The sequence below is a fragment of the Castellaniella hirudinis genome, from assembly GCF_047468865.1.
GTDB lineage: Bacteria > Pseudomonadota > Gammaproteobacteria > Burkholderiales > Burkholderiaceae_B > Castellaniella > Castellaniella hirudinis_A.
Genome location: NZ_JBLGTV010000002.1, coordinates 167,842 through 224,473, shown reverse-complemented (window position 1 = coordinate 224,473; position 56,632 = coordinate 167,842). Strand labels below are relative to the sequence as shown.

Sequence of the window (56,632 nt, the reverse complement as noted above, 5' to 3'; positions counted from 1 at the left end):
ATCAGGCCGGAATACGTATTGCGCACGATATACAGCAGCGAGGCCAGCCACAGCGCGAAGATGGCCGGCGCGGCCCCGATCCCCAGCAAGGTCATGGACAGGGCCAGCACCGCCAGGGTGGGAATCGTGGTGCCGATGTTCAACAACTGCATGGCCCCTTCGGCCCAGCGGCGCATGAAGCGGCGACTGAGCACGACCCCCAGCGGCAGGCCGGTGGCCATGGCCAGCCCCCCGGATACCAACGTCAGCCCGATGTGTTCCCGGGTCAGGTAAACCATGTCGGCCCAATGATCCAGAATGTCCTCCGCCAAACCATTGCGCCGCATCCACTCAAGCAACAAGGCCAGCGCCAACAGGATCAGCAGGCGCTCGCCCCAGCGGCCGGCATGGCGCGAAGAAAGCGGCCCGTTCATGGCCGGGCCTCCCGGGCCGCCGGGCCGTCATCCGTGCGGAGCGCCTCGCGGATGGCCTGATGGGTAATGATCCCGCAGCATGCGCCGTCGTCCACCACCACCGCCAGGGCGTCCAATCCGTGCGTCAGCATGCGCGAAACCGCCAGGCGCAGATCGTCGTCCGCGCCGATCGAAACCCCGGGCCGGTTCATTTCCCGTGCGGACAGTAGCGCGCGATCCGCCGGCCGCATGGCCTGCCGCACGGTTATCAGGCGCAAACGCTTGAGCGTGCGGTCGCCCCCCACGAAGTCGGCCACGAAATCATTGGCTGGATGCGCCAGAACCTGGTTGGGCGTATCGAACTGCTGCAGCCGGCCCTCGCGGAAAATAGCGATCTTGTCCCCCATCTTCACCGCCTCGTCGATGTCGTGGCTGACGAACAAAATGGTCTTGCCCAGTTTTTCCTGCATTTTCAGGAATTCATCCTGGATCACCTGGCGGTTGATGGGGTCGATGGCGCCGAAAGGCTCGTCCATCAGCAGCACCGGCGGATCGGCCGCCAACGCGCGGGCCACCCCGATGCGCTGCTGCTGGCCCCCGGACAATTCTTTCGGATAGCGATCCAGGAAAATGGCCGGATCCAGCGCGACCATCTCCAGCAAGGACGCCGTCCGCCGCCGGATGCGCTGCCGATCCCAGCCCAGCAGCCTGGGCACCACGCCGATATTTTCGCCCACCGTCATGTTGGGAAACAGGCCGATCTGCTGGATCACATAGCCGATCTGCCGGCGCAGGGCGATCGTGTCGTAGTCCGTCGTGTCCTTGCCATCCAGAAACACCCGGCCGCTGCTGGGCGGGATGATGCGGTTCACCATCTTCAGCGTCGTCGTCTTGCCGCACCCGGACGGGCCCAGAAGAATACAGATTTCCCCGGCGGCCACTTCCATATTGATGTGGTCGGCCGCCGTCGCCGTGCCTTCCCTGGTGGTAAAGCGCTTGGTCAGGTTATCCAGCCGGATCATGATGCCGGGCCTCCTTTTCTCTGGGGGTCAGGTGGGTTTCACGCCGACCGGGGTCAGGCGGCCCTGCAGCCACAGCAGGAAAAAATCCGCCACGATGGCCAGCGCGCTGACCGCCACGGCGCCGGTCACCAACTGCCGGGGATCCGTCTGCGAAATGCCCCGGCTGATGAACACGCCCAGACCGCCCGCGCCGATATAGGCCGCAATGGCCATGATGCCGATGGACAGAACCACGGCGCTGCGCACCCCGGCCATGATGACCGGGATCGCCAGCGGGATCTCCACCTGGCCCAGGCGCTGCAGCGGGGTCATGCCCATCCCGCGCGCGGCCTCGCGCAAGGCGGGATCCACATTGTTGATCGCGGTATAGGTATTGCGGATGATGGGCAGTTGCGAATACAGCAGTACGGCGATCACCGCCGGCACATAGCCGATCCCGTGGCCGAAAAGGGACAGGACGGGAATCATGATGCCGAACAGCGCAATCGAAGGAACCGTCATGATGATGGCGGCGATGTAAAGCACCAGGCTGGCGGCTCGCTCGTTTTGCGTGATGGCGATCCCGATCGGCACCCCCGTCAGGATGGCCAGCCCGATCGCTACGCCAACCAGGGAAATGTGCTCGATGGTGCGGGAAAGGATCAGGTCGGCATGGCCAGCCATGTAGATCAGAATATCCACGACATGTGTCTCCTCGGACGAGGCCCTGGAATGTCCATCGCCGCCGCCCCGTCAACGGGAATCTATCTGGCCGGACTTCCTGCTTATGTTTCTCAATGGTAGGGCGCAAACCCGTCAGGGAATATTCCAAAAGGGACGGAATCTATCCTGAAAAGGACATTTTCCCGACATTTTTCCTGTCAGCGGCAGCACGCTGCGATTATTTCCCTACCGGCGGCGGCACGCTGCAATTCAGGGCTGCCCCTGGCGCGCCCGCTGGCGCCGACGAGCGTCAACCGGGGTCTGGCCAAAGCGTTCTCGAAACCGCCGGATGAAATGCGAGGTCGTGGAAAACCCGCACGCCAGGCCGATTTCCCGCACGGGCAGCCCGGTCTGCTCCAGCAAGGCCCGGGCGCGATCCAGACGCAGCCCCATGTAAAACCCGCCGGGCGAAACCGCCAGGCATTCCTTGAACAGGCGGTTCATGTGCCGCACCGAAAGCCCGGTCTGAGCCGCCAGTTGCGCGCTGCTCAAGGTATCCTCCAAGTGCAGCGCCATGCACTCGATGACCGCCAGCAGGCGGGGATTGCTGACATCCAGCCGGCTGCGCAAGGACAGGCGCTGGCTGGCGCGGGAACGGCGTATCTCCGGGTGGATGCACTGCTCCGCCACCGCGGCGGCCAGGCGATACCCGTGCCGCTGGCCGATCAAATGCATCATCATGTCCAGCCCCGCAGTCCCACCCGAACAGGTCAGGCGCTGCCCGTCGATTTCATAGAGTTCGTCCGTGATGTCCAGCAGGGGGAACTCCTCCCGCAGGCCCGCGACGTTTTCCCAATGAATGGTGCTGCGATGGCCATCCAGCAGCCCGGCCCGGGCCAGGAACAGCGGCCCGATCGAGGTCGCCCCCAGATTGACGCCATGGCTTGCCAGCCGGCGCAGCCACCCCAGGATATCCGGCGTGCAGTATTCGCCGGCGTCGATACCCGCCACGACAATCAGGGTATCCAGGCGTCCCGGGTCGCCCAGGCGACCCGTCGGCTGGAAGACAAGGCCATTGCTGGCGGCCACCGGCTGGTCGTCCGGCATGAAAAACCGCCAGCGATACAGGGGGGTTTCCCGGAGCCGGTTCGCCATGCGCAAGGGTTCCAGCACCCCCGCGAACGACAGCATGGAAAACTGCGGGATCAGCAGGAAACCGAATTCGGTGGGCGTCATGCGCAGACGCCGGCCGGCCTGGACATCCTATCGACGACTTATCGCACCTGCGCCACCAGCGCATCCAGCCATGCCAGCAGGGTGTCGATTTCTTCGGCGGAGACATTCAGCGCGGGCATGAAGCGCAGCAGATTGCCCCGGGGGGCATTCAGCAGCAGCCCTTCCGGGGCGCGGTTGCGGGCGGCCTCGACCAGGGCCGGGCCATCGTCGCGGTCCAGGATCAAGGCGCGCAGCAGGCCCGCCCCGCGTTCTCCCCGCATGCCCCATTTGTCCGACAGGGCCGTCAGGCCGGCCGATAGCTGGCGGGCGCGTTCGTTGACGCCATCCAGGAAACCGGGGGACGCCAGCACATCGAATACCGCCACCCCCACCGCCGTCATCAGCGGATTGCCGTTGTACGTGCCGCCCTGGTCGCCGTGCTCGAAGCAGCTGACGGCTTCGCGGGCGCACAGCGCCGCCAGCGGCACCCCGCCGCCGATGCCCTTGCCCAGCGTCATGATGTCGGGTTCGATCCCCGCGTGCTGGTAGGCGAACATCCGGCCCGTGCGGCCCATGCCGGTCTGGACTTCGTCCACGATCAGCAGCAGGCCGCGCTCTCGCGTCAGTTCCCGCAGCCCCCGCAGGAACGCCGTCGTGGCCGGGATCACGCCAGCTTCACCCTGAACGGGTTCCAGCATCACGGCCACGGTCTGGTCGTCGATCAGCGCCCGCACGGCGTCCAGATCGTTCAGTTCGGCCTTGGGAAAACCGTCCACCTGCGGCGCGAACTTGCGATCCCAGCCCGCCTTGCCAGACGCCGACATCGTGGCCAGCGTGCGGCCATGGAAGCCGTGGTCGAACGTGATGATCTTGTACGCCCCGCCCCGATGCAGCTGGCCCCACTTGCGCGCCAGTTTGATGGCGCCTTCATTGGCCTCGGCCCCGCTGTTGGCAAAGAACACGCGATCGAAGCAGGAGGCCTCGACAAGGCGCCTGGCCAGGTCGATGGACGGCTGGTTGTAGAACGCGGGCGAAGGATTGATCAGCGCCCGGGATTGGCGCGCCAGGGCATCCACCATGGGCGCGGGATTGTGCCCCAGGCAATTGACCGCCCAGCCCTGGATGAAATCCAGATAGCGCTTGCCTGTATTATCCTGCAGCCAAGCCCCTTGCCCGCCGACGAATATCAGTTCGGGGCGCGACGTAATTTCCATCAGGGCGTTGATCCCTGCACGATCCATAGTCATGAGTATCCATTCCAATCAAACAATGGTGCGCAGCCTGGCACCAAAACGTCTATTTTAGGTTGCTTGCGGGCGGTTTCGAAGCCCGGCCAGCCAACGGGCGCCAAACAGATTCAGCGCCAGTCCGATCAATACCACAACGCCGCCCATCCACTGCCAAAGCCCCAGCTTTTCGTCCAGCACCCAGTCGGCGCACAACAGGCCCACCACCGGAATCAGCAAACTGAGCGGCGCCACCCGCGCCACGGGATGGCGCGACAACAAACGCCCCCACAATACATAGCCCACCAGCGTCGCCACCCCGGACAGATAAGCCACCACCGCCACGGCCCGCCAACTGAGGTGCAGCAGGCTGTCCAGCATCCGATCCGGGCCTTCGAAAGCCGCGGACAGCAGCAGGAACGGTATGGGCGGCAACAGCGCCCCCCAGACCACCATGGACAGCATGCGCACCGGGCCCGCGCATTTCAGCACAATATTGCCGCAAGCCCAGCTGAAAGCGGCCACCAGGGTCAAGACGAAACCCAGCAGCGGCACCATGGCGGAATCCGCCCCCGCATCCAGCATCACCAGGCCGACAATCGCCAGCCCGATGCCCAGCACATGATGTAGGCGGATGGCTTCATGCAGAACCAACGCGGCAATCGCAACGGTAAAAAACGCCTGGGCCTGCAGCACCAGGGAGGCCAGGCCGGCCGGCATGCCCAAATAAATGGCCAGGAACAAAAAGACAAACTGCCCCAGACAGATCGTAGCCCCGTAACCCACGACATAACGCCAGGGCACAGCCGGACGCGGGACGAAAAGCACCGCAGGGAAAGCCACGAAAATGAACCGCAAGGCCCCCAGCAGCATGGGCGGGACTTCATCCACCCCGAACTTGATCACCACGAAATTCGCCCCCCAGACCACGATGACGATCAAGGCGGCCAGGACATCTTTTAAAGGCATGGGGTCTCCGGCGGGAAAAACGGATGCGATGAATGATCGCAGAAGACGATGGACACAACGCCATACTACGGCATTTGCCAAAATCGCGGACACCCCTGGCCCGCCGTCTGCCGTCTGCCGTCTGCCGTCTGCCGTCTGCCGTCTGCCGTCTGCCGTCTGCCGTCTGCCGTCTGCAATTAGAATAATCGTTTTGCCCCTTTGCCCACCGGACGCCCGCCATGCATCTCGCCATCCACAGCCTGTACAGCTACCCCGTCAAATCCTGCGCCGGCATCCGCCACGACCGCATTCAGGTCAGCGGCGCCGGCCTAGAATACGACCGCCACTGGATGATCGTCGATGAACAGGGCGGGTTCATGACCCAGCGCCAACACCCCCGCATGGTGCTGATCCGGCCCACGCCGCAGCCCGACGGCCTGCGGCTGGAAGCGCCCGGACAGGATGCCTGCTTCGCCCCCGTCATCGGGGACAAGCTGCCCGCCGTGCCCGTCACCATCTGGGACAGCGACACCATCGGGGCCGACCAAGGCGACGCCGTGGCCCATTGGCTGTCCTCTTTTCTGGGCGTCCCCTGCCGCCTGCTGCACGTTCATCCCCAGGCCCATCGGCTGGCCAGCATGCGCCACATGACCCATTGGATACAAACCCACCCGGACTGGCCCCAGTCTTTCCTGCCGGTGGATCGCCACGCCTTCGCCTTTGCCGACGGGTTTCCTTTCCTGGTAACCAACCAGCAATCGCTGGACGAACTCAACCAGCAACTGGCCACCGGCGGCCACGACGCAATCGACATGATCCGCTTTCGGCCCAATATCGTCCTGCAGGGCCTGGAACCCTACGACGAAGACCATCTGGCCGGGTTTCGCACCGGGGACATCGGTTTTGCATTCGTCAAGGCCTGCGCCCGCTGCCCCATCCCGAACGTCGATCCGCAGACCGGCGACACCGCCCCGGAACCCGGCCGCACCCTGGCCCGGCACCGTCAGTTTGAACAAGGCGTGCTGTTTGGCATGAACGCGATCGCCGCCCTGCCCGAAGAAGGCGAACAGTGGCTGCAGGAGGGCGACGCGGTCGACATCGAATACGATTTCTGAAGCGCGCCCGGGGCCCCTCCCCGCGGCGGACGCACCGCCGCCCGCCGAAGCGTGCCCGCCCCTGCGGCGGGCGCATGGCCATGGCCCCCCCTAATACAGCGACAACTGCACCGGATGACGAGGCGTATCGGCCTGTTCCACGGGCTCCAGCTTGCTGGCACGCACCCCCAGCAGGCGCAAGCGCCGATCCAGCACCACCCGCTTCAGGCATTGCCCCGCCGCCCGGTGGATGGCATCGGCATCGCCCACCGCCTCGTCCAGCGTCAGGTCGCGCGTCACGATGCGGAAATCATCGAACCGCAGTTTGATGCCGATGGTCGCGCCCCGCACCTGCTTGCGGGCCAGATCCCGAGCCAGGTTTTCGCACAGGTCACGAAAAATTTCCGACAACACCGCCCGATCCCGTACCACGTGCAAGTCGCGCTCGAACGTGGTTTCCCGGCTGATGGAGCGCGGTTCGGACGCCAGCACCACCGGGCGCTCATCAATGCCATGCGCCACATCCAGCAACCAGCGCGCCGTCCCCAGGCCAAAGCCGGCCTGCAGCCGATCCGGCGCCGCCGCCGCCAGTTGGGCGATGGTTTCGATCCCCATTTGCCGCAGGCGTTGCGTGGCCTTGGGGCCAATGCCATTGACCTTGGAAACCGGCAAAGGCCAGATGCGCCGCTGCAAGTCCCCCGGGCCGATCAGGGTGATCCCATCGGGCTTGTCCAGATCCGAAGCAATCTTGGACAGCAGCTTGTTGGGCGAAATCCCCACCGAACAGGCCAGGCCCGTGGCTTCCCGGACAGCCTGCTTCAGGCGCCGCGCCAAGGTCAGGGCGTCTTCGGGCAGCGCCGTCAGGTCGATGTAGATTTCATCAATCCCGCGATCTTCGACCTGCGGGGCGATCGCGGCCACCGCCGCCTTGAAGCGCCGCGAATAATACCGATACGCCGCGAAATCCACAGGCAGCAGCACCGCATCCGGGGCCAGGCGCGCCGCCTTCATCATGCCCATGGCCGAATGCACCCCCAGCGCCCGCGCCTCGTAGGTGGCGGTGGTGATCACGCCGCGCCCAGCATAATCGCGCAACAACGCATAACGGCCCGCCTCGGGCTTGGGCCCGCGGCCGCCGATGACCACCGGCCGGCCCCGTAAATCGGGATAGCGCAACAGCTCGACCGAAGCGAAAAATGCGTCCATGTCCAGATGCGCAATCCGGCGGGCGGAAGACAAATGGGAATCAGGCAAACGCAAACCTCTCAGCTCAAGGCCAACGACTTGGCCATATTGACCCGCCGTCCATCGAGCGATACGGATTGCGCTTGAGGTTTTGCAGCCAGCGGCGCAAAGCCGTCATGGCAGGGGCGGGCCATGCGCCAGTTTATCAAGCGCGCCGGGCTGGGTGCATGAGAAGGCGATAGCGGCGCCGGCCGTGCGAAACAGCGGTGAACGGGATTCCATTTCGTCCCGACGCTGGTATACTAGGCGATCCTTAAGATGTATTTTAAAGTCATCTATAACCCCGCCCTAATTAGGGCTATCCCCGTTCGCGAGGACTTATGCAAGCCGAAACCCTGAAACGATCCGTCCAGAAGACCGCCACCATGCGCTTGATTGGCCTGCGCAGCCAAGAATGCGCCGACAAACTGGACAAAGTCCTGTCCGCCCTGCCCGGCGTCGCCCAGGCCAGTGTCTCGCTGGCGGACGAAAACACCACCATCACGTTCGACACCGCCAAAATCTCCGTCCAACGCATCCAAGTGGCCGTCGCCGACGCCGGCTACGAAGCCCTGAAACCCGTCCACGGCGAAGACGGCAACTGCTGCGGCGGGTGTGGGGGATAAATCAGGACGAACAATAGCCCCTGCGGGCTATTGTTCGCCTGATTTATCGGAGCGCCTTGCAAGGCGCGACGTGGAGGGACGCCTCACCCCAAGATCAGCCCCTGCGGGCTGTTACCTGCCTGATTTATCAAAGCGCCCAGCAAGGCGCTTTTCCGCATCAATTCAGCCGTTCCGCCGCCGGATAGAATTCCAGGTTTTCGCGCTGTATCCGCTGGTGCAGCGCCTTGATCACCACATTGCAATCCTGCCGGAATGCCTCGGGATTGCCGGCAATCTGATCCGTATGCCCCCAGCGGTCGACAAAAGCCAGGAAATCCGCCGCCAGGGATTGCATTTCCGCCTGATAACGATGCGCCAGCTGGCTGACGAGCGGATCCCCCTTTTTTTGCAGCCGGGGATACAGAATATCGTCCTCGATGGCCAAGTGCAGCTTGATCTTCGACTTGATCGACAACAATTCCCGGGACAAGTGGGGTGCGTTTTCCACGATCCCCGCCTTGGCATACTGGCGCAGTTGATGAATGGCCTTCAGTATCTGCACATGCTGTAGCTTGAACCGATTGATATCCATGCTTGCCTCGGAGAGAAAACCCATCCGCCCAAACGGCAGCAGCCAGGCTTAAGAATAAATAAATGACATATAGGCAAAGCGCAGCCATCGCTGGCGCCCCTATCTGCTTGATGCTTGGAAAGTTAACATATTAAAGCGTTTGTCCTTGGGGAAACCCCGCTCAAGCCCAGGGTCTTTATTGCGGCTCGATCAATTCCGTCCCCGCGCGCGGGTCATGTCGATACGAATAATGCATAAAAACCAGCGACACGCATACTGAGCCGTACAGCAGCATGAAAGCACTGGAATACACCCCGGTCAGATCCAGCAGGGCACCGAACATGATCGGCAGGATGAACCCGCCCAACCCGCCGGCCAAGCCCACCACCCCCGACACCGCGCCGATATTGTCGGCATAATCATCACTGATGAACTTGAACACCGACGCCTTGCCGATCGCCATGGCCACCCCGACGATGAACAGCAGGCCGGTGAACACGGCTGAATTCAATCCGACGTGCAGCGACACCGGGCCGTTCAGCGTCTGGATGGTCATCTGGGTCTGGGGATAGGACAGGATAAAGAAACACACCCAGCATACCCACATCACCCACCAGGTCACGGTGTACGCCCCGAAACGGTCGGAAAACCAGCCGCCCAAAGCCCGCAGCACCCCGCCGGGCAAAGAAAAGATCATCGCCAGGAACGCCGCCAAAGTCAGATCGAAGCCGTACTCGGCCACATAATATTTGGTGATCCACAACGCCAGCGCCACGTAGCCGCCAAAGACCACCGAATAATACTGACAGTAGCGCCAGACGCGCGGATCTTTCAGCACACTCAGCTGCTGCATCACCCCCACATCGGATGGCACCCGGTGCGCCGGATCGGAATGGCTGAACAGCCAGAACAAAATGGCCGTCCCCAGCATCAGCGCGGCGTAAACTTGCGGCAGCATCGCCCAGCCAAATGCGCCGATGATCAACGGCGCGACAAACATATTCAGGGCCGAACCCGAATTACCTGCGCCAAACACCCCCATGGCGAAGCCGCGGCGTTCGGGAGCGAACCAGCGCGCCACATAGGGCGTGCCCACCGAAAACGTCCCGCCGGCCAGGCCAACGAACAAGGCCAGGATCAGGAACTGGGCATAGCTGGCGGCATGCGCCATCAAATACAGCGGCGGCACACAAACCAGCAACACCAGGAAAAAGACAATCCGCCCGCCAAAGCGATCCGTCAGCATGCCCAGCGGCACCCGGATCAAAGACCCGGTCAGCACCGGCGTGGCGACCAGCAGACCGAACTGGGTTTCATTCAGGCTGAGTTCCGCCTTCAGCGGCACCCCCAGCACCGAGAACATGGTCCAGATGGCGAAACAGACGGTAAAGGCGAAGGTGCTGGAAAACAGCACGGACAAAGCCTGCCGCGAGGCAGGCTTTGCAGGGTCGGTTGATGGCATGGCGATCTCCGTGAACAGGCTATTCACAAAGATCATAACCACACTGATAATGATGGCATCTGATCCAGATCAGACGACAACGGATCAGAGTTAACACCGGCCCGGTTTATTGCACCGTCAGCGTGACCTTGATGTTGTTTTGCGTGGCGTTGGAATACGGGCACACGACATGGGCTTTCTGCACCAGGTCTTCCAGCTTGGCGCGATCCACCCCGGGCGCGGAAATTTTGAGTTCCACCGCCAGGCCAAAGCCCGTGGGGATGGGGCCAATGCCCACCGAACCCGCCACCTGGGTGCTATCGGGCAGAGAGACATTTTCCTTGCCCGCCACCAGCGTCAGCGCCCCCAGGAAGCATGCCGAGTAGCCCGCGGCAAAGAGTTGTTCCGGGTTGGTGCCGGGGCCCGCGTCGCCGCCGATTTCCTTGGGCACGGACAGCTTGACATCCAGGCGGCCGTCCGAGGATTTGGCGCTGCCATCGCGGCCGCCGGTGGCGGTGGCATGGGCGGTATAAAGCACGTTTTCAACTGTCATGATTGGACTCCTTCCGAAAAAACGACATGGACTGCAAATGCGTCCGCAATGATTCCAGCTGCGCCTTCAGGCCCAGGGCCTGATCCGGCGTACAGCCCGTGGCGCACATCACCCCCGGGGGCACATGCCGGGCCTGCCGGCGCAGCGCCTGGCCCGCGGGCGTCAGGCTGACCAGTACCTGGCGCTGATCATCCTGGGCGCGTTCGCGCCGCAGAAAACCCAGTCCCTGCAGGCGCTTCAGCAGCGGCGTCAGGGTGGCCGAATCAAGATACAGCCGCTGCCCCAGCGCCGACACCGTCAGGCCGTCGGCTTCCCACAGCACCAGCATCACCAGGTACTGCGGATAGGTCAGGCCCAGGTCGGCTAGGTAATGGCGATAGACCTTGTTCATCGCCAGATGCGCCGAATACAAAGCAAAACACAGCTGTGCATCCAGCGTCAGCGCGTCGGCCTGCGGATTGGATGTGGTCAAGTCTGTGTTATGCATGACGCCATAATACATAGCACGCGATTAAATAGCAAGCTATTAATTTTCTGGACTGAGCGGCATCGCCCAACGCAACACGGCAACGCATACCATTGAACCGGGCATTGCTGTTCTGCACAGACCGGGCAGGCTGACGTCGCGCCAACACCCGCTGGCGGATGCTTGTTGAAACCCCTCGATTCTGGATAGACTGAAACCCTTTCAGCCAACCCCATCCCATGGCAGAAACCCTCGACTGCATCGTCATCGGCGCGGGCATCATCGGCCTGGCCACGGCGCGCGCCTGCGCCCAGGCGGGCCTGGACACCCTGGTTCTGGAAGCCGAGCCCACCATCGGCAGCGGCATCAGTTCGCGCAACAGCGAAGTCATCCACGCGGGCCTTTACTACCCAAAGGACTCATTAAAAGCCCGCCTGTGCGTCCCAGGCCGCCAACAGCTGTACGTCTATTGCGCCACGCACGGCATCGCCCACCGGCGCTGCGGCAAGCTGGTGGTGGCCACCCATGCCGATCAGCTCGCCCCCCTGCGGCGCATTGCCGCCGCCGCCCACGCCAATGGCGTCCACCGCCTGCACTGGCTGGACGCCCCCCAGGCCCAGGCGCTGGAGCCCGCCCTGCAATGCGTGGCCGCCCTGCATTCGCCGGACACCGGCGTCATCGACAGCCACGGCCTGATGCTGGCCCTGCAAGGCGACCTGGAATCCGCCGGCGGCCTGGTCGTCCTGCGATCCCCGCTGCTGGGCGGCAGCCCCTTGCCGCGCCAGGGGATACTGCTGCGCGTCGGCGGCGACGACCCCACGGAAATCATCGCCCGGCACGTCATCAACTGCGCGGGCCTGCAGGCCCAGGCGGTCGCCGCCAGCATCCAGGGCATGCCGCCCGACCGCATCCCCGCCGGCCGCTACGCCAAAGGCAACTACTATGCCTTGTCCGGCCAGGCACCGTTTTCACACTTGATCTACCCCGTACCCCAGCCCGGCGGCCTGGGCGTGCACCTGACCCTGGATCTGGCCGGCCAGGCCCGCTTCGGCCCGGATGTCGAATGGGTGGATGACCTGGACTACCACGTCGACCCGGACAGGGCCGCCGGATTCTACGACGTCATCCGCCAATATTGGCCCGCCCTGCCGGATCGGGCCCTGCACCCCGGCTACGCCGGCATCCGGCCCAAGCTGGCCCTGCCCAATGGCCAGGAAGCCGACTTCATCCTTCAAGACGCCCGCAGCCACCGAATCCCCGGCCTGATCAATCTGTACGGCATCGAATCCCCCGGCCTGACCGCCTGCCTGGCCATCGCCGACGCAGTGCTGCGGCAACTGCGGGACACACGCTGAAAACCGCCCGGCCAAGGGCCAAGCGGAAGCGTGCATAATCATGGTTCAGTTTTCTTCAATCACAGGACACCAGACCATGATCCGCGAAATGGCCCACATCACCGTCAAACCCGGCACCCAGGCCGATTTCGAAGCCGGCGTGCAAAAAGCCCTGCCGCTCTTTCAACGCGCCCGGGGCTTCCACCACCTGGAACTGCACCACGTCATCGAACATCCCGAACAATACGTGTTGCAAATCCACTGGCATACCCTGGAAGACCACATGCAGCATTTCCGCGAATCAGAAGATTTCCAAGCCTGGCGCGGGATCGTGGGCGGGTTTTTTGCCCAGGCCCCGCATGTGGTGCATACACGGGTGGTGGGGGAATAGACGCCCAAACCCGACCTCGGCCTCATGAGCGAACATTTCGTCGCCGATTGCCTTGCAACCGACGTGGAAACCGCCTCCGACCGCCGCAACTGTGCGGACAGCCGTCGCTGCTGCGCATGTGGGAACGGCTGCAGAGAGGCTACCTGGCAATGGGTTATCGGATGGTTGCAACGGGGGAATTGAACCTGGAGTTGCCTATGTAGAGCGAGTTTTTTGCTTTGGCAATAAATAGTCGATCCTTACATGGACGGCTCCGGGAAAGCAGGTTTTAGCATTGTGTAGGATCATCAAAGAGGCTGCAGCCTTACATTCGGCCTGTTGATGCAGGCATTCAACCTGCTGGCCCTGATGGCATTCGCGGATAAGATTCCCATCTGATTTTCGAGCTTGCTTGTGATCTGGACGACTATCGTGCCCCGCCTCCCTGGCCGTGCTGGAGGCGATGGGAGCCGCTGCGTTTTTGGCCTGCTGGCTTGTGTTCTGTAGATATCAAGTGGAAGTCCCTTTCTGCGAGCTTTCTGCATCCTTTCTGCATATCCAGCCTGCAGAAAGAGATAACCATATGATTTATAAATAAATTTTCACAAGCCTCATCCGCGTTCATTCTGCAAGCCGCCAGACTGGATGTCCTCGGCTGCCCGTATTGCAGATACGCTCTTTGCGTCGCAGGTTGGTGAGTAGGTTGGAGATCTTTTTGTCTTTCTGCTTCTCATCCAGCGCATCGCTCAACTTGCCCATCAGCAGGCTGTTGATGTCCGCACGGCTGGCTGATCCTTTTAACGTCAGGTAGTCGATAATGAGCTTGGCGTAGTAGTCGTCGTCCTGGGCGCGCGTGCGAAGGTAGTCGGCCACACTAGCGGTGGCTTTGGCAACTTCGGCGGAAACGAAATAGTTCGGTTTCCGTCCTTCGATCAACCCAGCCTTGCGCAAACGGGCTGCTGCCTCGTCCGGGATGGACAGCTTCTTTTGCACGCGATCCAGTGCCAACACGTCAGTCAGTGGCAGATCGGTTTTCTGGATCAGCAGGCGGCTGTACGCGATGTCGATCACACTCCCGTACAAGGTCATCTTCACGGCGCCAGGTGTGCTCAGGTCGTAATCCGGTAGAGGAAAGTAGCGCCGCGCCTGACCGTTGTACATGTCACGGATGCCGTAGCCCATCGTGTCGATCATGTTCAGTTCGGCCATTGCCTGGGCTAGAAATGGATTGCGATAGCGGCGGGGAACCTTTGTGCCCTCGATGTATTCGTCTGGCAGGCCATCGAAGAAGTTTCCTTCGTTGGCGAAAACCAGCCGATCCGGTAGTTCTTGAACCACCACGCGGGCGTTGCGACTGTAGTCTTGGTGGACAATGCAGTTGTGCAGGGCTTCAAGGACGATCCTTTGATCGTACTTCGGTACCTCTACAGGCAACAGTTCGTTCTGGGGCAGGATGCGCAATTGAATGTTGCGAATACGCTGGTAAAGCTGGGTGGTGTTCAGTAAAAAGGGCAAACCAAAGTGCTCGTAGGCACGTTCCGGGCCTTCCAGACTCCACGTCAATTGCGCCAAGTGCGGTGAAAGCCGCCACGCCGATTCTGCTTTTCCCAGCAGGAGGAGCGTGGCACGGGTGATCTGCCCGTCCTGGGTCAGGTGGGCGCGTTCAAGAAAGGTTGCCAGGGGCCAACCCATGACCTCTTGAAGCGTGATGCGGTTGGCGTATTTCTGAACGAAGAATTCTCGGGCTCTGCGCAAGGCGGTCTCGTCCAGATCTTCTGACGTCGCGCCGGGGACGGCCTGTGCCGTCCAGTCCGTCGCCAGCGTCTGCTGCCTAATGTCATCCTGCTTGTCGAGGCCGAGCGATACGCGGCTTTCACCGGCCCTGGCGTAGTAATGGCCTTTCCATGCAATAGGGATGCCGCGTGGTGCCGCCGGAATCTCGAACAGCACGACACGGCCCTGCTCGTCATTCAGTACATGGATGTTCCGAAAGGTGATGCTGGGGTCTGTGTTCTGGGCAATCTGGTGTTTCAGGCCTTGTAGTTGCTCTGGATTGAGCCGGTAGTTCGTCCCGACTACGGTACGGGTTTTGTTGTTGATGCCGAATACCAGCCAGCTGCGTTCGATTCCGCGCAGATTGGCTTCGTTGCTCAAGGCCGAAAAATACTCACCGATCTTGTCGGTGTCATAATCATTGTTGGCCTGCTTGAATTCCACCACCTCGTTTTCCCAGGTGACAATCAGGCGCTCAAGCGCGGCCTTCAGCTCTGATTGGTTCATGTGCACGGTCTCAGGTGAGGTCATCGCCCAACAAGCGGTTGATGTTGTCGATGAGTTCCATCAGTCGCGTGCCCCCGATTTTTGTTGTTCAGATTGGTCATCACCCAATGATCCAGGTCGCTACGGCGAAAGCGCCATGTGCCGCCCAGCTTGAAACCTGGCAGTGTGCCCTCAGCTGCAAGGCGGTAAACGGCGCGCTTGCCTGCTTTCAGGTAGGTAGCCACCTCGTCCCGTGTCAGGACTCCACCTTCTGGGTCTGCCGTAGTCTTGTCTTTATAGGTGAGGATACAGATTACCAAGAGTTGCCAATCTTCTCATATAAGCAGGCAATCGACCAGATGCACGGGGCGGCTGCAAATCGATACGTGTCAGCGCCGATGTAATACTGACCCACCGGAGGTGCGGACGATCTCTTGGACTGATTATGCTGCAATTCCCAGGAGCCCCCCTCACTTCCCAATACAAAACCGAGAAAATATCTCCCCCAGCAAATCATCGCTGGTAAATTGCCCCGTGATCTCGCACAGCGCCTCATGCGCCAGACGCAATTCCTCGGCGAACAAATCCAGCACCTGATCGCTGTGCGCCGCATGCTCCCGGGCCAATCGCAAATGGCTGCGGGCGTCTTCCAGCGCCCGCACATGGCGTTCGCGCGCCAACCAGGGGGATTCCGACCCTGGGGTCCAACCCGCGATCCGCAGCAGGCGGGCCCGCAAGACATCCAACCCGGCCCCGGTGCGGGCGGAAATCAGGATTTCCTCGGCCTCCCCCACCTCGCGGCCTGCTGGCCGCTCCGATTCGTCCACCTCGCGGCTTGCAAGCCGCTCCGATTCGCCAGGCACGGCATCGCCCGCAGGGGCGATGCCGTGTCCGGGCGAATCCAATAAATCCACTTTGTTCAACACCCGCAGCAGCGGCGTGCCCACCGGCAAACGCCGCATGATCGCGGCATCCAAGGGATCATCCGGGTGACGCGCATCCTGCAGATGCACGATGACCTGCGCTTTGGCGATTTCCGTCCAGCTGCGCGCGATCCCGATGCGTTCCACCGTGTCCTCGGTCTCGCGCAGGCCCGCCGTATCCACGATGTGCAGCGGCACCCCCTCGATGTGGATCTGCTGGATCACCCGGTCGCGCGTGGTGCCCGCAATCGGCGTCACAATCGCCACGTCCTCGCCCGCCAGGGCATTCAGTAGACTGGATTTGCCCACGTTGGGCTGGCCGGCCAGCACCACGTGCAGGCCTTCGCGCAACACCAGGCCTTGACGCGCCACGGCCAGCACGCCGTCCAGCGCCGCCATCACCGCGTCCAGGCGCTGCGCCGCCTGATATTTTTCCAGGAAATCGATTTCCTCCTCGGGAAAATCCAGCGTGGCTTCCACCAGCATGCGCAGTTGCACGATGCGCTCGCTCAACCCATCCACCTCGGCGGAAAACGCCCCGGACAAAGAGGCCATCGCGCTGCGCGCCGCCGCCGTCGAGCTGGCTTCGATCAGGTCGGCCACGGCCTCCGCCTGGGCCAAATCCATGCGGTCGTTCAAAAACGCCCGTTGCGTGAATTCACCCGGCTGCGCCAGGCGCAGCCCGATGGCCGCCCCCCGCGCCAGGCAGTCTTCCAGCACCCGACGCAGCACCGCCGGCCCGCCGTGCCCCTGCAGTTCCAGGACATCTTCGCCCGTATACGAATGCGGCCCCGGGAAAAACAGCGCCAGTCCTTCGTCCATGATCTCGCCGTCCCGATGGCGAAACGCCAGATAATGCGCATGCCGCGCCTGCAAGGCCTGGCCGCATAGGGCTTCCGCCCAGGCGCGCAAATCCGGCCCCGACACGCGGATGACGCCAATCCCTCCCCGCCCCGGCGCGGTGGCAATGGCAATAATGGGATCTGTGGAAAACACGGTCATATCAACATCCTGTGCGGCTCGAAATTCTCTCCATGACGATTCACTCAAACTTCGATGCGCAAGCCCTCTCTGCAAGCAAATTTTCCTGTGCCATCTTCATGGCTTCGGCAACGTATGAAACCCCAGCCTTGAAAAAAAACGGCGTCCCGCAAAGAACGCCGCCTATTCAAAACCGGGGAAAACCCGATGATCAGCTGGATGCCGACGCGGCTTTTTCCCGATCCAGGCGCTTCATGATTACCCGCTGCTGAATGATCGACACGGTATTATTGACGCACCAGTACAGCACCAGCCCCGCCGGAAACAGGAACATCATCCCGCCGAACACCAACGGCATGATCATCATCACCCGCGCCTGCATGGGGTCGGGCGGCGTCGGGTTCAGCTTGATCTGCACAAACATGGTCAGCATCATGAAAGCGGGCAAAATGAACCACGGATCGCTGATCGCCAAGTCGTGAATCCATAGAATCCAGGGCGCTCCGCGCATTTCCACGCTGCCCAGCAGCACCCAGTACAGCGCGATGAACACCGGGATTTGCACCAGCATCGGTAAACATCCCCCCAGCGGGTTGATCTTTTCCGTGCGGTACATTTCCATCATGGCCGCGTTCATTTTCGCCTTGTCGTCACCGAATTTTTCCTTCAGGTGCTTCATGCGCGGCGCGACCAGCTTCATCTTCGCCATCGAGCGATAGCTGGCCGCCGACAGGGGATAGAACACCAGCTTGATCAAGAGCGTCAACAGCACGATGGTCCAGCCCCAATTGCCCACGATATCATGCAGCCAGACCATCAGATGGAACATCGGCTTGGCGATGATGGTGACCCAGCCGTAATCCACCACCAGATCCAGGCCCGGGGCCACGGCGCTCATGGCCTGCTGATCCTGCGGGCCGACCCACAGCTGCGATTCGACGGCCTTGCTGGCCCCCGGCGCGATGGCGCCGACGGATTCGATCGTGCGCACGGCGAACAGCCCGCCCGGCAGGGCCAGCGTCTGGTTGGTTCGCACGGCCCCTTGCTGCGGCACCCAGGCCGTGGCGAAGTAGTGCTGCACCATCCCCACCCAGCCATTATCGGCCTGCTGGACATAGCTGGCTTTGTTCTTGGTGATTTCGTCGAACGTCACCTTCTGGAACTTGTCCTCGGACGAATACACCGCCACGCCGGTGAAAGTGCTGTAGAAGCCCGACGTGCTGGCCGGTTCGTGGCCATCGCGCGTCAACTGCAGATACAAGGACGGATCAATCGGCTGATCGCCCAGGTTGAAGATTTCGTTGCGCACCCGGATGTCGTAGCTGTCGTTGGACAAGACGAAAGTCTTGACCACGCGCACCTGGCCGGCCGTGGCCACAAAGGCGATTTCCGTGGTGTCGCCCTTGACCACAGGGCCGTCGCCCACCAGCGCGAACGGCGTCAGGTGAGTGGGATACGACTGCCCCTGGGGCGCCCCCACCAACCCGGTCTGCGCCACATAAGTGTCGCCCGGCTGGTCGTTCAGCAGGTACATGTCCTGCCCGGCGTTCTGGGGCGCCTTGAAGCCCAGCAAACCCTTGACCCAAGGGATGATCCCCGTGGTCTCGTCCACGTTTTTGAACTTGAGCAGTTCGGAACGCACCAACTGGGCGCCCAGCGTATCGAACGTCAGGTTATAGACGCCCGTGCGCACATCGATGCGCTGGCCTTCGGCCGGCGCATCGGCGGCGGGAACACTGTCCGTGCCGGCCCCTCCCTGTTGGGCGACCGACGAGACGCCCGCGGGCCCCGCCTGATCCGCCGCAGCGGCGGTTTCAGCCGCCGGCGCGGGCGCCGTGGAAAACAAAGACGGCTGGCCCTGGTAAACCTGCCAGTTATTCCACAACAGCAGCAAGGAGAAAGAGAAAATCATCCAGAGGATGGTGCGTCGAATGTCCATTGGCGCCTGTTTTCTAATAAGGTCGAAGCAAAAAGCCTACCAGTTTAACGTAGGCTTGCTGACAACAGCTTGAGCAAGCCGAATCGAAGGATCCGCATCGGGTCATTGCCCGGGCGGATGCGTGCGCGGCGGCGGCACCGGGTCATGCCCCCCGGGGCAGCCCGGATGGCAGCGCGCAATCCGCCGCGCGCCCAGCCAGATCCCCCGGATCACCCCATGGGTTTCAATCGCCTGCATCGCATAGACCGAACAAGTCGGGGTAAAGCGGCACTGCTGGCCCACCCAGGGGCTTAAAAAAAACCGATAGAACCGGATCGGCGCAATGAACAACCGGCGGATCAGCATCGCGCGATCTTGCCCAACAGCCGATCGGCCTCGGCGCGCACCTGGCGCTTCAGCTGCGTCAGGCTGGCTGGATCGGGCCGGGCCACCAGGCGAAACACCAGGTCGCCGGCGGGCAGGCGGCTGCGCTGCAGGCGAAAGGCTTCGCGCAGAACGCGTTTGATGGCATTGCGCGTCACCGCCAGCGGGGCATGGCGCTTGGGCACCACCAGCCCCAGCCGGGCGGGCCCGCTGGCCGCATCCCTGGGGCCGGACACAATGAACAACGCCCCTCGGGCGATACGTCGGCCTTTCAAGGCCGCGGCGTATTCCGAGGGGCGATGCAGCCGCGCCGCCGAAGGAAAATCGGAAGGCATGGCAGTCCGTCAGGCGCCTGATCGGGCCAGGCGCCTTATCCGACAATTAGACGGCCAGGCGCTTGCGGCCCTTGGCGCGGCGGGCGCTAAGGACGGCACGGCCCGCACGCGTTTTCATGCGGACGCGAAAGCCGTGGGTGCGCTTGCGGCGGGTAACAGAAGGCTGGAAAGTGCGTTTCATGGCGAATCCAAAAGAGCTTGGGAAAAATGGTTTGAGGCTCGAACGCCCGGGCACCAATGACAGGCAAAATAAGCCCTAATCACCCAAAGCATCGAAAAGCCCATTATTTCAACAAATTTTTGGCTTTTCGTCAATTACTTGGGGACTTATCCCCCGCACTGGCCCCTTAACCCAGCTTGATCTGTGGATAACTAGCCTCTGGAAAGGGTAGAATCGAGGTTTAGCACGTTGACTTCCTATGAATGAATTTTGGCAGGCCTGTGTCCAGCAGCTGGAACAGGAACTCCCCCCTCAGCAAATCAGCGCCTGGATCAAACCCCTCGTCCCCCTGGGCTACGATGCGGAACTCGCGATCCTGCGCATCGGCGCGCCCAATCGCATGAAACTCGACTGGGTGCGCAAGAACTATTGCACCCGCATCGAAGCCCTGGCCAGCGACTGGTTTTCACAGGCGGTTCAGGTTCAGATCGAAATCCATGCCGCCCAGGCGCGCCCCGCGCCATCGCTGCGCATGCCCGCCGCGCCGGCGCCCGCGGCCAGTGCGGCCAGTCCAGCCGGCGCAACCGGCCCGGCGGCGGCCCACCCCGCCCCCGCCACGCCGGCGCACACGGCCGCCGATGAAGCCATCAAAGATCGCTCGCGCCTCAATCTAGAGCTGACCTTCGATAACTTCGTCATCGGCAAGGCCAACCAATTGGCCCGGGCCGCCGCCATGCAGGTGGCCGAAAACCCCGGTGTCTCCTATAACCCGCTGTTCCTGTACGGCGGGGTGGGCCTGGGCAAGACCCACCTGATCCACGCCATCGGCAACGCCCTGCTGGCCAGCGGCACCAGCCCGCGCATCCGCTATGTCCACGCCGACCAATACGTTTCCGATGTGGTCAAGGCCTATCAGCGCCGCGCCTTCGACGACTTCAAGCGCTATTACCATTCGCTGGATCTGCTGCTCATCGACGACATCCAGTTCTTCGCCGGCAAAAACCGCACCCAGGAAGAATTCTTCTACGCCTTCGAAGCCATGGTGGCGCAGCGCAAGCAAATCATCATCACCTCGGATACCTATCCCAAAGAACTCGCCAACATCGACAGCCGCCTGATTTCCCGCTTCGATTCCGGCCTGACCGTCGCCATCGAACCGCCCGAACTCGAAATGCGCGTGGCCATCTTGCTGCGCAAAGCGCAAACCGAAGGCATCACCATGCCCGAGGAAGTCGCCTTCTTCATTGCCAAGCATCTGCGCAGCAACGTGCGCGAACTAGAAGGCGCCCTGCGCAAGGTGTCCGCCTTTGCCCGATTCCACGGGCGCGAAGTCCTCAGCGTCGAGGTCTGCAAAGAAGCCCTGAAAGACCTGCTGTCAGTGTCGAATAGCCAGATCACGGTCGAGAACATCCAGAAAACCGTGGCCGACTTCTATAAAATCAAGGTCGCCGACATGTATTCCAAGCGCCGGCCGGCCAATATCGCCCTGCCACGCCAGATCGCCATGTATCTGGCCAAGGAACTCACCCAAAAAAGCCTGCCTGAAATCGGCGACCTTTTCGGGGGGCGGGATCACACCACCGTGCTTCACGCCGTGCGCAAGATCACCGACCTGCGCGGCAAACAAACGGAACTCAACCACGAACTTCACGTACTTGAGCAAACCCTCAAAGGATAAGACAACATGCTACTGATCCAAGCAAGCCGCGATGCCGTGCTGAAGCCCCTGACCACCGTGGTGGGCATCGTCGAGCGGCGCAATACCCTGCCCATCCTGGCCAATGTATTGATCCAGAAAAACGGCAACCAAGTGTCCTTTGTCGCCAACGACCTCGAAGTCCAGATCACGACCCAGGCCGACTTCGGGGTGGGCGAAGAAATCCAGTCCACCACCGTGGCGGCGCGCAAGTTCCTCGACATCCTGCGCGCCCTGCCCGACACGGGCGACGTCCGCCTGTCGCTGGACGACGCCAAGCTGTCTCTGCAGGCCGGGCGCAGCCGCTTCGCCCTGCAGACACTCAGCGCCGAAGACTACCCCACGGTCACTCAGGCCAGCGAATGGCCGGCCTCCTTTTCCATGTCCCAAAAAGCGCTGCGGCAGATCTTCAACCAGGTTCATTTCTCGATGGCCCAGCAAGACATCCGCTACTATCTGAACGGCCTGCTGCTGGTGCTCGAACCCGGCTTCGTGCGCGCTGTCTCCACCGACGGCCACCGCCTGGCCCACAGCGGCACGGCGGTCGAAGGGCTGGACGCCCAGATGGACGCCATCATCCCGCGCAAGACCATCCACGAAATGCTGCGCCTGCTGGCCGATGACGACACCCCGGTGCAGGTCGATCTGGCCCCTGGTCAGATCCGTTTCCGCTTTGGCGAAATCGAGCTCGTTTCCAAGCTGGTCGAGGGCAAGTTCCCCGACTACAAACGGGTCATCCCCACGGGCTACACGCGCCACATCCAGATCCCGCGCGAACTGCTGCTGGCCAGCCTGCAGCGCGCCGCCATCCTCACCACCGACAAGCTCAAGGGCGTGCGCCTGCAGCTGGGCGACAACCTGCTGCGCATTTCCTCGTCCAACGCCGAACAAGAAGAAGCCCGGGAAGAACTCGAAGTGGATTACGCCCAAGAACCCCTGGACGTGGCCTTCAACGTCAGCTATCTGCTGGACGTCCTGGGCAACGTCAAGACCGAATCCATCTGCTGGTCCATCCAGCCCGACGTCAATGCATCGGTTCTGATCACGGTGCCCAACGACGACGAATTCAAATACGTCGTCATGCCCATGCGCATCTGACCCTTCATTGCCCGACGGATACACACACAGGATTTTCATGTCAGAACCCACTACCCCGAATACGCCGACGCCCGGCTATGGCGCCGATTCCATCAAGATGCTCAAGGGCCTGGAGGCCGTGCGCAAGCGTCCCGGCATGTACATTGGCGACACCTCCGACGGCACCGGCCTGCATCACATGGTCTTCGAGGTCGTGGACAATGCCATCGACGAAGCCCTGGCCGGCTACTGCGACGACATCGTCGTCACCATCCATGCCGACAACAGCATCTCCGTCACGGACAATGGCCGCGGCATTCCCACCGCCATCCACAAAGACGACGAACACCACCGCAGCGCCGCCGAAATCGTCATGACCGAACTGCATGCCGGGGGCAAGTTCGACCAGAATTCCTACAAGGTATCGGGCGGCCTGCACGGCGTGGGGGTTTCCTGCGTCAATGCCCTGTCCGAATGGCTGCGCCTGACCATCTGGCGCAACGGCCAGGAACACCACATGGAATTCCGCCGGGGCGAACGCGTCGCCCCCCTGGCCGTGACGGGCGAGTCCGAACGCACGGGCACCCGCGTGCACTACCTGGCCGATTCGGAAATCTTCACCAATATCGACTACACCTACGACATCCTGGCGCGGCGTCTGCGCGAACTCTCCTTCCTGAACAACGGCGTCAAGATCCGCCTGGTGGACGAGCGCACCGGCCAGGATGAAAACCTGGCGTTCCTGGGCGGGGTCAAGGGCTTTGTGCAATACATCAACCGCGCCAAGACCACGCTGCACGACAACGTCTTCGCCGTATCCACCGAATCCGAAGCCGGCGGCGTGCGGGTGGGCGTCGAAGTCGCCATGCAATGGAACGACAGCTACGCCGAAACCGTGCTGTGCTTCACCAACAACATTCCCCAGCGCGACGGTGGTTCGCACCTGACCGGCCTGCGCGCCGCCATGACCCGGGTGCTGAACAAATACATCGCCGACAACGAACTGGCCAAGAAAGCCAAGGTCGACACCACCGGCGACGACATGCGTGAAGGCCTGGCCTGCGTGCTGTCGGTCAAGGTGCCCGAACCCAAGTTCAGCAGCCAGACCAAGGACAAGCTCGTTTCCAGCGAAGTCCGCCCCGCCGTCGAAGAAGCCGTCAGCCGCACTCTCGAAACCTGGCTGCTGGAAAACCCCAACGATGCGCGCGCGCTGTGTTCCAAGATCGTCGAAGCCGCCCGCGCCCGCGAAGCCGCCCGCAAAGCCCGCGAAATGACGCGCCGGAAAAGCGTGCTGGAAGGCGCCGGCCTGCCCGGCAAGCTGGCCGACTGCCAGGAAAAAGACCCCGCCCTGTGCGAACTCTACATTGTGGAAGGGGACTCGGCCGGCGGTTCCGCCAAACAAGGCCGAGACCGCAAGTTCCAGGCCATCCTGCCGCTGCGCGGCAAGGTGCTGAACGTCGAAAAAGCCCGCTTCGACCGCCTGTTGTCCAGCGAGCAGATCACCACCCTGATCACCGCCCTGGGCACCAGCATCGGGCCGGATTTCAACGTGGACAAGCTGCGCTACCACCGCATCATCATCATGACCGACGCGGACGTCGACGGCGCCCACATCCGCACCCTGCTGCTGACCCTGTTCTACCGCCAGATGCGCGAGCTGGTCGAACGCGGCTATGTGTACATCGCCCAGCCGCCCCTGTACAAGGTCAAGGTCGGGCGCGAAGAACGTTATCTCAAGGATGACGCCGAAGAAGCCCAGTTCATGCTGCAACTGGCCCTGAAAGACACCGAACTCGTCCCCCAGACCGACGCCACCCCCATTCGCGGCGACGCGTTGATGGACCTGGCCCGCCAATATGTTCTGGCCGACAGCGTCATCGCCCGCCTGTCGCGCATCCTGGATGTCGAATCCCTGTCGGCCATGGCCGAAGGCGTGTCCATCAGCCTGGTGGATGAAGCCGCCGCCCAGGCCAGCGCCCAGGCGCTGGAAGCCGCCTTGCACGATCCCGCCGACACCCACGGCGTGCATGTCGAGGCCCAATACGACGACATCGAAGAATCCTGGCGCCTGGCCGTCATCCGCCCCCACTTCGGCAACCAGCGCGTCAGCCTTTTCGACCGCGCCTTCGTGCGCGGCGGCGATTACGCCGTCCTGGCGCGCACGGCCAAGACCTTCATGGGCCTGCTGGGCGACGGGGCCCTGGTGCGCCGCGGCACGGGCGACAAGGCCAAAGAAAAATCCGTGTCGGATTTCCGCGAAGTCATGCAATGGCTGCGCACCGAAGCCGAACGCGGCATCAGCAAGCAACGCTACAAGGGCCTGGGCGAAATGAACCCCGACCAACTGTGGGAAACCACCATGGATCCCACCGTGCGCCGCCTGTTGCGGGTGCAAATCGAAGACGCCATCGCCGCCGACGAAATCTTCGTCACCTTGATGGGCGACAACGTCGAACCGCGCCGCGCGTTTATCGAAACCCACGCCTTGCAGGCGGGCAATATCGACGTTTGATCTTTGTTGGATTTCGCTAAAGATGGCCAAGTGTTGTGGGAAAAATTGGCCATCTTTAGCGACCGGGAAAATAGCCGACTAAATGCTACGGAGCCCTGCCCATCAATCTCTGGGCGAGCAAGCTGGCATGCGGGGTCAGGGTGGAGAAATCGCAAGCGCACAGATAGAGCCGTCGGGCAGCCCAGGCATCGGACAACGGTAAAATGACCAGATCGCGGCGCAGTGTTCGAGCCAATCCCTCCGAGAGGATTGAAATCCCGATGCCCGCTTCAACGTGCATGGCCACATGCTCGGTATTCCGCAACTGGATGCGGTAGTCGAGCTGGCGTCCCAGCCGCGACGCGCGTTCTGCAAGATGCGCCTCCAATGCCGTGTCCGCCGTGCCCACGATCGGTTCACCCAGGATATCCGCAAAAGCCACGTGCGACCGTCCAACCGCCCGGTGTGAACGACCGACGATCACGACGAGCCGATCGCTTGCGATCAGATGCGACTGCAGCGCACCAAGATCCGCAATGTCCGCAACAACGCCCAGGTCAGCGCGCCTGCTCCCCAAGGCCTGGACGATATCCGCGCTGGTTCGTTCTTCCAAGTCGATAGACAAATCTCGATGAAGCGCCAGAAACTGGCAAAGCTGCGTCGGCAGGAACGCAACCATGGCAGCGGTGTTGGATAGCAGCCGGATACGGCCTTTCAGGCCCGCCGCGTAGGTTCGCAACTCTCCACGCATCTGCTCGACCTGCCCCAGGATCGAACGAGCATGCCGAATCAAGGCTTTACCCGCAGCGGTGGTGCTTACACCGCGACGGTTCCGCTCGAACAGCGGGACGCCCAATGCCGCCTCCATGCCGGCAATGCGTTCACTGACCGATGCCAGCGCCAGATGAGTCGCTTGGGCGCCCTGCGTCAGGCTGCCACACTCCACCACGGACAGAAAAACCCGCAGATCGGTCAGATCGAAGCGCATCGCCCTTCCTCCCCTCTATTCGGAATTTCCGAAGTCTAGCACCGGAACTTCCAGATTGCCGAGGCTCGGTCGGATGACTAATATCGCTTCCATGGATATGATGATTCTGGTTTTCTGCGCTGGAATAATAGCTGGAGGGATGAATGCCCTGGCTGGCGGCGGCTCATTCGTCAGCTTGCCCGCACTGCTTGCCGCAGGCGTCCCTCCGGTTCAGGCGAACACATCCAGCACGGTTGCACTTTTCCCAGGCGGACTGGCCAGCGCCTGGGCCTACAAAGATGGACTGCAGTCGGTCGGCCCCGTGCCGGTGCGTGCCTTGCTGGCGACGACGCTGTGCGGCGGCCTGATCGGAGCGCTGCTGTTGCTGCGCACCTCATCCGCGGCATTCACGTTCGTATTGCCATGGTTGCTGCTGGTCGCCTCCATCGCACTCGCATTTGGACGGCGCATCGGTCAAGCCTTACGCGCACGCTGGCGCATCCACGCGCACGCGGTGCTGGCCGTCCAGTTCGCGCTGGGTATCTACGGCGGCTACTTCGGCGGCGCGGTCGGAATCATGATGATCGCGATGTGGGGCCTGCTCGACAAGTCCGACTTGAAGCGCTTGAATGCGCCGCGCACGCTGATGGTCAGCGCCGCCAACGTGGTGGCTGTGCTCGCCTTCATCACGGCAGACGCGGTGCGTTGGCCCGAGACTCTGGCCATGCTGGCAGGCGCGCTCATCGGTGGATACGGCGGTGCCTGCATCGGACGGCGCGCGCCACCGGACATCATCCGCGCCTTGACGCTGCTTGCCACCACCGGCATCACGTTGGCGTTCTTCGTGAAAACTTATGCTCCCGCGATACGCTGAACCATCACTTAATCCCGATTGCAGTATTTCATCTGTCCCCGATATGCCAGGGCAGCCCAGTACAAAACTGATCTTCGATCCAGGCTTTGAACGCCAACGTCGTGGCGGCGGAAAACTTGGCCGAAGGCCGAACCAGGTAGATGCCGCCCGCAGCATCCAACTGCCAATCCGGCAGTACACGCACCAGTCTACCGGCGGCGATATCCCGGCTCATCAGCCACTCGCCGGCGGCCAGAATACCTATTCCAGCACATGCGGCGGCCAGCAGCGCCTCACTGTCATTGCTGGTCATCGATCCCGATACCGGCACCGTTTGCTGTCGGCCTCCAGTAATCAGCCGCCATTCTGGAAATGTGGAAAAGCCGCTAAAACGCAAGCAGCTGTGCTGCGCCAGCGCTTGTGGTTCAGTCGGCAGACCATGGGCGGCAATATATGCCGGAGAAGCGCACAGGATGCGGCGGTGGTCGCCAAGCTTCTTGGCGATCAGCCGGCTATCGTGCAAATCTCCCATACGAATCGCCAGGTCGAAGCCTTCAGCAATGATATCCACAAAGCGTTCGCTGTAGTCGGCCACGATAGACACCTGCGGACAAGCGGCCAGGAAAGCTGGCAGCATCGGCGCCAGCCACTGTCGTCCCATGGCGCCCGGTAAGGCGAGCCGCAGGACGCCGCGCACTTCCACAGCGCCCGCCGATGCTTCCTGCTCCGCTTCGGCAATCAGATTGGTGGCTGCTCGCAGCTTCTGTGTCAGTTGCATGCCTGTATCCGTCAAGCGAACCCGCCGGGTGGAGCGCTCTATCAACCGGATACCCAGCCGCGCCTCCATGGCGGCTACCCGTTTGGATACTACGGTTGGATGGCGCTGCAGCAGGCGACCGGCAGCCACGAACGAGCCTTCGGATGCCACGGCAAGCAGCGCCGCGATTTCGTCACTGTACTGGTTGCCTAATGCGTCGTATTTCATGGCCGCAGAATAATACTGCCGGAGGTTCGCCCGGATTCGAGATCGGCATGCGCTGTGACCGCATCGGATAAAGCATAACGCCCCCAGATATGTGGCGTAATCACGCCACTGCTTACTGCGTGCAGCACATCTTGCGCTCGTTGCTGGTATTCGACAACACTGGCGGTGTGTGCGGCCAGCGATGGTCGAGTAAGAAACAACGAACCCTTGGCGTTCAGCGTTGCCAACTCCACTGCCGCCGGTACACCGGATGATGCGCCAAAAGACACCATCAATCCGCGTGGGCGCAGGCTTCCCAGTGATGCTTCAAACGAGATTCGGCCAATCGGGTCGTACACCACATCCACCATACGGCCGTGGGTGATGCGACCAACCTCGCTTGCCAGTTTGTCTGGATTAAAAACCATTACCGCATCACAACCCAGCGATTCCGCCTTTGGCACGCTGGCCGCCTTCGACACCACGCCGATTACGAATGCCCCCAGTTGCTTGGCCCACTGCGCCATGATGGCGCCCACGCCACCGGCAACACCATAAAGCAGAATGCTCGTGCCCAAACCTACCGAATAGGTGCTCTTGAGCAGATACTGTGCGGTTATGCCCTTGAATAGGATGGCAGCGGCATCTTCACAAGACAGGTCATCCGGCAGTTTGACCAAACGCTCTGCCGGATAAAGCCGGCCACTGGCGTAAGCACCCAGCGGCCCGGTGGCATAAGCAACCCGGTCGCCTGCCTGGACATGATTCACGCCCGCTCCGACAGCCGTCACACGACCCGCGCCTTCCAGCCCCAGGCGCGACAGGGTCTGCTTCCTGAACGCGCAAAGCATTGGGGCTTCCATACTGCTCAATCCGAACAATAGTAACCATCTACATCTCCTTGAAATAGGTCACGCATCTTCGCGCCCTGACCCATATTATGGAAACGCACTATTAGATAAACAATATATTACTCTTGCAGTTAATTACTGCAAATTATGCAGTAATTGAGGACGAGATACCAACCGCCTGATCAGCTGAAGACAGGCAGCCCTTTCAAATATCCAGCAGCAGCACGGCGGATTTCGACCTGGAACAGCACGGGGTGAAAATCCGGTGACGAGCGTGATCCGCATCGCTCAGGTAGACATCCCGGTGATCCGGCACGCCTTCCAGGACACGGGTCAGGCACGTGCCGCAGTTTCCTTCTTCGCAAGAAACAGGTATTTTCACCCCCTGGCGCGCCAAAGCCCGTGTGGGCGGTTCATCCGCCGGGATGTCATACACCCGGCCCGTGCTTTTGATTTTTATTTTAAACGCCGGCCCGGCACAGGATGGCTTCAGGTCGTCGGGCAGCGCAAAGGCTTCGTAGTGCAGTTGCCGGCTGCTCAGGCCCGCCTGGATGGCATTTTGGATGACATGCTGGACAAAACCCGATGGGCCGCAGGCATACACATGGGCCAAACGATCCACCGTTCTCAGCAAATCGCCGATCCGCTGTCTCGACCGGCCCGATTCATCGCTGAAATACAGCGTAGCGGCATCTTTCCAGGGGGCCGCCTGGATTTCCGGTATAAAAGCCGCCCGCGACCGCGCCTGGTTGTAGTAATGCAGCGCAAACGTCTGCCCGCCTCGAAACAACTGCGCCGCCATGGGCAGCATGGGGGCGATGCCGATGCCGCCGGCCAGCAGCAATGTTTTACCGGCGTGCTGCAAGGCAAAACGATTGACCGGGTATTCAATAGCCAGGGTATCCCCGGGCTTCAGCCGATTGCACAGCAAAACGGATCCCCCTCGGGAGTCCGGCTCGACCCGAACGGCGATCTGGTATTGCATGCGATCCTGGGGGCTGCCGCATAATGAATACTGGCGAATCATGCCATTGGGCAAATGCACGCCAATATGGGCGCCCGCCGTGAACGGCGGCAGGGGGCGTCCATCCATTCTTTTCAAGCAAAACAGGTAGACCCCCGCTACCAGCTGTTTTTTCGCGGCAATTTCGACGTTGACCAGTTCCATTGCGTCATGCGAGACAATAGTATTCGCAATCCAAAAAAATAATGGTTTCTATTTTGATCACGTATACCAAACAAGGACAAGACAAGTCCTTGACTTATGTTAAAGAACCTCTGAAGGTTCCTTAAACGCGCAGCCAAGCGGGTGGCCATTCAAAGCACGTGGCCATTCAATCAGGGACACGACGTATCCCGTCTGAATACGCACACCCGGGCGGGCGGAACGTTCAGCCAGGAAAAATGGCTGGATTCCATTTTGAAACCAGCCAGCCAGCGCGCATCCCGACCCCATAACGCGTAAGTAAACTGCACCAGGCAGCCACCCGGCGCCAGACACGCCCGCCACTGCCGCGCAATGGCGTCGACCACCTCGGCAGGCAAGGATCGCAGCGGCAGGCTGGAGATCACCGCATCCACTTTCTTGTTGGCGGGCAACAGGGATTCGAGCTTTGCCGCATCCCCGCCCACCACGGTCAAGGCGGGAAACCGATACCGCAGATGCTGCACAAATGCGGGCGACCGCTCGACCACCCACAAACGCCCCGGCGATATCCCGCGATCCAGCAGGGCCTGGGTGACCACCCCGGTGCCGGCGCCCAATTCGATCACCAGGCCATCGCCCGACAGCGGCGCCTGGGCCGCCATGCAGCAGGCCAGCCGGCGCGAACTTGGCCAGACGGCCCCTACGCTTCCCGGCCCGGCCAGCCATTCGCGCAAAAAAATCAGCGGCGGCGCAGCCTGGATCACGCCTGCCAGCCGCTGCTGGATATCCGCCTGATATCGCGCATGGTACTGACGTAGATTCTGCACTAAAGGAACGGCACCGATAAATCGGTTTTTCGGCATGCGGGCCTCCGTAGACTGGCAATATGGCAATACCCATGCGGGCAACAATACATCAGAACACAGACAAATTACCACAAGGCTCCGCCAATAAATCAGTCGTTTCGGCAGCAACGCAGTATAATGACGCATGCTTTCATGCACCCTTCCCCTCGTCCCTGATCTCGCCGCTGTGGCACCCGCCATCAGCCCCGGCCGCATCATCCGCGCCGTCGCCAGTTCAACGGCCATCGAAACCGGCCAGGCCATCCAAGACCTCGAAAACCAGCTGCAATCCGCCAGCCGTTTTCCGGCGCTGGATCTCGCCCCGCCCACCCTGGCCTGAACCCCGGCGGGCGGCCTTCGCCCGCCTTCAGTCAAGGCACAATCCGATCCACCCAATGCACCATGGGGTCATAATCCCCGGCCAGCCCAAGCTGTATGGACTGAATGTAATGCGCCCGATGGGCCTCCCACGCGCTGTAGTCCAGCGGCCCCAGGCCCGCCTGCACAGCCATGACATCGGCCAATAAGCGGGATATCCGGCCATTGCCTTCCCGGAACGGATGGATCAGGATGAATTCCACATGCGTCAGGGCGATGGCCCGCACCAGATCGGCCCTTGGCATGCCCATGCACGGGGTGTAGCGGGCCAGGTAGCGTCGATCATAATCATCCAGCAAGGCGGAGATCCGGTCGGCCGCCGCAAAGGGAAAGCCATCCTTGCTCATGTTGACGGATCGCTCGTATCCCGCCCAGGTATACACATTGCCCAGCCAGCGCCGATGCCACTGACGCACCAGCCGCACCGTGATGGGGCCGCTGGGCGGCGACTGCAGCACACTGTCGTAGAGCTTGTGCAGCAGCACAAGCTCGGCATGGTTCATGTCGCTTTGATTGACGATCCCCAGCTTGTTTTTCAGCACGCGGCCGTCAGAGCCTTCCTGAACGGTATTTTGCCAACCGCTGACTTCATATCGGTTCATCAGAACGCCTCCTGCCTCCCCCCGGTTAATGCGTATTGTCCAGAACCCCTGCGCGAAGCAAAATAGGGTCATGAACCCAACTCTCGTCCTTACGCTAAACCCGCAGCCTCTGGCCATCATCGGCGATATCCACGGCGAAATCCAGGCCCTGGACAGCCTGCTGGATCACCTGGATACCCACCCGGACACCCAGAACCGCCGTCTGGTCTTCATCGGCGACCTTTGCGACCGTGGGCCCGACAGCGTCGCCGTCATCCAGCGGGTGCGAACCCTGGTGGATCAGGGCCGCGCACTGGCCATCCTGGGCAACCACGAAATCAACCTGCTGGCCAACGATGCCAAAGACGGATCCGGCTGGTTTTTCGACAGCCGCGTCGACCCCGATACACCACACTATGCGCCATTTTCACGCGCCAGCGCCAGCCAGCGGCCGGAGATCCGCGATTTCTTCTGCCAACTGCCCCTGGCCATCCGCATGCCCGGTCTGCGCCTGGTGCACGCCGCCTGGGATCCGGCCTCCATCGCGGCCGTGGCTGAAGTTCCCCTGGGCAACATCCTGGAATTCATCCACGAAACCGACCTGAACATCCAGCGGCTGGCCCGGAAAAACGACCTCGAAGCCCGCTACCTGGCCGAGCTGGAACGCTGGGCCAAGCAGCTGGAAGACCCCGGCAACCCGCCGCCATACCTGGACGCCGTCGCCGACTACGAGTCCCTGCAGCAACAGGCCAGCCCGATAAAACGCCTGACCTCGGGCATCGAAGCCCGCAGCCCGCGGCCGTTTTATTCCGGCCATCGCTGGCGGTATTCCGACCGTATCGCCTGGTGGAACGATGACCCGGATCCCACCCCTGTCGTCATCGGTCACTATTGGCGGCTTTTCCAGCCCCCCGGCCAGCTGGACGCCTGGCGCTACAGCCGCCTGTTCCAACAAACCGGCCCCACCGCCTGGCATGGCGCCCACCGGCAGGCATTCTGCGTCGATTATTCCGTCGGCGCCCGCTGGAGCGAACGCCATCATCTAGGCCACATCGACCCGACACGCTATCGTCTGGCCGCCTTGCTCTGGCCGGAAAACCAGCTGGTATTTGACAACGGCCAGCGCCTGGACACCGACTGAATTTCCGCCTTTTCAAAAAAACAGCCTGTGGATAAGCACTGGGCTCGCCTGCCGTGCATAGCCGGGGGATAACTTGGTGACAAGTCGGCGGATCTCCGGTGCGGCCAGAAGCATCCACAATCCATCCTTGCTCGACGCACAAGATAAACCACAGAAAATTTCTTGGTAAGCATTTGATTTAATTTCGTTTTTTTGACAAATCCACTTATCCACAAAGACCCATTATTATTATCATTTATATAGATTAAAGTTATTGAGATTGTTGCTTGCTTTCCATCCGTGGTTCGTCGCGTACCCGATTCTGGAACACAAGCCGCCCTGTTCAAGTTCGTCCTGAATACAAATCGGGCACCTCTTGAATCCGGCCGGAAAAATTGCGCCGATTGCGCACATCCACACCCGACGCCCGGTTGAACCATCCACTCATAGACAAGCCGAGCATCCATTGCTCCGCTCGCGTTGAGCACACAGTACCAAACGCTTGTGGATAAGCACTATGGCCGCCCCTTGTGTACTGGCTGTGGATGCCTCGTGCAAAAGCCCATCCCGACCGGGGAAACGGAAATCTGTCCCCAAACTGTGCGGTCTTCAGCCACAGAACAGCCCACTGGGAAAAACTGTTCAAGCAATTGATAAACCAGAACAATTTGACTTATGCCAGTTATCCACAGACTTCCATCATTCTTATCAGTTAAATATATAAGATCAGTACAACTGAAAACCAAAACACACGATCAGCCATCCACTTGCTTAAAGATCCCTGAACGAACCTTTGCGGCACAGTCGCCGATCGGCTCGGACAGTCACACGTTCAGCAGGTTCTCAAATCTTGGCCAAGCGCTCGATTGCCGCATCCAGCGTCGCGTCCTGTTTTGCAAAACAGAACCGCAGCAGCTGGTGATTGGCCGCCGGTGCATCCGGGTCGGCATAAAAAGCGGATACCGGGATTGTGGCGACGCCGGCTTCCTTGGCCAGCCGAATGGCCGTCCGCTTTTCTTGATCCATCCCCAGCGCAGAAGCATCGGCTAAGAGAAAAAAGGTTCCTGCGCAAGGCAGCGGCCGTAGCCGGGTGTGGCTCAAGCCCCGCACCAGCCGGTCACGCTTGCGCTGGTACAATGCCGCCAAGGCTTGGACGGCCTGGGTCTTCCCCAGAAAACTGGCAATACCCTGCTGCAAAGGGGTATTGACCGAGAACACCAGGTACTGGTGGACTTTGCGGATTTCTTTGCTGATGTCGGCAGGCGCGCAGCAGTACCCTATTTTCCAGCCGGTAATTTGCAGGGTTTTTGCAAACGATGACACCAGCACACAGCGTGCCGCCAACATCGGCCTGGATGCCGGGCTGAAATAAGCCTGGCCATCGAACACAATGTGTTCATAGGCTTCGTCCGACAGAATCAAAAATGGTTTTTTCGCGGCGATGTGCTCCAGCGCATCCAGATCCGCTTCGCTTAAAGTCAAGCCGGTGGGATTGTGGGGAAAATTCAGGATCAGCAACCGTGTTTTTTCATGAATGGCGTTGCCAATCGCTTCCCAGTCCAGCCTGAATCCGGGTCTGGACGCATCGGGCGGCCGCATGGCGACCCTGACGGGTTTGCCGCCGGCCAAAGTCACGACTGGCGCATAAAGGTCATAGGCCGGGTCGATCAACACGACGTCATCGCCAGGATGCACCAGCGCCAGAATGCTGGCGCTCAGGGCTTCCGTAGCGCCGGAAGTTACCGTGATTTCTTGCTGCGCATCGTAGGCGTGTCCTTGCAAAGCCAGCACTTTGGCGGCAATCGCCTGTCGCAATGCGGCAACACCGATCATCGGAGCATATTGGTTGGGCCCCCGCTGGATGGCTTGGCAGACGGCATCCAGAAGCTCGCTGTCCGGCTGGTAATCGGGGAACCCCTGGCCCAGATTGATGGCGTTGACTTCGCTTGCAACGGCGTTCATTTCGCTGAAGATGGTGTCGCCCACATGGGGTAGTTTCGAGTGTTGGTTCATGGTCTGGTTGCTGTTTACAAAAATCTGTTGTTTTCTGTGCTTATTCATGCATAAAGCGCCGAGCCCGGATACAATTCAACCTAGGGAAAACTATGATTTGACTTTGGTTGCTGCGTAGTTATTCTCCTTGTTGCAATGCAATTCAAGCAGCACGCATGTCTCGCAGTAGGCTTGCCCTGTCGCTATTCGCTACTCAGGCTAGATCTGTTCCGGTTCGCGTTCTTGATTCATTGTTGTTTCTTTTCTTTTATTTAGGACGTACCTGATCATGGCTCAAACGGGCAAAGTCAAATGGTTCAACGCTGAAAAAGGTTTCGGCTTCATCACTCCTGACGAAGGCGGCTCCGACGTTTTCGCGCACTTCTCCGCCATCGAAGGCCGCGGTTATCGCAGCCTCAACGAAGGCCAAGCTGTACAATTCGAAGTCAAAGATGGCCCCAAAGGCCCTCAGGCTGCAGAAATTCGCCCGATGTAATTAATCCAGGCGACTGATTTTAGGGGCACCCTTCGGGGTGCCCTTTTTTGTTGCTGCCTTGTGGGATGCCGGGTAAAAGTTTTACCCTCTTTTGCCAATATTGTCCACAGATTTATCCACAGGCACTAGTGGTTTTGTTGAATCGGGTGTCAACGATGTTTTGTCCCTGAAGCGAGCCCTTTTCAACAGCTTGTTCAGCTGGATGTTTCACGTGGAACAGTTTTGTTTTTATGGGCGGGGTTTTCTGCTCAAGGTGTGAAGTGGCCTTGCAAGGTTCTGAGCAATAGCGTTTCTGGACAAAGTTTTTTGGCTTTGGGGTAGTCTTGCTGCATCGTTATTTTTTAATGTTGTTTAATACGCAGGGTTGATGGGGTGTTTGAAGCGTTTTTTTGTAAAGGCTCATCTTGGCTTGAATGAATGACGGGGGACAGGTCGCGATTTGGCGGCTTCGCCGTGGATGACGGGGTTTGCTCCAACAGTCCCCCATCATTCATTCAAGCCAAGATTGACGAAAAAAGTTGCGAAAGCACAATGCCACGCCAGATAGAAAGATAGTGGCGCACAACGATGCGATAATCAAACAGTCCCGCGATAGTTGAAGTGGCAAGCAGCGTAAACCGTAGTTGTGTACGATGCTGTGACAATCAAGCAACCTTGCAATAGCTGAGGCTACAAGCGGCTCAAAACGTAAAGATTTTTTAGCACCGCAAAACAGAGACATCTTGCGCGTTGGGTAGCCCAAAAACGTTTCTATTCTCGTTTGTCGTTGTTCAAATAATGGGGCAGGGCTGTTGGAGCAAACCTCGTCATCCCCGGCGAAGCCGCCAAACGGCGACCTGCCCTGCCCCATTATTTGAACAACGACGAAGCCACCCAATAGCACTCAAATTAGGCTTCCTCTGTCCCGCATCCCGCATGAGCATGAAACCAAGGGTGTGCGGGCTTACCTCAAGCCCAACAGCCTCCAACACGCTCCTTCACCCATTCAAGTCATGACTGCTGGAAAATTGCTCGGAGACACAATGCCCGTACCGAATAGCCCAACAACTGCCTCGGTGCTGTGACAATCAAGCAAGCCTGCAACAGCTGAGGTGGCAAGCAGCTCAAAGCGTAAAGGTTTTAACACCGGAAAACAGAGATATCTCGTATCTGGGGTAGCTCCAGAAGCGCTGCTATTCTCGTTTGTCGTTGTTCAAACCATGGGGCAGGGCTGTTGGAGCAAACCTCGTCATCCCCGGCGAAGCCGCCAAATCGAGACCTGCCCTGCCCCATGGTTTGAACAACGACAAAGCCGCCCAATAACACTCAAATTACGCACCCCGCATCAGGACAAAAAAACCAACAACATCGCACGATAGCAGCAAACAATGCTGCACATTACACAATGCCACGACAACTGAAGCCTTTCAGGCTTTATCCCCGATAGTTCTGCATTGCCACCAAAAAGGCTACGCAAAAAATCGAATAGCACGATTCTCCTCATTGTTTCACGTGAAACATCAGCACGTCCGCCTCACCGCTTATAATGAGATCAGTCTTGTCTGATCAAACTCATGAACTATCCTGAAGAATTTGACGTCCTGGTTATCGGCGGTGGCCATGCCGGGACAGAAGCTGCATTGGCTGCGGCGCGCATGGGGGCTTCCACCCTGTTGCTAACCCACAACATCGAAACCTTAGGACAAATGTCTTGCAATCCATCCATCGGTGGCATAGGCAAAGGGCATTTGGTCAAGGAAGTCGATGCCTTGGGTGGCGCCATGGCGTGGGCCACTGATCTTGCCGGCATACAATTTCGGATACTCAATCGATCCAAAGGGCCTGCCGTGCGCGCGACCCGTGCCCAAGCCGATCGGTCTTTATATCGTCGCGCCATTCGCATGATGTTGGAAGGCCAGAAGAATCTAATGATTTTTCAACAGTCCGTTGATGATCTGATTCTGGCGGGCGATCGCGTTGTTGGTGCAAAAACACAGATCGGGCTGGTTTTCAAGGCCAAGACCGTGGTGCTGACGGCAGGCACTTTTCTGAATGGACTGATGCATGTGGGCTTATCGCATTACGCTGCCGGACGGGCAGGCGATCCGCCGGCCACCAGCCTGGGGCATCGCCTCAAAGAACTGAATCTACCCCAAGGCCGGTTGAAGACGGGCACGCCGCCGCGTATTGATGCCAAGTCCATTGATTTCAGTAAAACCGAAGTCCAGGCCGGCGATTTGGATCCCGTGCCCGTGTTTTCCTATCTGGGCCATGCGGACATGCACCCAGCGCAGGTGCCGTGCTGGATTACCCATACGACGGCCCAGTCGCATGAGATCGTGCGGTCTGGCCTGGATCGTTCGCCTTTGTACAGCGATGCGAGAACCATCGAAGGCATTGGCCCGCGGTATTGTCCTTCTATCGAAGACAAAATTCATCGGTTTGCCGATAAAACCAGCCATCAAGTTTTTCTGGAGCCTGAAGGGGCTTCCTCCTGCGAAATCTATCCCAATGGGATTTCCACCAGCCTGCCTTTCGATATCCAATACCAGTTGGTCAGAAGTCTGCCGGGCCTGGAAAATGCCAGAATCATGCGGCCTGGCTATGCCATTGAATACGATTATTTCGATCCCCGGCATTTGCATCCCTGCTTGGAAACCAAGGCCATACGCAATCTGTTTTTTGCCGGGCAAATCAACGGCACGACGGGGTACGAAGAAGCCGCCGCACAGGGGCTGTTGGCCGGCGCCAATGCGGCATTGCGCGCCCAGGACAAAGATCCCTGGCTGGTATCGCGCCAAGCAGCCTACCTGGGCGTGCTGGTGGATGATCTTGTAACTAAAGGTGTTACTGAACCCTACAGAATGTTTACTTCGCGGGCGGAATACCGCTTGAGCCTGCGCGAAGACAATGCCGACCAGCGCATGACCGAGATCGGGCGGCAATTGGGCCTGGTGGACGATGCGCGCTGGGATGCTTTCAGCCGCAAGCGCGATGCCGTCGCCAAAGAATTGCAGCGGCTGCGGGAAACCCGGATCAACCCTGCCGTCCTCAGTGTGCATGACCGGTCGCGGTGGGCCATCCAGCATCTGGATCGGCACCTCAGCCTGTTGGACTTGCTGAAGCGCCCGCAGGCGGATTATGCGCAACTCATGGCCTTGCGCGATGCCGAGGGCAACTTGCTGGCCGGCCCCGGCCTGCAGGCCCCGGATTATGCCGAGCAGTTGAATATCCAGGTCAAGTACGCCGGTTATGTACAGCGCCAGCGTCTGGACATCGACCGTCAACTGGCCCAGGAAAACCAGGCCATACCGGAAAACTTCGACTATGGCGCCATCCCGGGGCTGTCCACCGAAGTGCGCCAGCGCCTGGAAACCGCTCGTCCCGTGTCCATCGGCCAGGCCAGTCGGGTATCCGGGGTGACGCCCGCGGCGATTTCCCTGCTGCTGGTGCATATCAAACGGCTGCAGCGCAGCAAGAAAGCCGCATGACCAGCAATCCATTCCTGTCATACCGCCCGGCGCTGCTGGCGGCCCTGGATGCGCTGCACATGGCGGACGACGCCGTGCATGCGGATCGGCTGCTTGCCTATCTGCAGCAATTGCAGCGTTGGAACAAGGCCTATAACCTGACGGCCATCCGCCAGCCAGCGGATATGCTGGTTCAGCACGTGTTCGACAGCCTGGCCGTGGTGCCTGTGCTGCGCCGGCATCGCGCGGGGCGCAATACCCGGGTCGCGGACATGGGCTCGGGTGCCGGCTTGCCGGGTATCATCCTGGGTATCTGCCAGCCGGACTGGCGCGTCACCTGCGTGGATGCCGTCGGCAAAAAGACCGCCTTCATCCGCCAGGCCGCGGGCGCGCTGGATCTGCCCAACGTGCAGTCCATTCATGGACGCATCGAAGCGCTGCCCAGCCAGCAGGCGGATATCGTGATTTCCCGCGCATTTGCCTCTTTGTTGGATTTTGCCCGGATAGCAGGCCATCACCGGGCCGGCGAAGGCGGGCTATGGGCCATGAAGGGCCAGTACCCCGAAGAAGAAATCCGGCAGCTGGAAGCCAACAGCCCCTGGATGATCCGGTCGCATACCGTGTTGCATGTTCCCCAGCTCCCGGCGCAGCGCTGCCTGCTGGAACTCGGCCTCAAGGAAACCCATGACCCCTGCTAGCCAGAAACCCTCCGCCCGCGTGTTTTGCATTGCCAATCAAAAAGGCGGCGTGGGAAAAACCACGACGGCCATCAATTTGTCGGCGGCGCTGGCCATGCACGGCCAGCGGGTGCTGCTGATCGACCTGGATCCTCAGGGCAACGCCACCATGGGCAGCGGGATCGACAAGAATCAGGCCGAAATCAACCTGTATCAGGTGCTGATCGGCGAGGCCCGGATCGCCGAGGCTTGCATGCGCTCCGAATCCGGGGGATACGATGTCCTGCCGTCCAATCGGGAACTCTCCGGGGCGGAAATCGATCTGGTGGGGATGGACAACCGCGAAATGCAGCTCAAGCAGGCATTGACGCAGGTCGCCGATGCCTATGACTTCATCCTGATCGACTGCCCGCCGACGCTGTCGCTGCTGACCCTGAACGGCCTGGCCAGCGCGGATGGGGTGATCATCCCCATGCAGTGCGAATATTTCGCTCTGGAGGGGTTGTCCGATCTGGTCAATACGATCAAGCGCATCTACCGCAATCTCAACACCTCGCTGGAACTCATCGGCTTGTTGCGGGTGATGTTCGATCGGCGAGTTACCCTGCAGCAGCAGGTATCGGATCAGCTGGTGTCGCATTTTGGCGATAAGGTGTTCAAGACCGTCATCCCCCGCAACGTCCGGTTGGCGGAAGCCCCCAGCCATGGCATGCCCGGGGTGGTGTACGACAAATCATCGCGGGGCGCCAAGGCCTACCTGCAATTTGGCGAAGAACTCATTCGGCGCGTCGGTGGGCGGGTGCGGCGCCGTGCCGCCTGAACACACAGCGACAACAGAACAGGACAAAGAAATGGCGACACGAAAAAAAGGTCTGGGGCGCGGTCTGGACGCCCTGCTGGGTGAGGATCGCGGGGCCTTGGATCAGGTCGGGAGCGGCAATGCGGCCGCCGCGCCCAGCCAGCTGCCGCTGGCGGCGCTGCGGGCGGGGCGCTACCAGCCCCGCACCCGCATGGATGAAGAAGCCCTGAACGATCTGGCGGATTCCATCCGCACGCAGGGCATCATGCAGCCGATCCTGGTGCGGCCCTTGGCCGATGAGCCGGGGCAGTATGAAATCATCGCGGGCGAACGGCGTTTTCGCGCAGCGCAAATCGCGGATCTGGACGCGGTGCCCGTCCTGGTGCGCGACGTGGCGGACGAACACGCGGCGGCCATGGCCCTGATCGAAAACATCCAGCGCGAGGATCTGAACCCTCTGGAAGAAGCGCATGGCGTGCGACGCCTGCTGGACGAATTCGGTCTGACCCACGAGCAGGCCGCCACGGCAATTGGCCGCTCACGCTCGGCCACCAGCAATTTGCTGCGGCTGCTCAACCTGGCCGAGCCGGTGCAGACCATGCTGCTGGCCGGGGACATCGACATGGGCCATGCGCGTGCCTTGCTGGCGACGGACGCGGCCCGCCAGATTCTGTTGGCGCAGGAAGTCATCGCCAAGCGCCTGTCGGTGCGCGACACCGAAAAAAGGGTTGCGCGGGCGCTGCGCGAAGAAGACGAAGTCATCCAGACCCCGGCGGGGCGGGTGGCTCGGGCCGATGCGAAACCGGGGCAGGGGGATCTGGCCCGGCTGGAAAAATCGCTGGCGGATCACCTGGGCACCCGCGTGCGCATCAAGACCGGCACGCGCAAAGGCGGCCAGCTGATCATCGACTTCTCGGACTGGGGCCACCTGGATGCCCTGCTGGCGCGCCAAGGGCTGGCGAACGTGTTGGAAGAACCACAATAAAACCCAAGGCCGCTTGACACAAGCAAAAAACATCTTCATAATTCGCAATTCGCTTTAGGTGGGGTGCCCGAGTGGTTAAAGGGGGCAGACTGTAAATCTGTTGGCCTTGCGCCTACGTTGGTTCGAATCCAACTCCCACCACCAAAGCAAGCGTTTTCTTTTACACGGAAAACACTGTCAGCAGGGATTCACTCGCGGGTGTAGCTCAATGGTAGAGCAGAAGCCTTCCAAGCTTACGACGAGGGTTCGATTCCCTTCACCCGCTCCAGCGGGTCATGGCTGACAGTCCAACACGATTTACGCCCATGTGGCTCAGTGGTAGAGCACTCCCTTGGTAAGGGAGAGGTCATGCGTTCGATCCGCATCATGGGCACCACAATTTCTATATCAGCTCTCTTATTCCTCACAGGAGTCTGCCATGGCAAAAGGTAAGTTTGAACGGACCAAACCGCACGTGAACGTGGGTACGATCGGGCACGTTGACCACGGCAAGACGACGCTGACGGCGGCGATCACGACGGTGCTGGCCAAGGCGATGGGCGGCGAAGCCAAGGGCTACGACCAGATCGACAACGCGCCCGAGGAAAAGGCGCGCGGCATCACCATCAGCACCTCGCACGTGGAATACGAAACGGCCAACCGCCACTACGCGCACGTGGACTGCCCGGGCCACGCCGACTACGTGAAGAACATGATCACGGGCGCGGCCCAGATGGACGGCGCGATTCTGGTGTGCTCGGCCGCTGACGGCCCCATGCCGCAAACGCGCGAACACATCCTGCTGGCGCGCCAGGTGGGCGTGCCCTACATCGTCGTGTTCCTGAACAAGTGCGACATGGTCGACGACGAAGAACTGCTGGAACTGGTCGAAATGGAAGTGCGCGAGCTGCTCTCCAAGTACGACTTTCCGGGCGACGACACGCCGATCATCAAGGGTTCGGCCAAGCTGGCGCTCGACGGCGACGAAGGCCCCCTGGGTTCGCAGGCCATCATGGCCCTGGCCGAGGCGCTGGACACCTATATTCCCCAGCCCGAGCGCGCCGTGGACGGCACGTTCCTGATGCCTGTGGAAGACGTGTTCTCGATCTCGGGTCGCGGCACGGTGGTGACGGGCCGCATCGAGCGCGGCGTGATCAAGGTGGGCGAGGAAATCGAGATCGTCGGCATTCACGACACGGTCAAGACCACCTGCACGGGCGTGGAAATGTTCCGCAAGCTGCTGGATCAGGGCGAAGCGGGCGATAACGTCGGTATTTTGCTGCGCGGCACCAAGCGCGAGGAAGTCGAGCGCGGCCAGGTGCTGGCCAAGCCCGGCTCGATCCATCCGCACACGGACTTCGACGCCGAGGTCTACATTCTGTCCAAGGACGAAGGCGGCCGCCACACGCCGTTCTTCAAGGGCTATCGTCCGCAGTTCTACTTCCGCACGACGGACGTGACCGGCACGATCGAGCTGCCCGAAGACAAGGAAATGGTGCTGCCGGGCGATAACGTTTCCATGAAGGTCAGCCTGATTGCGCCGATCGCCATGGAAGAAGGCCTGCGCTTCGCCATCCGCGAAGGCGGCCGCACCGTCGGCGCCGGCGTCGTCGCCAAAATCAACAAGTAATTTTGTTGTATAATGATGGGCTGGCCGCCCATCATGCTGTTTTAAAAACGGTGGTGTGTCGCCACGCCACCGTTTTTCGGGTCTAGGGGTATAGCTCAATTGGCAGAGCGTCGGTCTCCAAAACCGAAGGTTGAGGGTTCGATTCCTTCTGCCCCTGCCACCATTCATTTCACCGCCATTGCGGTGCCAGCCGCCACAACATGTCTCATCAGAACATCGAAACCGTCAACAGAACCGCAGACCGGCTCAAGCTCGGCCTGGCCGTGCTGATTCTGGCCGCAGGCATCGTGGCCTATTCGGTTCTGATCGACCAGAATATCTATGTCCGGGTGGGCGCGTTCATCGCCGGCCTGGTCGCGGCCGCCCTGATTGTCGTTTTCAGCGACACGGGCCGCCGCACCCTGGCTTTCGGCCGCGAAGCCTACAACGAAACCCGCCGCGTGGTCTGGCCTTCGCGCCAGGAAACCACCCGCATGACCGCCATCGTATTTGCCTTCGTGGTGGCCATGGGCGCGCTGTTGTGGGTGGCCGACAAGCTGCTGGGCTGGGTAATCTACGGCCTGCTGCTGGGCTGGAACTAAGGAAAAATCACTGCATGAGCAAACGATGGTACGTCGTCCATGTCTATTCAGGCATGGAAAAAAGCGTCCACAAAGCCTTGGTCGAACGCATCGAGCGCGCCGAGCTGCAGGATGCCTTTGGGCGCATTTTGGTTCCTTCCGAAGAAGTCGTCGAAATCAAGGACGGCCGTAAGTCGATCACCGAGCGCCGGATTTTCCCCGGCTACGTCCTGGTCGAAATGGAACTCACCGACGAGACCTGGCACTTGGTAAAAAGCACCAACCGCGTCACCGGGTTTCTGGGCGGCTCGGGCAATCGTCCCGCCCCGATTTCCGAACGCGAAGTCGAGAAAATCCTGTCCCAGATGGAAGAAGGCGTGGAAAAACCGCGTCCCAAGGTGCTTTTCGAGATCGGCGAAACCGTCCGGGTCAAAGAAGGCCCGTTTGCCGATTTCAACGGCAACGTCGAAGAAGTCAACTACGAGAAAAGCAAGGTTCGCGTGTCCGTCACGATTTTCGGTCGCGCCACGCCGGTCGAACTCGATTTCAGTCAGGTCGAAAAAGTCTGACATCCGCGCCGTCAGGCCGCCCCGGCCAGCCTTTTCCCGGGCTGACCGTTTCGGCCGAAGCCTGACGGCTTATTCAACCCGGGGAGCCCTGTCTTGACGGCAGGGCGCAATTACCCGACAGGAGCATCACATGGCGAAAAAAATCGTCGGCTTCATCAAGCTGCAAGTGCCAGCTGGCAAAGCCAATCCTTCTCCCCCGATCGGGCCGGCGCTGGGTCAGCGCGGTCTGAATATCATGGAATTCTGCAAGGCCTTCAATGCCAAGACCCAAGGCATGGAACCCGGTCTGCCGATCCCCGTGGTGATCACCGCGTTTGCCGACAAGAGCTTCACCTTCATCATGAAGACGCCGCCGGCCACCATCCTGATCAAGAAGGCTGCTGGCATCCAGAAGGCTTCCGCACGGCCCAATTCCGAAAAGGTCGGTTCGCTGACGCGCGCCCAGGCCGAGGAAATCGCCAAGACCAAAGAACCCGACCTGACGGCAGCCGATCTGGATGCCGCCGTTCGGACGATTGCCGGTAGCGCCCGCAGCATGGGCATTGACGTCGAAGGGGTGGTGTAATCATGGCCAAGCTCAGTAAACGCGCCGCCGCCATCGCGGCCAAGATCGACCGCACCAAACTGTACCCCGTGACCGACGCGCTGGCTTTGGTCAAGGAAACCGCCACCGCCAAGTTCGATGAATCCATCGACGTGGCCGTGCAGCTGGGCATCGACGCCCGTAAATCCGACCAGCTGGTGCGCGGCTCCGTCGTGCTGCCCGCGGGCACGGGTAAAACGATGCGGGTCGCCGTCTTCGCCCAGGGCGAAAAAGCCGAGGCCGCCAAGGCCGCCGGCGCCGATATCGTCGGCATGGACGACCTGGCCGCCAGCATCAAGGCCGGCAACATCGACTTCGACGTGGTCATCGCCTCGCCTGACACCATGCGCGTCGTGGGCGCGCTGGGCCAGGTTCTGGGTCCTCGCGGCCTGATGCCCAACCCCAAGGTCGGCACGGTCACGCCCGACGTCGCCACTGCGGTGAAAAACGCCAAGGCCGGCCAGATCCAGTATCGCACCGACAAGGCCGGCATCATCCATGCCACCATCGGTCGTGCTTCGTTCGACGTCGAAAAACTGCAGACCAACCTGGCTGCCCTGATCGAAGCCCTGAACAAGGCCCGTCCGGCTGCCGCCAAGGGTATTTACCTGCGCAAGGTCGCCGTGTCCTCCACCATGGGTGGCGGCGCGCGCGTCGAATTGGCCTCTTTGGCCGCGCAGGCTTAACAGAACTTTGGGCTGCGGTTCGCCTCCGGGCGGGCCGCTGCTGTCAAAGACCGCTAGAGCCCAAGCCCTGTTTCGGCAGGGTGGCGGCTTAATCCCGGCCACCGCCGGATCTAGCGTAGACGGCGCCCAGGAAGATTTCATTATGAACTCGTCCAGGTGCGCCGCATTCGGTTGATGCTGGGGGTTTCCCCAGTATCGTTTGAAGGAGTGTTCAACCATGAGTCTCAATCGCCAAGAAAAGGCGGTGGTCATCGAGGAAGTCTCGGCCGAAATCGGTCGCGCCCAGTCGATCGTCATTGCCGAGTACCGTGGTCTGGACGTCGCTTCCGTCACCGTATTGCGCAAAACTGCGCGAGAATCGGGGGTGTATCTGCGTGTGCTTAAAAACACGCTGGTGCGCCGCGCCCTGGCAGGCACGCCTTTCGAAGGCTTGTCCGCTCAGTTGACGGGTCCGCTGATCTACGCGATCAGCAACGACCCGGTCAGCGCTGCCAAGGTCCTGGCCGATTTCGCGAAAACCAACGGCAAACTGGTCATTTCAGGCGGGGCCTTGCCCAACAGCCTGCTGGATCAGGATGGCGTCAAGGCCCTGGCCACGATGCCGTCGCGTGATGAATTGCTGTCGATGTTGATGGGCACCATGCAGGCGCCGATCACTCAGTTTGTGCGTACGCTCAACGAAGTCCCCACCAAGTTCGTTCGTGGCCTGGCGGCCGTGCGCGATCAAAAAGAAGCTGCTTAAGTTTCTGTGGATTTCGTTCCGACATAGCGACAACCAAACCTGGCTTATTTAATTATCTGGAGTTCTAAAAATGGCAACTAAAGCTGAAATCCTGGACGCGATCGCCGCCATGAGCGTGCTCGAACTGTCCGAGCTGATCAAAGAAATGGAAGACAAATTCGGCGTGTCCGCCGCTGCGGCCGCTGTCGCCGTGGCTACCGCCCCGGCCGCTGGCGGTGCTGCCGCCGCCGAAGAACAAACCGAATTCACGGTTGTTCTGGCCGAAGTCGGCGCCAACAAGGTCAGCGTCATCAAGGCGGTTCGTGAAATCACCGGTCTGGGCCTGAAAGAAGCCAAGGATCTGGTCGATGGCGCACCGAAGCCCGTCAAGGAAGGCGTGGACAAGGCTGCCGCCGAAGACGCCAAGAAGAAGCTGGAAGACGCCGGCGCCAAGGTCGAACTGAAGTAAGACCTTGCCTGTCGCGCCCGGGGAGCCGGGGGCATGCCGAAAAGCATGCCCTAAAGCCTTCCCGGGCTTTTGCGTTTCCAGAAAACCCGCGTTTGGGGCCTTGGCCGGCCGCCGAGCCCGGTTTTCTGGAGTCGTAAACCATGGCCGTGGTTAACGGCCTAAGCAACCCTCGAGTCGGAGTGCTCATGCCTTATTCGTACACCGAAAAGAAGCGCATACGCAAGAGCTTTGCCAAGCGCGAGGACGTCCAAGGCGTCCCCTACCTGCTGGCAACGCAATTGCATTCGTTCAAGACCTTTCTGCAAGCGGATACTACACCAGCGAAACGAAAAGATGAAGGTCTGCAAGCGGCCTTCAATTCGATTTTCCCGATCGTCAGCCACAACCAGATGGCCCGCCTGGAGTTCGTCAGCTATGTGCTGGGCACCCCGGTGTTCGACGTCAAGGAATGCCAGCTGCGCGGTTTGACGTATGCGTCGCCGCTGCGCGCCAAGGTTCGTCTGGTGCTGATGGACCGCGAAGTCAGCAAACCCACCGTCAAGGAAGTCAAGGAACAAGAAGTCTACATGGGTGAAATCCCCCTGATGACGGACACTGGCTCCTTTGTGATCAACGGCACCGAGCGCGTGATTGTGTCGCAGCTGCACCGTTCGCCGGGGGTTTTCTTCGAGCACGACCGGGGCAAGACGCACAGCTCGGGCAAACTGCTGTTTTCCGCCCGGGTGATTCCGTACCGCGGCTCTTGGTTGGACTTCGAATTCGACCCGAAGGACATCCTGTTCTTCCGCATCGACCGTCGCCGCAAGATGCCGGTGACCATCTTGCTGAAGGCCCTGGGCATGACGCCCGAAGCCATTCTGGCCTATTTCTCCAGCTTCGACCACATCGCTCTGCACAACGAAGGCGGCATGCTGGAATTCGTGCCCGAGCGCTGGAAAGGCGAAGTGGCGCGCTTTGACATCAGCGACAAGAAAGGCAATGTGATCGTCGAAAAGGACAAGCGCATCAATGCCAAGCATCTGCGCGACCTGACCAACGCCAAGGTCGATCACATTTCGGTGCCCGAGGACTACCTGCTGGGGCGCATTCTGGCCAAGAACGTGGTCAGTCCCGATACCGGCGAAGTCCTGGCGCAGGCCAATGCCGAAATCACCGAATCCCTGCTGGCCGAATTCCGCACGTCGGGCATCCGCGACATCGAAACCCTCTATGTCAACGAACTGAGCGAAGGCGCGTATATTTCGCAGACGCTGCGCACCGACGACACCGCCGATCAGATGGCGGCGCGGGTGGCCATCTATCGCATGATGCGCCCGGGCGAGCCGCCCACCGAAGAAGCCGTCGAGGCTTTGTTCCAGCGCCTGTTCTATTCGGAAGACTCCTACGACCTGTCGCGGGTGGGCCGCATGAAGGTCAACAGCCGCCTGGGCCTGAACGAAGGCAATGCCGGCCCGCTGACGCTGACCGACGACGACATTTTGCACACCATCAAGGTGCTGGTCGAACTGCGCAACGGTCGCGGCCAGATCGACGATATCGACCACCTGGGCAACCGCCGCGTGCGCTGCGTGGGCGAACTCGCCGAAAATCAATTCCGCGCTGGTCTGGTGCGGGTCGAGCGCGCCGTCAAAGAACGTCTGGGCCAGGCCGAGACCGAAAACCTGATGCCGCACGACTTGATCAACTCCAAGCCGATTTCCGCCGCCATCAAGGAATTCTTCGGATCCAGCCAGCTGTCGCAGTTCATGGATCAGACCAATCCGCTGTCGGAAATCACCCATAAACGGCGGATTTCGGCCCTGGGGCCGGGCGGCCTGACGCGTGAACGCGCCGGCTTTGAGGTGCGCGATGTGCACCCCACGCACTATGGCCGCGTTTGCCCGATCGAAACCCCGGAAGGCCCGAACATCGGCCTGATCAACTCGCTGGCCCTGTACGCCCGCCTGAACGAATACGGTTTCCTGGAAACCCCGTACCGCAAGATCATCGACGGCAAGGTGTCCGACCAGATCGAATACCTGTCGGCCATCGAGGAAAGCAAGTACGTGATCGCCCAGGCCAATGCGCATCTGGACGATGACGGCCGTTTCGAGGACGACCTGGTGGCCTGCCGCGAGGCCGGCGAAACCATGCTGACGGCACCGGAAAACGTCCACTACATGGACGTGGCGCCGTCGCAGATCGTGTCCGTGGCGGCATCGCTGATTCCCTTCCTGGAACACGACGACGCCAACCGCGCCCTGATGGGGGCCAACATGCAGCGCCAGGCCGTGCCTTGCCTGCGGCCCGAAAAGCCCCTGGTGGGCACGGGGATCGAACGCACGGTAGCGGTCGACTCGGGCACCACGGTGCAGGCCACGCGGGGCGGTATCGTCGATTTCGTCGATGCCGAACGCGTCGTGATCCGGGTGAACGACGATGAAAACATCGCCGGCGAAGTCGGCGTGGACATCTACAACCTGAAAAAATACACGCGCTCCAACCAGAACACCAACATCAACCAGCGGCCCATCGTGTCGCGCGGCGATCTGGTGGCCCGAGGCGACGTGCTGGCCGACGGCGCGTCCAGCGACCTGGGCGAACTCGCCCTGGGGCAGAACATGCTGATCGCGTTCATGCCCTGGAACGGCTACAACTTCGAGGACTCGGTGCTGATCTCCGAGCGCATCGTGGCCGACGACCGCTACACGTCGATCCACATCGAAGAACTGACGGTCGTGGCCCGCGACACCAAGCTGGGGCCCGAGGAAATCACCCGCGACATCTCCAACCTGGCCGAGCTGCAGCTCAATCGCCTGGACGACTCCGGCATCGTGCACATCGGCGCCGAAGTCCGCGCCGACGACGTGCTGGTGGGCAAGGTCACGCCCAAGGGCGAGACCCAGCTGACGCCGGAAGAAAAGCTGCTGCGCGCCATCTTTGGCGAAAAGGCTTCCGACGTCAAGGACACCTCGCTGCGCGTGCCCTCCGGCATGGTCGGCACGGTCATCGACGTGCAGGTCTTCACCCGCGAGGGCATCGAGCGCGACAAGCGCGCCCAGTCCATCATCGACGACGAACTGCGCCGCTACCGCCAAGACCTGAACGACCAGCTGCGCATCGTTGAAAACGACGCCTTCGACCGCCTGCGCAAGCAGTTGCTGGGCAAGACCGCCAATGGCGGCCCGCGCAAGCTGCCCAAGGGCAGCGAATTGGCCGCCGACTACCTGGAAGACCTGGATCGCTGGCAGTGGTTCGACATCCGCCTGGCCGACGAGGACGCGGCGGTTTCCCTGGAGCAGGTCAAAGACGCCCTGGAGCAAAAACGCCACCAGTTCGATCTGGCCTTCGAGGAAAAACGCAAGAAGCTCACGCAGGGCGACGAACTGCCGCCGGGCGTGCTGAAGATGATCAAGGTCTACCTGGCCGTCAAGCGCCGCCTGCAGCCGGGCGACAAGATGGCCGGCCGTCACGGCAACAAGGGCGTGGTGTCGCGCATCACCCCGGTCGAAGACATGCCGCACATGGCCGACGGCACGCCGGTGGACATTGTGCTGAACCCGCTGGGGGTGCCGTCGCGGATGAACATCGGCCAGGTATTGGAAGTCCACCTGGGCTGGGCCGCCAAGGGCCTGGGCCAGCGTGTGGCCGACATGCTGGGCGAGGAGCGCGGCGTGCAGGTGAAATCCGTGCGCAAGCTGCTGGAAACCATCTACGGCGACACGGTCAAGCTCGAACAGCTGTCCGATGACGAAATCATGACGATGGCCGGCAATCTGCGCCGTGGCGTGCCGTTGGCCACCCCGGTCTTTGACGGGGCCGCCGAAGAAGACATCACCCACATGCTGGAAGTCGCCTATCCCGACGACATCGCCGAGCGCCTGAAGCTCACCAGCGGCCGCACGCAGGCCTGGCTGACCGATGGCCGCACGGGCGAGGAATTCGAGCGGCCCGTCACGGTGGGTTACATGCACTTCCTGAAGCTGCACCACTTGGTCGACGACAAGATGCATGCGCGTTCCACGGGGCCGTACTCGCTGGTCACGCAGCAGCCGCTGGGCGGCAAGGCCCAGTTCGGGGGTCAGCGTTTCGGGGAAATGGAAGTCTGGGCGCTGGAAGCCTACGGCGCCGCCTACACCCTGCAGGAAATGCTGACCGTGAAATCCGACGATATCTCCGGGCGCACCAAGGTCTACGAGAACATCGTCAAGGGCGATCACGTGATCGACGCGGGCATGCCCGAATCGTTCAACGTGCTGGTCAAGGAAATTCGATCCCTGTCCCTGGACATGGATCTGGAGCGTAAATAATGAAAGCGCTACTCGATCTCTTCAAGCAAGTCTCGCAGGACGAGCAATTCGATGCCATCAAGATCGGGATTGCATCGCCGGAAAAGATCCGCTCGTGGTCTTTCGGCGAGGTTCGCAAGCCTGAAACCATCAACTACCGCACGTTCAAGCCCGAACGCGACGGCCTGTTCTGCGCCAAGATCTTCGGCCCGATCAAGGACTACGAGTGCCTGTGCGGCAAGTACAAGCGCCTGAAGCACCGCGGCGTCATCTGCGAAAAATGTGGTGTGGAAGTCACGGTGGCCAAGGTGCGCCGCGAGCGCATGGGCCACATCGAACTCGCCAGCCCGGTGGCGCACATCTGGTTCCTGAAGTCCCTGCCGTCGCGTCTGGGCATGGTTCTGGACATGACGCTGCGCGACATCGAGCGCGTGCTGTACTTCGAGGCCTGGTGCGTGATCGAGCCCGGCATGACGCCGCTCAAGCGCGGCCAGATCATGTCCGATGACGACTACCTGTCCAAGACCGAAGAATACGGCGACGACTTCCAGGCCCTGATGGGGGCCGAGGCCGTGCGCGAACTGCTGCGCACCATCGACATCGACGCCGAGGTCGAGCGCCTGCGCGCCGAACTCAAGGCCACCGGCTCGGATGCCAAGATCAAGAAAATCTCCAAGCGCCTGAAAGTGCTGGAAGGTTTTCAAAAGTCCGGCATCAAGCCCGACTGGATGATCATGGAAGTGCTGCCGGTGCTGCCGCCGGATCTGCGCCCGCTGGTGCCGCTGGACGGCGGGCGTTTCGCCACGTCCGACCTCAACGACCTGTACCGCCGCGTCATCAACCGCAACAACCGCCTGAAGCGCCTGCTGGAACTGAAGGCCCCGGACATCATTCTGCGCAATGAAAAGCGCATGCTGCAGGAATCCGTCGATTCGCTGCTGGACAATGGCCGCCGCGGCAAGGCCATGACGGGGGCCAACAAACGCCAGCTGAAATCCCTGTCCGACATGATCAAGGGCAAGAGCGGCCGCTTCCGCCAGAACCTGCTGGGCAAGCGCGTCGATTATTCCGGCCGTTCCGTGATCGTGGTGGGGCCGCAGCTGCGCCTGCACCAGTGCGGCCTGCCCAAGCTGATGGCGCTGGAACTGTTCAAGCCCTTTATCTTCAACCGCCTGGAAATGATGGGTCTGGCCACGACCATCAAGGCGGCCAAGAAGCTGGTCGAAAGCCAGGAACCCGTGGTCTGGGACATCCTGGAAGAAGTCATCCGCGAACACCCGGTGATGCTGAACCGCGCACCGACGCTGCACCGTCTGGGCATCCAGGCTTTCGAGCCCCAACTGATCGAAGGCAAGGCCATCCAGCTGCATCCGCTGGTGTGCGCCGCCTTCAACGCCGACTTCGACGGCGACCAGATGGCCGTGCACGTCCCGCTGTCGCTGGAAGCCCAGCTGGAAGCCCGCACCCTGATGCTGGCTTCCAACAACGTGCTGTTCCCGGCCAACGGCGAACCCGCCATCGTGCCGTCGCAGGACATCGTGCTGGGCCTGTACTACGCCACGCGTGAACGTATCAACGGCAAGGGCGAGGGCATGTTCCTGGCCGACCTGGCCGAAGTTCAGCGCGCCTACGACAATCACGAAGTCGAACTGCAAAGCCGCATCACCACCCGGGTTCCCGAATACGCCAAGGGCGAGGACGGCGAGTGGCACGAGCAGGTCATCCGCCACCAGACCACGGTGGGCCGGGCCTTGCTATCCGAGATCCTGCCCCAGGGCCTGCCGTTCAGCGTGCTGAACAAGTCCCTGAAGAAGAAAGAAATCTCCAAGCTCATCAATATGTCGTACCGGCGCTGCGGCCTGCGGGCCACGGTGATCTTCGCCGACAAGCTGATGCAGTCCGGCTATCGCCTGGCCACGCGCGCCGGGGTGTCCATCGCCATGGGCGACATGGTGGTGCCCACCGCCAAGCGCGACATCCTGGCCCAGGCTTCGGCCGAGGTCAAGGAAATCGACCGCCAGTATTCGTCCGGCCTGGTCACGGCCCAGGAACGCTACAACAACGTGGTGGACATCTGGGGCAAGGCCGGCGACCGCGTCGGCAAGGCCATGATGGAACAGCTCTCGACCGAGCCCGTCATCGACCGCCACGGCAAGGAAGCGCGCCAGGAATCCTTCAACTCCATCTATATGATGGCGGATTCCGGCGCCCGGGGCTCGGCGGCCCAGATTCGCCAGCTGGCCGGGATGCGCGGCCTGATGGCCAAACCGGACGGCTCGATCATCGAGACCCCCATCACGGCCAACTTCCGCGAAGGCCTGAACGTGCTGCAGTACTTTATCTCCACGCACGGGGCGCGCAAAGGCCTGGCCGATACGGCGCTGAAGACCGCCAACTCGGGCTACCTGACGCGCCGTCTGGTGGACGTGACCCAGGATCTGGTCATCACCGAAGACGATTGCGGCACCACGCACGGCTACGTCATGAAAGCCCTGCTGGAAGGCGGCGAAGTCGTCGAGGCCCTGGGCGACCGCGTCCTGGGCCGTGTGGCGGCCATTGACGTCGTCAACCCGGACACCCAGGAAACCGTCATCCCGGCAGGCACGTTGCTGGACGAAGACAAGGTCGAACTCATCGAACAGTTGAACATCGACGAGGTCAAGATCCGCACGCCGCTGACCTGCGAAACACGCCACGGCCTGTGCGCCCATTGCTATGGGCGCGATCTGGGACGGGGTTCGCTGGTGAACAAGGGCGAGGCCGTCGGGGTGATTGCCGCCCAGTCGATCGGCGAACCCGGCACGCAGCTGACGATGCGCACGTTCCACATCGGCGGGGCCGCATCGCGTTCCGCCATGGCCAGTTCCATCGAGACCAAATCCGCCGGTTCGGTGGGCTTCGCCATCGGTCTGCGCTATCTGACCAACGCCAAGGGCGACCGCATCGCGGTGTCGCGCTCGGGCGAAATCGTGGTCTACGACGATAACCGCCGCGAACGCGAACGCCACAAGGTGCCGTATGGCGCCACCATCCTGGTGGGCGATAGCGACACCATCAAGGCCGGAACCAAGCTGGCGTCCTGGGATCCCTTGACCCGCCCGATCGTGTCCGAATACACCGGCACGATCCGCTTTGCCAACATCGAGGAAGGCGTGACCGTCGCCAAGCAGGTGGACGAAATCACCGGCCTGTCCACGCTGGTGGTGATTACGCCCAAGACCCGCGGCACCAAGGGTGCCGGGCGGCCGCAAATCCTGCTGCTGGACGATCAAGGGCAGGAAATCAAGGTGGCGGGCACCGAGCACGCGGTGGCGATTTCGCTGCCCGTGGGCGCGCTGATCACCGTGCGCGACGGCCAGGCCGTCGGCGTGGGCGACTTCCTGGCGCGGATTCCGCAAGAATCGCAAAAGACCCGCGACATTACCGGGGGTCTGCCGCGCGTGGCCGAGCTGTTCGAGGCCCGTTCCCCCAAAGACGCGGGCGTACTGGCGGAAGTCACCGGCACCGTGTCTTTCGGCAAGGACACCAAGGGCAAGCAGCGCCTGGTCATCACCGACATGGAAGGCGTCAGCCACGAATTCCTGATTTCCAAGGAAAAGCAGGTGCTGGTGCACGACGGCCAGGTGGTCAACAAGGGCGAACTGGTGGTCGACGGCCCCGCCGACCCGCACGATATCCTGCGCCTGCAGGGGATCGAGCCGCTGGCTTCTTATGTGGTCAACGAAGTCCAGGACGTCTATCGTCTGCAGGGCGTGAAGATCAACGACAAGCACATTGAAGTCATCGTGCGCCAGATGCTGCGCCGCGTGAACATCACCAACCCGGGCGATACCGACTTCATCACCGGCGAACAGGTGGAGCGCGCCGAACTGCTGAACGCCAACGACCGCATGGAAGCCGAAGGCAAGCTGCCGGCCACCTATGACAACATCCTGCTGGGCATCACCAAGGCCTCGCTGTCCACCGATTCGTTCATCTCGGCGGCTTCCTTCCAGGAAACCACCCGGGTGCTGACCGAAGCGGCCATCATGGGCAAGCGCGACGACCTGCGCGGCCTGAAGGAAAACGTCATCGTGGGCCGCTTGATCCCGGCCGGTACCGGCATGTCCTACCATGCCGCCCGCCACGACAGGGAAATCTTCGAAGCCGCCGAGCGCGCCGCCGCCCGCGAACTCGCCAACCCGTTTGCCGATCCGTCGGAAATGGCGCACGTCGGATCCGATGACGCCGGCACAGCGGCGGATCCCGCCGCCGGCCTGGATGCCGCTGCCGAAGAATAAATAAGCCGGCGATGGCAGGCCCTGGTTTTCGATGCTTGAAAACCAGGGCCTGTTTTTTATGTCGCGCCGCGCATCGCCCAACGCGCTCACTTGCGCCCGTAAGTGGCGTCGTGATCGGGGGAAGCCGGGTTGTTCAAGTCCAGCCGGACGGTGGCTTCATCGCTGGCGGGGTGGGACTGCGCCCACGCCAGCGCTTCGTGCAGGTCGGCGGCGGCCGCCTCGCTGTGCAGCCAGCGTTCGTTGTCCGGCACCACGGTGGCCGTGCGCACCAGCCATACGCCGGGCTCCTGTTCTTCTACCAGCACCTGGCGCCCAGCGAACTGCTTACCCAGGGAAATCTGCCCGTTGGCACCAACGAGCTTCACCACGGGCGGGTGGGCGAGTGTAGGCATGGTTGCCTCCAATCAATACCGAAATACGAAGGCACTATAGTACGAAAATAGAATGCAACCGCAACCGCGTTGCCCGGATATGACTCTTCAGACGAGTTTCAGCCGCTGGGCGAACAAGGCCGCTTCGGCGCGGCTGCTGATATTCAGCTTGCGGTAAATGGACTTGACGTGATCCCCCACGGTATGACGGGAAATCCCCAGCAACCGGCCGATTTCGGATAAGCGCAGGCCCTTGGCCAGCAGACTGAGCACTTCTTTTTCGCGTTCGCTCAGGCCGCCGTCTTCGATCTCGGGGGCTGCTTGCTGAAAATACTGGATCAGCCGCCGGGCAATGGCCGGCGACAGGGGCGGCAGGCCCGAGCCCATGCCCTGCAACTGCAGGCGAACCTGGTCGGCGGGCTGCCCTTTCAGGAGGTAGCCCTGAGCCCCGGCCTTCAAGGCCGACACCAGCGCGTCGTCATCCTCGAAAATCGTGCTGACCACGCACAGACATTGGCTTTGCTGCCGGCGCAGCCGGGTAATCAGGGCGCAGCCATTGCCATCGCCCAGTTCCAGGTCGATCAGGGCCAGGTCGTAGCGCTGCGTCGGCAAGGCGCGCAAGGCGGCGTCCAGGCTGTCGGCGTGCACCTGCCGCGCGGCGGGAAAGACGGACTGAACCAGGCCGGCCAGCAGGGCCAGCGCATCCGGCTGGTCGTCCACCAGCAGACAGTGGCGGATCGGCTGGCCGGCGGCCGGGAAGGGGGGCGGTATTTTCATGGGGGTTCTCATCCTGTCCGGCCGCGCATCATGGCGTCGAAATGATGGCGTCAATTATGCGGGAATGTTATGGTACGCGATCACATTTTCCCACCTGCGGCCCCCTTCCTGCCCCGTCCGACATGAAGATTCCAGATTTTGCGCCTGGCAGACGCTTGCTGGCCGCCGCCGTTTTTGGTGTGCTGCTGATCATTGCGCTTGTGTATATGGCACAAAGCCGGCCCTGGCTGGGCCTGCACCTGGCCTGGAGCCACCAGGATCAGGCCGCCATCGTGCTGGCGCATCAAGGGCCCGGGGCGCATATCCCG

The 56,632-nt window shown here is 61.2% G+C and carries 52 protein-coding genes and 4 tRNA genes (2 of these 56 running past the window's edge); 29 read left to right on the top strand and 27 right to left on the bottom strand.

From position 1 onward, the window contains the following. From ACMHYJ_RS04650 to ACMHYJ_RS04625, 6 genes are all read right to left on the bottom strand, one after another. Positions 1-413, bottom strand: partial view of an ABC transporter permease gene (locus ACMHYJ_RS04650; RefSeq protein ID WP_414245033.1) — the 5' portion only. The gene continues 331 nt to the left of window position 1, outside the view; 413 of the gene's 744 nt are visible here — the first part of the coding sequence; its start codon is at positions 411-413; its stop codon lies off the left edge, out of view. Next, complete coding sequence (locus ACMHYJ_RS04645; RefSeq protein WP_414245032.1) at positions 410-1,414, bottom strand: ABC transporter ATP-binding protein; 1,005 nt, start codon at positions 1,412-1,414, stop codon at positions 410-412. Before ACMHYJ_RS04645 ends, ACMHYJ_RS04650 begins: the two co-directional genes overlap by 4 nt. A gap of 27 nt (positions 1,415-1,441) precedes the next feature. After that, on the bottom strand, positions 1,442-2,095 hold the full coding sequence (locus tag ACMHYJ_RS04640) for an ABC transporter permease (RefSeq protein ID WP_414245031.1): 654 nt from the start codon (positions 2,093-2,095) through the stop codon (positions 1,442-1,444). A 231-nt stretch (positions 2,096-2,326) separates the two neighbouring features. Beyond that, positions 2,327-3,292 (bottom strand): GlxA family transcriptional regulator, encoded by a 966-nt coding sequence (locus ACMHYJ_RS04635; RefSeq protein WP_414245030.1) that lies wholly within the window; start codon positions 3,290-3,292, stop codon positions 2,327-2,329. 38 nt (positions 3,293-3,330) lie between these two features. After that, a complete protein-coding gene (locus ACMHYJ_RS04630; protein WP_414245029.1) occupies positions 3,331-4,518 on the bottom strand; it encodes an acetylornithine transaminase in 1,188 nt (395 codons plus the stop codon). A gap of 54 nt (positions 4,519-4,572) precedes the next feature. After that, on the bottom strand, positions 4,573-5,466 hold the full coding sequence (locus ACMHYJ_RS04625; RefSeq protein WP_414245028.1) for an EamA family transporter: 894 nt from the start codon (positions 5,464-5,466) through the stop codon (positions 4,573-4,575). Between the two features lie 218 nt (positions 5,467-5,684). On the opposite strand from ACMHYJ_RS04625, the gene ACMHYJ_RS04620 reads away from it, so the two are divergent. Continuing rightward, a complete protein-coding gene (locus tag ACMHYJ_RS04620; protein WP_414245027.1) occupies positions 5,685-6,560 on the top strand; it encodes an MOSC domain-containing protein in 876 nt (291 codons plus the stop codon). A 90-nt stretch (positions 6,561-6,650) separates the two neighbouring features. On the opposite strand, the gene dinB is transcribed toward ACMHYJ_RS04620, so the two are convergent. Continuing rightward, the gene (gene dinB / locus ACMHYJ_RS04615; protein WP_414245201.1) at positions 6,651-7,778 is read right to left on the bottom strand and encodes a DNA polymerase IV; all 1,128 of its coding nucleotides are present in this window, start codon (positions 7,776-7,778) and stop codon (positions 6,651-6,653) included. A gap of 326 nt (positions 7,779-8,104) precedes the next feature. On the opposite strand from dinB, the gene ACMHYJ_RS04610 reads away from it, so the two are divergent. Next, positions 8,105-8,389, top strand: a complete 285-nt coding sequence (locus ACMHYJ_RS04610) for a heavy-metal-associated domain-containing protein (protein ID WP_414245026.1) — start codon at positions 8,105-8,107, stop codon at positions 8,387-8,389. 157 nt (positions 8,390-8,546) lie between these two features. Here the strand turns inward: ACMHYJ_RS04610 and ACMHYJ_RS04605 are convergent, their stop codons facing one another. The 4 genes from ACMHYJ_RS04605 to ACMHYJ_RS04590 all read right to left on the bottom strand — a co-directional run bounded on the left by ACMHYJ_RS04605 (position 8,547) and on the right by ACMHYJ_RS04590 (position 11,405). Beyond that, positions 8,547-8,960: a hemerythrin domain-containing protein gene (locus ACMHYJ_RS04605; RefSeq protein WP_414245025.1), complete on the bottom strand. Its 414-nt coding sequence runs from the start codon at positions 8,958-8,960 to the stop codon at positions 8,547-8,549. Between the two features lie 175 nt (positions 8,961-9,135). Then, on the bottom strand, positions 9,136-10,401 hold the full coding sequence (locus ACMHYJ_RS04600; protein ID WP_414245024.1) for an MFS transporter: 1,266 nt from the start codon (positions 10,399-10,401) through the stop codon (positions 9,136-9,138). A 106-nt stretch (positions 10,402-10,507) separates the two neighbouring features. After that, positions 10,508-10,933 carry an organic hydroperoxide resistance protein gene (locus ACMHYJ_RS04595; RefSeq protein WP_414245023.1) on the bottom strand — a complete coding sequence of 142 codons (426 nt, stop codon included), beginning with the start codon at positions 10,931-10,933 and terminating at the stop codon, positions 10,508-10,510. After that, positions 10,923-11,405 (bottom strand): MarR family winged helix-turn-helix transcriptional regulator, encoded by a 483-nt coding sequence (locus tag ACMHYJ_RS04590; protein WP_414245022.1) that lies wholly within the window; start codon positions 11,403-11,405, stop codon positions 10,923-10,925. The genes ACMHYJ_RS04595 and ACMHYJ_RS04590 overlap by 11 nt, the downstream gene beginning before the upstream one ends. 233 nt (positions 11,406-11,638) lie before the next feature. Here ACMHYJ_RS04590 and ACMHYJ_RS04585 point away from each other — a divergent pair, with 233 nt between their 5' ends. After that, positions 11,639-12,754, top strand: coding sequence for an NAD(P)/FAD-dependent oxidoreductase (locus ACMHYJ_RS04585; protein ID WP_414245021.1), 1,116 nt, complete (start codon positions 11,639-11,641; stop codon positions 12,752-12,754). A gap of 76 nt (positions 12,755-12,830) precedes the next feature. Then, on the top strand, positions 12,831-13,124 hold the full coding sequence (locus ACMHYJ_RS04580; RefSeq protein ID WP_414245020.1) for an antibiotic biosynthesis monooxygenase family protein: 294 nt from the start codon (positions 12,831-12,833) through the stop codon (positions 13,122-13,124). A 600-nt stretch (positions 13,125-13,724) separates the two neighbouring features. Here the strand turns inward: ACMHYJ_RS04580 and ACMHYJ_RS04575 are convergent. The 7 genes from ACMHYJ_RS04575 to rpmH form a co-directional block, all read right to left on the bottom strand. Then, positions 13,725-15,383, bottom strand: coding sequence for an RNA-binding domain-containing protein (locus ACMHYJ_RS04575; RefSeq protein WP_414245019.1), 1,659 nt, complete (start codon positions 15,381-15,383; stop codon positions 13,725-13,727). 20 nt (positions 15,384-15,403) lie between these two features. After that, positions 15,404-15,670: a helix-turn-helix domain-containing protein gene (locus ACMHYJ_RS04570; RefSeq protein WP_414245200.1), complete on the bottom strand. Its 267-nt coding sequence runs from the start codon at positions 15,668-15,670 to the stop codon at positions 15,404-15,406. A 162-nt stretch (positions 15,671-15,832) separates the two neighbouring features. Further along, positions 15,833-17,287 carry a tRNA uridine-5-carboxymethylaminomethyl(34) synthesis GTPase MnmE gene (mnmE, locus tag ACMHYJ_RS04565; protein ID WP_414245018.1) on the bottom strand — a complete coding sequence of 485 codons (1,455 nt, stop codon included), beginning with the start codon at positions 17,285-17,287 and terminating at the stop codon, positions 15,833-15,835. 190 nt (positions 17,288-17,477) lie between these two features. Continuing rightward, a complete protein-coding gene (gene yidC / locus ACMHYJ_RS04560) occupies positions 17,478-19,205 on the bottom strand; it encodes a membrane protein insertase YidC (protein WP_414245017.1) in 1,728 nt (575 codons plus the stop codon). 102 nt (positions 19,206-19,307) lie between these two features. Next, positions 19,308-19,547: a membrane protein insertion efficiency factor YidD gene (gene yidD / locus ACMHYJ_RS04555; RefSeq protein WP_414245199.1), complete on the bottom strand. Its 240-nt coding sequence runs from the start codon at positions 19,545-19,547 to the stop codon at positions 19,308-19,310. Then, complete coding sequence (locus ACMHYJ_RS04550; protein WP_414245016.1) at positions 19,544-19,903, bottom strand: ribonuclease P protein component; 360 nt, start codon at positions 19,901-19,903, stop codon at positions 19,544-19,546. Before ACMHYJ_RS04550 ends, yidD begins: the two co-directional genes overlap by 4 nt. 46 nt (positions 19,904-19,949) lie before the next feature. After that, on the bottom strand, positions 19,950-20,084 hold the full coding sequence (gene rpmH, locus ACMHYJ_RS04545) for a 50S ribosomal protein L34 (protein WP_043679136.1): 135 nt from the start codon (positions 20,082-20,084) through the stop codon (positions 19,950-19,952). Between the two features lie 238 nt (positions 20,085-20,322). Between rpmH and dnaA the strand changes: the two genes are divergently transcribed. Genes dnaA through gyrB form a run of 3 tightly spaced genes read left to right on the top strand, consistent with a single transcriptional unit; the run spans position 20,323 to position 25,348 of the window. Continuing rightward, a complete protein-coding gene (dnaA, locus tag ACMHYJ_RS04540) occupies positions 20,323-21,741 on the top strand; it encodes a chromosomal replication initiator protein DnaA (protein WP_414245015.1) in 1,419 nt (472 codons plus the stop codon). A gap of 6 nt (positions 21,742-21,747) precedes the next feature. Next, positions 21,748-22,857: a DNA polymerase III subunit beta gene (gene dnaN / locus ACMHYJ_RS04535; RefSeq protein WP_414245014.1), complete on the top strand. Its 1,110-nt coding sequence runs from the start codon at positions 21,748-21,750 to the stop codon at positions 22,855-22,857. A 37-nt stretch (positions 22,858-22,894) separates the two neighbouring features. Then, on the top strand, positions 22,895-25,348 hold the full coding sequence (gyrB, locus tag ACMHYJ_RS04530; RefSeq protein WP_414245013.1) for a DNA topoisomerase (ATP-hydrolyzing) subunit B: 2,454 nt from the start codon (positions 22,895-22,897) through the stop codon (positions 25,346-25,348). A gap of 85 nt (positions 25,349-25,433) precedes the next feature. Here gyrB and ACMHYJ_RS04525 read toward each other — a convergent pair whose 3' ends face one another. Beyond that, on the bottom strand, positions 25,434-26,315 hold the full coding sequence (locus ACMHYJ_RS04525) for a LysR family transcriptional regulator (RefSeq protein ID WP_414245012.1): 882 nt from the start codon (positions 26,313-26,315) through the stop codon (positions 25,434-25,436). Positions 26,316-26,406: 91 nt separating this feature from the next. On the opposite strand from ACMHYJ_RS04525, the gene ACMHYJ_RS04520 reads away from it, so the two are divergent. Continuing rightward, a complete protein-coding gene (locus ACMHYJ_RS04520; protein WP_414245198.1) occupies positions 26,407-27,168 on the top strand; it encodes a sulfite exporter TauE/SafE family protein in 762 nt (253 codons plus the stop codon). A gap of 28 nt (positions 27,169-27,196) precedes the next feature. Here ACMHYJ_RS04520 and ACMHYJ_RS04515 read toward each other — a convergent pair whose 3' ends face one another. From ACMHYJ_RS04515 to ACMHYJ_RS04500, 4 genes are all read right to left on the bottom strand, one after another. After that, a complete protein-coding gene (locus tag ACMHYJ_RS04515) occupies positions 27,197-28,132 on the bottom strand; it encodes a LysR family transcriptional regulator (RefSeq protein ID WP_414245011.1) in 936 nt (311 codons plus the stop codon). Beyond that, entirely contained in the window at positions 28,129-28,974 is an 846-nt protein-coding gene (locus tag ACMHYJ_RS04510) for a quinone oxidoreductase family protein (protein WP_414245010.1), read from the bottom strand. The genes ACMHYJ_RS04515 and ACMHYJ_RS04510 overlap by 4 nt, the downstream gene beginning before the upstream one ends. A 193-nt stretch (positions 28,975-29,167) precedes the next feature. Continuing rightward, positions 29,168-30,130: a PDR/VanB family oxidoreductase gene (locus ACMHYJ_RS04505; RefSeq protein WP_414245009.1), complete on the bottom strand. Its 963-nt coding sequence runs from the start codon at positions 30,128-30,130 to the stop codon at positions 29,168-29,170. A gap of 170 nt (positions 30,131-30,300) precedes the next feature. Next, positions 30,301-30,972, bottom strand: coding sequence for a class I SAM-dependent methyltransferase (locus ACMHYJ_RS04500; protein WP_414245008.1), 672 nt, complete (start codon positions 30,970-30,972; stop codon positions 30,301-30,303). Between the two features lie 169 nt (positions 30,973-31,141). Between ACMHYJ_RS04500 and ACMHYJ_RS04495 the strand changes: the two genes are divergently transcribed. Beyond that, the gene (locus ACMHYJ_RS04495) at positions 31,142-31,294 is read left to right on the top strand and encodes a hypothetical protein (protein ID WP_414245007.1); all 153 of its coding nucleotides are present in this window, start codon (positions 31,142-31,144) and stop codon (positions 31,292-31,294) included. 31 nt (positions 31,295-31,325) lie between these two features. Here ACMHYJ_RS04495 and ACMHYJ_RS04490 read toward each other — a convergent pair whose 3' ends face one another. Next, positions 31,326-31,934, bottom strand: coding sequence for a Fic/DOC family protein (locus ACMHYJ_RS04490; protein WP_414245006.1), 609 nt, complete (start codon positions 31,932-31,934; stop codon positions 31,326-31,328). A 70-nt stretch (positions 31,935-32,004) separates the two neighbouring features. Between ACMHYJ_RS04490 and ACMHYJ_RS04485 the strand changes: the two genes are divergently transcribed. Then, a complete protein-coding gene (locus ACMHYJ_RS04485; protein WP_414245005.1) occupies positions 32,005-33,054 on the top strand; it encodes a metallophosphoesterase in 1,050 nt (349 codons plus the stop codon). An 822-nt stretch (positions 33,055-33,876) separates the two neighbouring features. On the opposite strand, the gene ACMHYJ_RS04480 is transcribed toward ACMHYJ_RS04485, so the two are convergent. After that, positions 33,877-35,094: a methionine aminotransferase gene (locus ACMHYJ_RS04480; protein WP_414245004.1), complete on the bottom strand. Its 1,218-nt coding sequence runs from the start codon at positions 35,092-35,094 to the stop codon at positions 33,877-33,879. Between the two features lie 220 nt (positions 35,095-35,314). Here ACMHYJ_RS04480 and ACMHYJ_RS04475 point away from each other — a divergent pair, with 220 nt between their 5' ends. The 18 genes from ACMHYJ_RS04475 (at position 35,315) to rpoC (ending at position 55,176) form a co-directional block, all read left to right on the top strand. After that, complete coding sequence (locus tag ACMHYJ_RS04475; RefSeq protein ID WP_322995781.1) at positions 35,315-35,521, top strand: cold-shock protein; 207 nt, start codon at positions 35,315-35,317, stop codon at positions 35,519-35,521. Between the two features lie 1,553 nt (positions 35,522-37,074). After that, a complete protein-coding gene (gene mnmG, locus ACMHYJ_RS04470) occupies positions 37,075-38,991 on the top strand; it encodes a tRNA uridine-5-carboxymethylaminomethyl(34) synthesis enzyme MnmG (RefSeq protein ID WP_414245003.1) in 1,917 nt (638 codons plus the stop codon). Beyond that, positions 38,988-39,668 (top strand): 16S rRNA (guanine(527)-N(7))-methyltransferase RsmG, encoded by a 681-nt coding sequence (gene rsmG, locus ACMHYJ_RS04465; RefSeq protein ID WP_414245002.1) that lies wholly within the window; start codon positions 38,988-38,990, stop codon positions 39,666-39,668. Before mnmG ends, rsmG begins: the two co-directional genes overlap by 4 nt. Further along, positions 39,655-40,467 carry a ParA family protein gene (locus tag ACMHYJ_RS04460; protein WP_414245001.1) on the top strand — a complete coding sequence of 271 codons (813 nt, stop codon included), beginning with the start codon at positions 39,655-39,657 and terminating at the stop codon, positions 40,465-40,467. The genes rsmG and ACMHYJ_RS04460 overlap by 14 nt, the downstream gene beginning before the upstream one ends. 31 nt (positions 40,468-40,498) lie before the next feature. Continuing rightward, positions 40,499-41,431, top strand: coding sequence for a ParB/RepB/Spo0J family partition protein (locus tag ACMHYJ_RS04455; protein WP_414245000.1), 933 nt, complete (start codon positions 40,499-40,501; stop codon positions 41,429-41,431). A gap of 57 nt (positions 41,432-41,488) precedes the next feature. Continuing rightward, positions 41,489-41,575 (top strand) — tRNA-Tyr (locus ACMHYJ_RS04450). Between the two features lie 50 nt (positions 41,576-41,625). Further along, positions 41,626-41,699: transfer RNA gene (locus ACMHYJ_RS04445), tRNA-Gly, on the top strand. A 33-nt stretch (positions 41,700-41,732) separates the two neighbouring features. Further along, a tRNA-Thr gene (locus ACMHYJ_RS04440) sits at positions 41,733-41,807 on the top strand. 42 nt (positions 41,808-41,849) lie between these two features. Next, the gene (gene tuf, locus ACMHYJ_RS04435) at positions 41,850-43,040 is read left to right on the top strand and encodes an elongation factor Tu (RefSeq protein ID WP_414244985.1); all 1,191 of its coding nucleotides are present in this window, start codon (positions 41,850-41,852) and stop codon (positions 43,038-43,040) included. Positions 43,041-43,124: 84 nt separating this feature from the next. Next, a tRNA-Trp gene (locus ACMHYJ_RS04430) sits at positions 43,125-43,200 on the top strand. 40 nt (positions 43,201-43,240) lie between these two features. Beyond that, the gene (gene secE, locus ACMHYJ_RS04425) at positions 43,241-43,621 is read left to right on the top strand and encodes a preprotein translocase subunit SecE (protein ID WP_414244999.1); all 381 of its coding nucleotides are present in this window, start codon (positions 43,241-43,243) and stop codon (positions 43,619-43,621) included. A 14-nt stretch (positions 43,622-43,635) separates the two neighbouring features. Beyond that, positions 43,636-44,169, top strand: coding sequence for a transcription termination/antitermination protein NusG (nusG, locus tag ACMHYJ_RS04420; RefSeq protein WP_414244998.1), 534 nt, complete (start codon positions 43,636-43,638; stop codon positions 44,167-44,169). A 130-nt stretch (positions 44,170-44,299) separates the two neighbouring features. Next, positions 44,300-44,734, top strand: coding sequence for a 50S ribosomal protein L11 (gene rplK, locus ACMHYJ_RS04415; protein WP_414244997.1), 435 nt, complete (start codon positions 44,300-44,302; stop codon positions 44,732-44,734). Positions 44,735-44,736: 2 nt separating this feature from the next. Then, on the top strand, positions 44,737-45,438 hold the full coding sequence (gene rplA, locus ACMHYJ_RS04410; RefSeq protein WP_414244996.1) for a 50S ribosomal protein L1: 702 nt from the start codon (positions 44,737-44,739) through the stop codon (positions 45,436-45,438). 217 nt (positions 45,439-45,655) lie between these two features. Then, a complete protein-coding gene (gene rplJ / locus ACMHYJ_RS04405; RefSeq protein WP_414244995.1) occupies positions 45,656-46,180 on the top strand; it encodes a 50S ribosomal protein L10 in 525 nt (174 codons plus the stop codon). A gap of 70 nt (positions 46,181-46,250) precedes the next feature. Further along, positions 46,251-46,628: a 50S ribosomal protein L7/L12 gene (gene rplL / locus ACMHYJ_RS04400; RefSeq protein WP_414244994.1), complete on the top strand. Its 378-nt coding sequence runs from the start codon at positions 46,251-46,253 to the stop codon at positions 46,626-46,628. A gap of 185 nt (positions 46,629-46,813) precedes the next feature. Next, positions 46,814-50,917, top strand: a complete 4,104-nt coding sequence (rpoB, locus tag ACMHYJ_RS04395; RefSeq protein WP_414244993.1) for a DNA-directed RNA polymerase subunit beta — start codon at positions 46,814-46,816, stop codon at positions 50,915-50,917. Further along, positions 50,917-55,176 carry a DNA-directed RNA polymerase subunit beta' gene (gene rpoC / locus ACMHYJ_RS04390; protein ID WP_414244992.1) on the top strand — a complete coding sequence of 1,420 codons (4,260 nt, stop codon included), beginning with the start codon at positions 50,917-50,919 and terminating at the stop codon, positions 55,174-55,176. The genes rpoB and rpoC overlap by 1 nt, the downstream gene beginning before the upstream one ends. A gap of 86 nt (positions 55,177-55,262) precedes the next feature. Here rpoC and ACMHYJ_RS04385 read toward each other — a convergent pair whose 3' ends face one another. Together ACMHYJ_RS04385 and ACMHYJ_RS04380 are read right to left on the bottom strand one after the other, a co-directional pair. Continuing rightward, positions 55,263-55,568 carry a hypothetical protein gene (locus ACMHYJ_RS04385; RefSeq protein ID WP_414244991.1) on the bottom strand — a complete coding sequence of 102 codons (306 nt, stop codon included), beginning with the start codon at positions 55,566-55,568 and terminating at the stop codon, positions 55,263-55,265. Positions 55,569-55,655: 87 nt separating this feature from the next. Next, positions 55,656-56,324 carry a response regulator gene (locus ACMHYJ_RS04380; protein ID WP_414244990.1) on the bottom strand — a complete coding sequence of 223 codons (669 nt, stop codon included), beginning with the start codon at positions 56,322-56,324 and terminating at the stop codon, positions 55,656-55,658. A gap of 122 nt (positions 56,325-56,446) precedes the next feature. Between ACMHYJ_RS04380 and ACMHYJ_RS04375 the strand changes: the two genes are divergently transcribed. Further along, positions 56,447-56,632: the beginning of a sensor histidine kinase gene (locus tag ACMHYJ_RS04375; RefSeq protein ID WP_414244989.1), read on the top strand. Its footprint extends 1,965 nt past the window's final position; the window shows 186 of its 2,151 coding nt (coding positions 1-186); its start codon is at positions 56,447-56,449; the stop codon falls past the right edge of the window.

Bases quoted from the DNA above. Each gene is read 5' to 3' on its own strand.
- ACMHYJ_RS04505 (WP_414245009.1), bottom strand. From the start codon at position 30,130: ATGGAACTGGTCAACGTCGAAATTGCCGCGAAAAAACAGCTGGTAGCG.
- gyrB (WP_414245013.1), top strand. From the start codon at position 22,895: ATGTCAGAACCCACTACCCCGAATACGCCGACGCCCGGCTATGGCGCC.
- ACMHYJ_RS04520 (WP_414245198.1), top strand. From the start codon at position 26,407: ATGGATATGATGATTCTGGTTTTCTGCGCTGGAATAATAGCTGGAGGG.
- ACMHYJ_RS04550 (WP_414245016.1), bottom strand. From the start codon at position 19,903: ATGCCTTCCGATTTTCCTTCGGCGGCGCGGCTGCATCGCCCCTCGGAA.
- secE (WP_414244999.1), top strand. From the start codon at position 43,241: ATGTCTCATCAGAACATCGAAACCGTCAACAGAACCGCAGACCGGCTC.
- dnaN (WP_414245014.1), top strand. From the start codon at position 21,748: ATGCTACTGATCCAAGCAAGCCGCGATGCCGTGCTGAAGCCCCTGACC.
- rpmH (WP_043679136.1), bottom strand. From the start codon at position 20,084: ATGAAACGCACTTTCCAGCCTTCTGTTACCCGCCGCAAGCGCACCCAC.
- mnmG (WP_414245003.1), top strand. From the start codon at position 37,075: ATGAACTATCCTGAAGAATTTGACGTCCTGGTTATCGGCGGTGGCCAT.
- ACMHYJ_RS04630 (WP_414245029.1), bottom strand. From the start codon at position 4,518: ATGACTATGGATCGTGCAGGGATCAACGCCCTGATGGAAATTACGTCG.
- rplL (WP_414244994.1), top strand. From the start codon at position 46,251: ATGGCAACTAAAGCTGAAATCCTGGACGCGATCGCCGCCATGAGCGTG.
- mnmE (WP_414245018.1), bottom strand. From the start codon at position 17,287: ATGACCGTGTTTTCCACAGATCCCATTATTGCCATTGCCACCGCGCCG.
- ACMHYJ_RS04625 (WP_414245028.1), bottom strand. From the start codon at position 5,466: ATGCCTTTAAAAGATGTCCTGGCCGCCTTGATCGTCATCGTGGTCTGG.
- rplJ (WP_414244995.1), top strand. From the start codon at position 45,656: ATGAGTCTCAATCGCCAAGAAAAGGCGGTGGTCATCGAGGAAGTCTCG.
- ACMHYJ_RS04515 (WP_414245011.1), bottom strand. From the start codon at position 28,132: ATGAAATACGACGCATTAGGCAACCAGTACAGTGACGAAATCGCGGCG.
- ACMHYJ_RS04600 (WP_414245024.1), bottom strand. From the start codon at position 10,401: ATGCCATCAACCGACCCTGCAAAGCCTGCCTCGCGGCAGGCTTTGTCC.
- ACMHYJ_RS04605 (WP_414245025.1), bottom strand. From the start codon at position 8,960: ATGGATATCAATCGGTTCAAGCTACAGCATGTGCAGATACTGAAGGCC.
- ACMHYJ_RS04455 (WP_414245000.1), top strand. From the start codon at position 40,499: ATGGCGACACGAAAAAAAGGTCTGGGGCGCGGTCTGGACGCCCTGCTG.
- rplA (WP_414244996.1), top strand. From the start codon at position 44,737: ATGGCCAAGCTCAGTAAACGCGCCGCCGCCATCGCGGCCAAGATCGAC.
- ACMHYJ_RS04500 (WP_414245008.1), bottom strand. From the start codon at position 30,972: ATGCCGAAAAACCGATTTATCGGTGCCGTTCCTTTAGTGCAGAATCTA.
- ACMHYJ_RS04385 (WP_414244991.1), bottom strand. From the start codon at position 55,568: ATGCCTACACTCGCCCACCCGCCCGTGGTGAAGCTCGTTGGTGCCAAC.
- ACMHYJ_RS04580 (WP_414245020.1), top strand. From the start codon at position 12,831: ATGATCCGCGAAATGGCCCACATCACCGTCAAACCCGGCACCCAGGCC.
- nusG (WP_414244998.1), top strand. From the start codon at position 43,636: ATGAGCAAACGATGGTACGTCGTCCATGTCTATTCAGGCATGGAAAAA.
- ACMHYJ_RS04460 (WP_414245001.1), top strand. From the start codon at position 39,655: ATGACCCCTGCTAGCCAGAAACCCTCCGCCCGCGTGTTTTGCATTGCC.
- yidC (WP_414245017.1), bottom strand. From the start codon at position 19,205: ATGGACATTCGACGCACCATCCTCTGGATGATTTTCTCTTTCTCCTTG.
- ACMHYJ_RS04380 (WP_414244990.1), bottom strand. From the start codon at position 56,324: ATGAAAATACCGCCCCCCTTCCCGGCCGCCGGCCAGCCGATCCGCCAC.
- ACMHYJ_RS04635 (WP_414245030.1), bottom strand. From the start codon at position 3,292: ATGACGCCCACCGAATTCGGTTTCCTGCTGATCCCGCAGTTTTCCATG.
- ACMHYJ_RS04610 (WP_414245026.1), top strand. From the start codon at position 8,105: ATGCAAGCCGAAACCCTGAAACGATCCGTCCAGAAGACCGCCACCATG.
- dnaA (WP_414245015.1), top strand. From the start codon at position 20,323: ATGAATGAATTTTGGCAGGCCTGTGTCCAGCAGCTGGAACAGGAACTC.
- ACMHYJ_RS04575 (WP_414245019.1), bottom strand. From the start codon at position 15,383: ATGAACCAATCAGAGCTGAAGGCCGCGCTTGAGCGCCTGATTGTCACC.
- rplK (WP_414244997.1), top strand. From the start codon at position 44,300: ATGGCGAAAAAAATCGTCGGCTTCATCAAGCTGCAAGTGCCAGCTGGC.
- rpoC (WP_414244992.1), top strand. From the start codon at position 50,917: ATGAAAGCGCTACTCGATCTCTTCAAGCAAGTCTCGCAGGACGAGCAA.
- tuf (WP_414244985.1), top strand. From the start codon at position 41,850: ATGGCAAAAGGTAAGTTTGAACGGACCAAACCGCACGTGAACGTGGGT.
- ACMHYJ_RS04485 (WP_414245005.1), top strand. From the start codon at position 32,005: ATGAACCCAACTCTCGTCCTTACGCTAAACCCGCAGCCTCTGGCCATC.
- rpoB (WP_414244993.1), top strand. From the start codon at position 46,814: ATGCCTTATTCGTACACCGAAAAGAAGCGCATACGCAAGAGCTTTGCC.
- ACMHYJ_RS04585 (WP_414245021.1), top strand. From the start codon at position 11,639: ATGGCAGAAACCCTCGACTGCATCGTCATCGGCGCGGGCATCATCGGC.
- ACMHYJ_RS04490 (WP_414245006.1), bottom strand. From the start codon at position 31,934: ATGAACCGATATGAAGTCAGCGGTTGGCAAAATACCGTTCAGGAAGGC.
- ACMHYJ_RS04480 (WP_414245004.1), bottom strand. From the start codon at position 35,094: ATGAATAAGCACAGAAAACAACAGATTTTTGTAAACAGCAACCAGACC.
- ACMHYJ_RS04595 (WP_414245023.1), bottom strand. From the start codon at position 10,933: ATGACAGTTGAAAACGTGCTTTATACCGCCCATGCCACCGCCACCGGC.
- rsmG (WP_414245002.1), top strand. From the start codon at position 38,988: ATGACCAGCAATCCATTCCTGTCATACCGCCCGGCGCTGCTGGCGGCC.
- ACMHYJ_RS04475 (WP_322995781.1), top strand. From the start codon at position 35,315: ATGGCTCAAACGGGCAAAGTCAAATGGTTCAACGCTGAAAAAGGTTTC.
- ACMHYJ_RS04510 (WP_414245010.1), bottom strand. From the start codon at position 28,974: ATGGAAGCCCCAATGCTTTGCGCGTTCAGGAAGCAGACCCTGTCGCGC.
- ACMHYJ_RS04620 (WP_414245027.1), top strand. From the start codon at position 5,685: ATGCATCTCGCCATCCACAGCCTGTACAGCTACCCCGTCAAATCCTGC.
- ACMHYJ_RS04645 (WP_414245032.1), bottom strand. From the start codon at position 1,414: ATGATCCGGCTGGATAACCTGACCAAGCGCTTTACCACCAGGGAAGGC.
- ACMHYJ_RS04525 (WP_414245012.1), bottom strand. From the start codon at position 26,315: ATGCGCTTCGATCTGACCGATCTGCGGGTTTTTCTGTCCGTGGTGGAG.